This window comes from Oliverpabstia sp., assembly GCF_022785585.1.
GTDB lineage: Bacteria > Bacillota > Clostridia > Lachnospirales > Lachnospiraceae > Oliverpabstia > Oliverpabstia intestinalis.
Genome location: NZ_JALFPR010000092.1, coordinates 1 through 45,420, shown reverse-complemented (window position 1 = coordinate 45,420; position 45,420 = coordinate 1). Strand labels below are relative to the sequence as shown.

Here is a 45,420-nt window from a genome sequence, read left to right as displayed (position 1 = left end):
AAAAAGACTTTTCGTGAGTTGCGAGTCCCAATTTGTGGGAGATTTTATCCGAATGAGGGCGGCGTAGCGGGCTACGGCAACCGAATGAGGGTAAAATATACCGCAAAGTGGGGCTTGCAGATTGCGGAAATGATTTTTCAGACACGCTCTAGAGCGTGTCAAGGCACATTCTTTGTTACTTTACAGAAAAGTAGTTTCCACTTTTCTGCGCTTCAATCTGTTCCGCCAGATCGTTGAGATACACCCAGCGATCCATTTTTTCTTCCAGTTGTGCTTCCGCAGCTTCTTTTTCCCGCATAATTTCTGCCAGTTTTCCGGAATTCGTCGCATTTTTTACCATATCGTCGTTCAGCTTTTCGATTTTCTCCTCTAACACTGCTATATCATCGTCTATGGTCTCATACTCTCTCTGTTCTTTATAAGTAAACTTCAATTTGGTCGGTCGGTTCTGCTTCCAGTCCTTTCCGGTAGATCTTTCTTTCTTCTCTTTTTCTCCACCCGGCACACTGGATATCGCTCCCGTCTCTCCGAATCTTCGCTCTTTCGCTTCCCGATAGTCCGTATAACCGCCCTCGTACTGACGCAGTGTTCCGTTTCCGTCAAATTCAAAGATGCGATCCACTATATTATCCAGAAAATACCTGTCATGAGAAACCGTGATTACAATACCGGAAAATGCATTCAGATAATCTTCCAGAATCGTAACCGTCGGGATATCCACATCATTCGACGGCTCATCAAGAATCAGTACATTTGCCCCGCTGACCAGCACGGACAGCAGATACAGCCGCCGCTTTTCTCCACCGGAGAGTTTGGAAATCGGAGTGTACTGCATATCAGGCGTGAACAGGAACCGCTCCAGCATCTGCGACGCACTGATTCTGCCGTCTCTTGTCTGCACATACTCTCCTATCTCTTTCACATAATCGATCACTCGTTGATTACTGTCTTTGATTGGCAGTTCTTCCTGTGCCAGGTATCCGATCTTGATCGTCTCTCCTACTTCCACATGACCTTCATCCGGCTGTTCAAGTCCTGCCATAATCTTTAACAGGGTAGATTTTCCACAACCATTCGGACCGACGATTCCGAGACGCTGATTTCGAAGAACAGTATATGTAAAATCCTTCAAAAGCAACTGATCACCATATCGTTTGGTCACATTATACAACTCAATTGTCTTCTTACCCATCCGGGTTTCTACAGAATCCATCTCCACAACCGCATCACTGATTGGTGTTTTTCCCTGTTTTAAGGCTTCCAGTCGATCCAGTCTTGCTCTCTGTTTCGTGCTTCTGGCACGGCATCCGCGTTTCGCCCATTCCAGTTCCATCCGAAGGATGCTCTGACGCTTCCGCTCACTGGCAAGTTCCATCTCTTCTCTCTCCGCCTTTAACTCCAGGAACCGAGAGTAATTGGAATCATACCCATACATATTCCCTCGGCTGATCTCCAGAATCCGATTAGACACTTTATCCAGAAAATACCGGTCATGCGTAACCATCACCAGCACTCCTTTATATCCTTTCAGATATTCTTCCAGCCAGTTGATCATCCCTTCATCCAGGTGGTTTGTAGGCTCGTCCAACAGTAACACATCAAAATCCCCCGCCAGCACCTTCGCCAGCGCAAGCTTTCTCCTCTGTCCTCCCGAGAGATTCTCCACCTCCTGCTCCGACACTTCGATTCCAAGCTTCGTCATATTACTCTGCACCAACCAGTCCTTATCTCCATTCCCGCTTAGCACATACGAAGCCACCGTAGCCCCCTTCGGAAAATGCGGACTCTGTGGCAGATAAGCAATCTTCAATCCATTCTGCCGAATAATCTGTCCCTGATCCGGTTCCTCCTCCCCTGCGATCATCCGCAACACTGTAGACTTGCCGGTACCATTAATCCCCACAATACCAATCTTATCCCCCTGCTGAATCCCAAACGAAGCATCCTCAAAAATAACCTTCTCACCAAAAATCTTACTGATATGCTCAATATTAATAATATTCATTCAAAACTCCTCATCAATCCTAAAATCATAACAGCACTATCTTACCATCTTTTCTCCCACTTTTTCAAGAGTCCCGGCTCTTCTTTTCTAGTGTCTGCCAAAACACAGCTAGGACACGGGACTCCAAGGTCGGCAAACACTTTGTGGGCGTTTAGGGCAAGCTTTAAGATCCGACGCTTACGCAGGCTTTCGCGAGGGTCAGCCGGCCCTCGTGAACGATAGCCGAAGTTAGCGGCTAGCTTAAAGTTGCCCTGCCCACGTTTGCCGACCTTGGAGTCCCGTGTCCTGGCGTCCCCTTTGCCAATACAAAAAAAGAAGCCCCACAAGACCTCTGATAAACTCAAAAATCTTGTGAGACTTTCTTCTATTTTTCTAAAAAGGAATCCTACCCAATCTTAAACCGGATAAGCCCCATTCTTACTATCCGCTACAGTAGCATCAACCTTAGTCTGCTGAGCCTCTCTATATTTAAAGAAGTCAGTAGCAACCTGTGGGAACAGAGCGTAAGACAGAACGTCCTCGTCCTGCTCAGACCACTGAGCCATCTCGCCACGCAGAGTATCCAGTTCGTCCGGGATCAGATCTGCAGGACGGCAGGTAATCGGTTCTTTATCGCCGATACATTTCTTCTGAACCTCTTTATTGAACGGTTTAACAGTCTTTCCATATTCACCGGAAAGAACAGCCTTAGTCTCTTTTGTAACCATTTTGTATCTTTCGCCCATCAGCACGTTAAATACAGCCTGTGTACCAACAATCTGAGAAGACGGAGTAACCAGAGGCGGCTCACCCAGGTCTTTTCTTACTCTCGGAACTTCTTCCAGAACATCGTAGAACTTATCTTCTGCATTCTGTTCTTTCAGCTGAGATGTCAGGTTAGACAGCATACCACCCGGTACCTGATACAGCAGAGTTTTGATATTAACACCCAGGTTCTTCGGATTCAGCAGACCGCTGTCCAGAGCCTCGTCACGGATCGGGCGGAAGTAGTCAGCGATTTCAGCCAGAAGTTTCTGATCCAGACCTGAATCATATGGAGTACCCTTGAAGGTTTCTACCATAACCTCTGTAGCCGGCTGAGAAGTACCCAGCGCAAATGGAGAGATTGCAGTATCGATCACATCAACACCAGCCTCAACAGCTTTCATATAAGTCATGGAAGCCACACCGGAAGTATAATGTGTATGCAGCTGAATCGGGATCTTAACAGTCTCTTTCAAAGCTTTTACCAGTTCTGTTGCTTTATAAGGAAGCAGCAGACCAGCCATATCTTTGATACAGATAGAATCCGCACCCATCTCTTCGATCTCTTTTGCAATGCTTGTCCAGTATTCCAGAGTATAAGCATCACCCAGTGTGTAAGACAGTGCAACCTGTGCATGACCTTTTTCTTTGTTTGCTGCTTTTACTGCTGTCTGCAGGTTTCTCATATCATTCAGACAGTCAAAGATACGGATGATATCAATACCGTTTGCGATAGATTTCTGTACAAAATATTCTACTACATCATCTGCATATGGACGATATCCCAGGATGTTCTGTCCACGGAACAGCATCTGCAGTTTTGTGTTTTTGAATCCGTCACGGAATTTACGAAGTCTTTCCCATGGATCTTCCTTCAGGAAACGCAGGGAAGCATCAAATGTTGCACCGCCCCAGCACTCTACAGAATGATAACCTACTTTATCCATAGTATCTACGATCGGCAGCATCTGCTCTGTTGTCATTCTTGTTGCAATCAGAGACTGATGTGCATCACGCAGAATTGTTTCAGTAATTTTAATTGGTTTTTTAGCAATATCTGTCATAGTCTTATCCTTTCTTTCTATTATACCCGACTGCGGACATGGCAGCCCGCATCGGGATCTGTGGCTTTTGTATTACCGTATTATACTCCGAATACAGCCATGAAAGTTCCGGCCGCTACTGCGGTACCGATAACACCTGCTACGTTAGGTCCCATAGCATGCATCAGAAGGAAATTGGTCGGATCTGCTTCTGCACCGACTTTCTGGGATACACGGGCTGCCATAGGAACGGCAGATACACCGGCAGATCCGATCAGAGGATTGATCTTTCCACCGGACAATTTGCACATGATCTTACCAAAGAGAACACCACCGGCTGTACCAACACAGAATGCAACCAGACCCAGAAGAACGATCTTCAGAGTATCTACGTTCAGGAATGCTTCTGCGCTTGTAGATGCACCTACGGAAGTACCCAGCAGGATAACTACGATGTACATCAGCGCGTTGGAAGCTGTCTCTGTCAGCTGTTTTACAACACCACTCTCTTTGAACAGGTTACCAAGCATCAGCATACCTACCAGAGGAGCAGTTGTAGGAAGGATCATACAAACTACGATTGTGATAACGATCGGGAATAAGATCTTCTCCAGTTTGGATACCGGACGAAGCTGTTCCATCTTGATCTTTCTTTCTTTTTCAGTTGTCAGAAGTTTCATGATTGGCGGCTGAATGATCGGAACCAGGGACATATAAGAATATGCTGCCACGGCGATCGGTCCCATCAGTTCTGTCTGGCCCAGTTTACCTGCCAGGAAGATAGAGGTCGGACCATCAGCTCCACCAATGATAGAGATTGCTGCTGCTGCTTTTCCGTTGAATCCCAGGAAAATAGCCAGGAAGTACGCGCTGTAGATACCCAGCTGTGCTGCAGCACCAAGAATAAAACTCTTCGGGTTGGCGATCAGCGGACCAAAGTCTGTCATCGCACCAACGCCCATGAAGATCAGGGACGGTAGGATACTCCACTCATCCAGGATGAAGAAGTAATGCAGAAGACCACCGGCATGTTCGATACCCATAGCATCTACGTAAGGATCTGCCATAATATCCGGATAGATGTTAACCAGCAGCATACCGAATGCGATCGGCACCAGCAGCAGTGGCTCAAATCCGTGTTTGATTGCCAGATACAGGAATACCAGCGCAACCAGGATCATAACATAGTTGCCCCAATCCAGGTTCATGAACGCAGTCTGTTCCCATAAGTTTGACAATGTATTCATTATACTCATGTTTTTAACCTCCCGTTGTTGAATTCAGCAAGTCGTCGCTGTTTGGGAATTTACATTGTCTGCAAATTCAGTCTTAGTTTAAGGATGCCAGAGTAGCACCAGCTTCAACTGCATCACCAACAGCAACGTCAATGCTTGCAACGGTTCCGTCCTGCGGAGCAACAACCGGGATTTCCATCTTCATTGCTTCCAGGATGATCACTGGATCACCGGCTTTTACAGCCTGTCCAACGCTTGCTTCTACTTTAAATACTTTTCCGGCTGCTCCGGCTGTGACTTTTACAGAACCAGCGGAAGCTGCAGGTGCTGCTGCCTTCGGAGCTGCTGCAGGTGCTGCCTTCGGAGCTGCAACAGGAGCTGCTGCAGGTGCACCGCTTGTCTGTCCTTCTTCAACAGTTACATTGTATACATTGCCATTAACAGTAATAGTATAGTTTTTCATGTGATATTCCTCCTATGCTCAGGCTCTCTGCCATTTACTTCTGTTTACTTTTTTAATGGAACGAACCACAAAGCTGTCTGTGGATGTGTTCTCAGATGCAGCGATTGCTGCGGAAATAACTGCTACCAGTTCCAGATCATCTGTCAGGTCTTCCTCTACAGGTGCTGCAACAGGTGCTGCCGGTGCAGGTGCTGCTTTTGGTGCTGTTTCTTTCTGTCCGATTTTTCCAATATATTTGAATAAGGAAATAACAAAGATCAGGAAGATCAGAACCACGAATACGCAGCCGACACCCATAATGGTATTGACAGCGGCACCGCTTAATTTCATTCCGGTAGTTTCAACTTCGGAAATAGTCATATAAGCAGGAACCATCTGGTCATAATCACTGCTGTAGTTGAATACAACTTTGATTTCTGCATCACCTTTGTCAAATTTTGCCGGAATATCAACAGTTACCTGTCCTTCTTCACGGTCAATATCTGTTGTCGGGGTTCCCATTTCCTCATATTTACCAAGTTCGTTTTCCTGGTCCATCCATGCTGATACTGCAAGTCTGGTAAATGTGTCTCTGTTTGCAGTCATCTGATTCAGAGTTTCATCATCGAAACCTGCAAGAGATTCTACTGCACTCTGAGATACCTCTGCACAGTTTGTTACCATATCATCGGTAATCTGCTGATAAGCAGCTGTTTCTTCTTTTTTACCGCAGGCAGTCAGAGAAAATGCACAGATTGTAACCAGCATCAGACTGGCAATTTTTTTCCATCTCTGCTTCATTTATGCTCACCTCATTATACTGTTCCGTGTTTTTTGCTTGGACGATCCTCTCTCTTTGTATAAAGCATCTCGAAAGCACCGATCACATATTTTCTTGTATCCTCAGCTTCGATAATAGTATCTACATATCCTCTTCTTGCTGCGGATTCCACGCTGGACTGCAGGGTTGCATATTCAGCAGCTTTCTCATTGATCGTAGCTGCATCAGAATCTGCGTACATGATCTTTGCTGCCAGTTTTGCATCCATCATTCCGATCTCAGCGTTTGGCCATGCATAAACCATATCTGCTCCGATAGATTTGCTGTTCATAGCCAGGTAAGCGCTTCCGTAAGCTTTTCCTACGATCACGTTTACTTTCGGTACAGTAGCATCTGCGAATGTATAAGTCAGTTCTGCAACTGCTTTTGCCATGTTTGCCTCAGAGCATTTTGTTGCTTTGAATCCGGTAACGTTTGTCAGTGTCAGAACAGGAATGTTGAAAGCATCACAGAATTTTACAAAATCTGCTGCTTTTCTCGCTCCTCTTGCAGATAATACTGCATCCATGGACTCTGTCAGGTTACCTTCTTCATCATAGATCTCTGTTCTGTTTGCAACAGCACCTACAGTGGAACCGTTCAGCTTGATAAATCCACAAACCATATCTTTTGCATAGTCTGCTTTTACTTCAAAGAATACGTTGTTATCGCTGATCTGGGACAGTGCGATAGACGTATCTCCTGCACAGTTTGCCAGATCTTTGCATACTCTGTTCAGATCATCTGTGCATTCTTCATAAGACATATCATCTTCGTTGTTTGCAGGAAGCATAGTTACCAGCGCACGGATCTGTGCCAGGACATCTTCTTCGCTTCCTTTGAAATCTACCAGACCTGCTTCTTTTGCCTGATATGCAGCTGTGGAAGTGTCACATTTGGAGATTTCATTTCCTTTGATGGCGTTTGGAGAATTGACAAATAATTTTGCTTTTTTCTCTTCCATCAGAGTAAAGTCGGTCAGTGCCGGAATCATAGCCATTCCGCCTCCACAGGTTCCGAAGATACCTGTGATCTGTGGAATCACACCGCTTGCTTTTGTCTGCTGCATGTAGATCTCACCGAAACCGTTCAGTGCATCGGTTGCTTCCTGCAGACGCATACCTGCGCAATCGATCAGACCGATCACAGGTGCACCTGTCTTCATTGCGAAATCATACAGTCTTGCAATTTTCTTTGCATGCATCTCACCAACAGTTCCGTTCAGTACGGTAGCATCCTGGCTGTATACATACACCAGACTGCCGTCGATCACACCATATCCGGTGATAACACCATCTGACGGGGTTTCTTTTGCAGATAAGTTGAAATCTGTACTTCTTGCAGTAATCTGTCCACCGATTTCAACAAAACTGTTTGCATCAAGCAAAGAGGCTATCCTTGTGCTTGCTGCGCTTTGTGCTGTATTGCTCATACTTCAGCCCTCCATTTTTATAAAAAATTTAAGTGAAAACAAAATTTCAGCCGATTATAATTTTACTATTTTTTGTTTTTTTTTTCAATAACTTTTTGACAAAAGCTTTCAGAAAAACTTAATAAAGGTACAAATGTTTCGGAATTCCGTTTTCGTAGATTATTTCTGTCTCACCATGGATCAACGGTTTTAAATATTCCATCATCTTTTCTGTCACATCATTTCCTGCCTCATTAATATAATCGTCCGGAACTTTTTTCTCCTGGTTAGACACTTCACAGACCGGAACTGCAGTATAGCGTACCTGATATGGATGACTGCCGAGTCTCTCCACCGAAGCCATCAGTCCGCTTTTTCCCTGCAACGCACAGCGGCAGGCTGTCATACCTAGCATCTTCGACTCCTGGATATCTGTTTTACTCGCAATATGGGAGGCGCATCGCTGCATCAGATTCAGTTCGATGGATCTTACTTTGCAGCCAATCTCTCTTCTCACAATGTCTTCCAATACCCGGGCACTTCCTGCGATATAACTGTGTCCAAAATTATCCACGGCCCCGCTTTGTACCTGCTCGGAGATATAAACACCATTTTTATCCTTGATTCCTTCACTGATCGCTACCAGTACGCTGTCCTGCTGTTCCAGTTTTTTCTTCACATCGTCAAGAAAACTTTCCACTGAAAAAGCCGGCTCACAAAGATAAATCAGGCTCGGACCCGCTGCACCGTTATTTCTTGCCAGTGCAGATGCTGCTGTCAGCCATCCTGCATTTCTTCCCATTACTTCCACGATGGTAACAGCCTTGGTATCGTATACATGACAGTCTCTTTCAAGTTCTGAAAATGTAGTTGCTATATATTTTGCTGCAGAACCAAATCCCGGGCAGTGATCCGTTCCCACCAGATCGTTATCGATGGTCTTCGGTGCTCCCATAACATGAATATCTTCAATTTTGTATTCTTTACAGTATGCCGCCAGTTTATCTACTGTATCCATGGAATCATTTCCACCTGCATAAATAAAATACATAATTTCATGTTTGCGGAAAATCCGGATGATTTCCTGAAACTGGCTGTCGTCTTCCGCCGGATTTTTCAGTTTTACCCTGCAGGAACCCAATGCTGCTGCCGGTGTCTGACAAAGAATCTCCAGTTCATCCTCACCGGGTACTTTCTCGCTCAGATTAACAAACCGTTCTTCCAGAACACCTTTGATGCCGTTTACCGCACCGTAGATCGTATCAACCTGATCGGATGCATGCGCTTCCATGATCACTCCTGCGATCGTCGCATTGATTGCTGATGTGGGTCCTCCGGACTGTGCTACTAAAAGATTTCTCATTGATTTCCTCCTTAACAATGCATAAAGAAAGGGATGTTCTTTGTGTCATCGCAACATCCCCTTTTTTTCTTACCTGTGATTTTCTGCTGAAAACCTCATGGTCAGTCTGTACTCATAGATTTTATCCTACCTTCTCAAACTGACTATTATATAGATTAGCATAAAATCCGTTCATTGCCAAGAGTTCTTCATGATTTCCCTGTTCTATTATATCTCCGTCTTTCATCACAAGAATCACATCTGCATCTTTAATTGTCGATAACCGGTGAGCGATCACAAAACTGGTTCGTCCTTTCATCAGGTTATCCATTGCTTTCTGAATCCTCTCTTCGGTTCTGGTATCTACCGAAGAAGTTGCTTCATCAAGGATCAGCAGCCGGTTATCTGCAAGAATCGCTCTCGCGATCGTCAGAAGCTGCTTTTGTCCCTGTGATACATTGCTGGCTTCTTCATTTAACACGGTGTTGTATCCTTCCGGCAGTGTCTGGATAAACCGGTGTGCGTGTGCTGCTTTCGCCGCTGCGATCACTTCTTCATCGGTGGCATCCAGTCTTCCGTAACGAATGTTTTCCATGATCGTACCGTTAAACAGCCAGGTGTCCTGCAGCACCATACCGAAACACTCTCTCAGATTTCTCCGGTCAAATTCCCTGATATCGTGTCCGTCGATCAGTATCCTTCCACTGTTGACATCATAGAAACGCATCAGCAGTTTCACCAGCGTGGTTTTTCCGGCACCGGTCGGTCCAACGATGGCGATTTTCTGTCCCGGCTGTACCTGTTCAGAAAAATCTTTGATAATGATCTGATCAGGCCGGTAGCCAAAGCTTACATGTTCAAAGGTTACGTGTCCTTCCACACCATTTTCCAGTGTCACCGGATGTTCCACCGTCTGTTCTTCTTCCTCTTCTTCCAGGAATTCAAAGACACGCTCGGAAGCTGCGGCTGCGGACTGCATCATGTTGGTAACCTGTGCGATCTGCTGTACCGGCTGGGTAAAGTTTCGGATGTACTGGAAGAAAGACTGAATATCACCGACTTCAATAGCTCCTTTGATAGTCATAAAGCCACCGAGAAGAGCTACCATTACGTATCCGATATTACCTACAAACTGCATAATCGGCATCATCATGCCGGAGAAAAACTGTGATTTCCAGCCGGATTCATATAACTTTTTATTCGTCTCCTCGAAAGTGGCCATCACAGCATCTTCCTTATTAAACGCTTTTACAATATTTTGTCCGGCATATACTTCTTCCACCTGCCCATTCACATCACCCAGATATTTCTGTTGCTGCCGGAAGTATTTTTGTGACCGTTTCATCACCTTGCTGATAATAAACATCGAGCAGGGCAGAATCAGCAGTGCACATAAAGTCATCCATACATTAATGCTAAGCATCATGATAAATACACCAATCAACGTTGTAACGGAAGTAATCAGCTGTGTAATACTCTGATTCAACCCCTGCTGCAGGGTATCCACATCGTTGGTAATTCTGGAGAGCACCTCTCCATATGTCCGGCTTTCATAATATTTCATCGGCAGTCTGTTCATTTTTCCGGAAATATCTTTCCGCAGAGAATAACTGACATCGTTGGAGATTCCCGTCATGATAAATCCCTGCACAAAGGAAAAGGCTGCACTGCACAGATACAGGCCCAGTGTCCACAACAGAATCTTTCCGATTTTATCAAAATCAATCCCTCCTGTTCCGTTGACCTTTGCCACCAGACCGTTAAACAGCTCCGTGGTCGCTTTACCAAGAATCTTTGGTCCCACAATATTAAATACCGTACCGACAATGGCGAAAATCATCATGCCAATCAGACGAATCTTATATTTGCTCATATAACGCAGCAATTTTTTTACTGCTCCGGAGAAATCTTTTGCCTTTTCTCCGCTCATTCTTCCCCGTCCCATAGGTTCTCGGGAGGGACGTCTGCTATTTTCACTCATAATCCAGTTCCTCCTGTGACAGCTGTGAACGTGCAATCTGCTGATATACCTCGCAGGACTGCAGAAGTTCTTTGTGTGTTCCCATACCGACAACTTTACCCTCATCCAGTACCAGAATCCGGTCAGCATGAAGAATCGTGCTGATACGCTGTGCAACGATCAGGGTTGTGGCTTCTTCGGTTTCTTCTTTTAATGCTTTTCGAAGTGCCGCATCTGTCTTAAAGTCCAACGCAGAAAAACTGTCATCAAAAATATAGATTTCCGGCTGTTTTGCAATGGCTCTTGCAATCGACAGCCTCTGTTTCTGACCACCGGACACATTGCTTCCTCCCTGTGCGATCGGGCTTTCCATACCTTCTTCTTTCTGCTCGATAAACTCTGTTGCCTGAGCAATGGCTGCTGCCTTCTCCAGTTCTTCTCTGGTCGCATTCTCTCTTCCATAACGAAGATTAGAATCGATGGTGCCGGAAAACAGCACACCTTTTTGCGGTACGTAACCGATCCGTTCCCGCAGATCTCCCAGTTTCATCTGCCGGATATCCACGCCGTCCACCCGGACACTTCCTTTGGTCACATCAAAGAAACGCGGAATCAGATTCACCAGAGTACTTTTACCACTTCCGGTACTTCCGATAAAGGCAACGGTTTCTCCTTTCCTTGCTTCAAAGGTAATATCGGACAGCACTTCTTCTTCCGCTCCCGGATAAGCAAAGCTTACATGATCGAAGACTACCGTTCCTTTCTCCTTTTCTTCCGGTTTTACACAGTTTTCAGGATCTTCAATAGAAAGTGGTGTATCCAGAACTTCCAGGATACGATTGGCAGCCACACCTGCACGGGGCAGCATAATAGACATCATCGTGATCATCAGGAACGACATGATAATCTGCATCGCATACTGGATAAATGCCATCATATCACCCACCTGCATATTACCGGCATCGATACTGTGTGCACCGGTATAAATAATCAGTACACTGATCCCGTTCATGATCAGCATCATCAGCGGCATCATAAAAGTCATCGTACGATTGACAAACAGGTTGGTCTTCGTCAGTCTCTGATTTGCTTCTTCGAACCGTTCTTCTTCATGTTTTTCCCGGCTGAACGCACGGATCACCGGGATACCGGTCAGGATCTCACGGCTGACCAGGTTCAGACGGTCGATCAGATCCTGCAGCTTTTTAAACTTCGGCATAGCAACTCCGAAGAGGACTGCTACCAGAATCAGAATCGCTGCTACTGCGATGCCCAGGATCCATGTCATTGATGCATCTGTGTGCAACACTTTCAGAACACCGCCAATACCAAGGATCGGCGCATATAAAACGATACGAAACAACATGGTATATACCATCTGTACCTGCTGGATATCATTTGTACTTCTGGTGATCAAAGATGCAGTGGAAAAGTTATCCATCTCCTGACTTGAAAAAGATAATACCTTTCTATACACCTTATTTCTCAGATCATGACCAAGTTTCGCCGCGATCCTGCTGGAAAAGAACGTTACACAGACAGAAGCGATCATGATCAGTGCTGCCAGAAGCAACATCTTAATTCCGGACCACAGCACATACTGCATCTGAATCTTGTCCAGATCTTCGCCCATTTCCTGATACTCATTTTTCAGATACCGGATGGCTCCCTGGGTTACGACAGATTCCGGCATACCATCCAGTTTTTCTGTCATTTGTTCCATTATCTGCCTTCTCGCCTCATCCGGAAGCTGTGCGATTGCCTCCGGCACATCCGCACCGTTCGGAAGCTGCATCTTCTCTGCCAGAGTATTCTGTGTACCTGGCTGCTGCAGACTGCTTACTGCCAGCATCGACTTTCCGAATATAGTATTCAGAGAATCTCTTTCTTCTTCTTTCAGTTTTTTATGGGTATATACCCCATCTTTCAACGTATAATATTCTTTGACCTCTTGCTGCTGATCACTGTCCATGAATAAAAACAGCTGATCCATGGAGCTTTCCCGGATCTGATCCGGCACACTGTCGGGAATACCACCCTGCTGTACACCCACATTGATAATATCCGAAGTGTACGATGGCAACGCCAGATCACAGAATGCCTGTCCGAACAGCAGTGCAAAAATTAGTACGATATAACGATAAGAACCTTTCAGTTCCCTAAACATTCGTAACATACCTATTCTTCTCCTTCTTTAAAATATCCATAACTGTTCGCTATATTCACAGTTACAGGTAATCCTTAATCTCAGTACTTCCCGGCATTTTTTCCATATTCTCATGCATCTGAAGGATCTGTTTTTTCAGATGATCTACCTCTTCCGGAGTCATTCCCTGAAGCATCACACTACCCACTTCTTTTCGGATCTTTTCCACTTCCCGGTGAATTTCTTTTCCGGAATCCGTCAGGTAGATTCTCTGGATCCGCTTATCCTTCGCATCAGCCACCCGGTAAATCAGAGCTGCTTTTTCCATTCGCTGCAGGGACACCGTCACCGTAGACGGTTTGATACACAGACGGCTGCAGATTTCTCTCTGGCTGAGTCCCTCCTGCCGATAAAGAATATCCAGCATCGGCATCTGCCCCGGGTGCAGATTCACATGTGAAAGCTGATGAAATATCTTTGTCGCATACACATGGAGCAATTTTATCATCAGAAAATCTACGGAATGTTCTTTTTCACTCATTCGATTTCTTCCTTTCTTATTAGTTAGTCAGCTAATGTTTCGTCGACCAACTAATAATATCACTTATTTTGCAGGATGCAAGAGTTTTTATAGTTTTTTTATATTTTTTTCTGACAATAAAAGAAAAAACTCCTGAAACAGATGACCACACACCGTGTGTTTCTGTTTCAGGAGTTTCCTGTTTTTATTTCTGTTACTGATTCAGATTATGTGCTTTCTCATAAGCTGTGATCAGTTTCAGATTTTCAATTTCAATTGCATTCAGATATGAATTATCAAACTGATCTGCTGATACACTTGGCGTATACCAGCTTTTGGATGCAAAATAATCTGCCAGATCATCCGACTTGAAAATTCTTCCGTGACGGGCATAAATCTCGTTTCTTGCGATACGGATCTGCCATTCGGAAAGACCGGTCAGATCTGTGTTGGTAAGATAACGGGTACTGCTGTCCGGTATCACGTAATCGCTGTTTTCGGTGTCACTTGCAGTTTCTGCATCATTGACTTCCGCTTCCTTATGCTGTTCCTGAACCGCAGCTTCCTGAGTCGGTTCCGGCGTGACCTGCTGTGTCGGTGCTGCAGTCGTTTCTGCTTCCTGCGCCGGTGATGTTTCCTGGGTTGGCTCCGGTGTGGCTGTCACTTCGGGGGTTACCGTCTCCGGTTCTTTCACTGTTTCATCCGCAACTGACGCATCCTCACTCTCTTCTGTATCTTTTTCATCTCTGTCCTGAATCTTCTGCATATCTTCTTTCATCTGTTCATTCAGCTGCGGCACTTTTTTCGTATCTCCGCTTCCTGCACCTACCAGCTTTACAACACCAAATACGATAGCTACCACCAGAACAACGATAATAATTCCAAGAATAGCAAAAGTGATCTTCTCTTTTTTTTCTTCTCTTTCCCACTCTTCCTCATCCTCGTCATCATCGTCTTCCTGATGTTGCTCCATCTGATAACCATATCCCATTCCTTCTGTCATACGATTATCATATTCAGGTTCCGGCTTTTTCTTTTTGATGCGGGGCACTTTCTCTTCCTGTTTTTTATAAGAATCCTCATTTGCAGTCTCCTGCATCGGTTTCTCTTCTACCAGATGTCCACATGCCCCACAGAAACGATCCCCGTCCTCCAGACGGTTTCCACAATATTTACAAAACATACTGTTTCCTCCATAATCTGTGTTGCTGTTTTCTCTTCTTACAGCATTCTCTCGTATGGAAAAATTATATAACGAACTTTCCGAAAACACAACAGGCAAAAACTGTCTATCTTCTTACATTTTCCATACATTTTTGTCTGTGGTGGAAATTGCTACGGCACCGGCCTTCAGTGCAGCCACAATATCTTCTTTTTCGCTGATGAGTCCACCAGCGATCACCTGACATCTTACACTCTTTTTTATTTTTTCGATTACTCGCGGCATCAGCCCAGGAAGAATCTCGATCACATCCGGACGATACCCTGCTGTCTGTTTCTGAATATTATCATATGCCATGGAATCAATTACAAAAAAACGAAGCACAGTGAACATCCCCAGTTCTTTTGCACACTTTATAAGAGCTGGTTTCGTGGTAATGATACCATCGGCACGGGTATATGTCTTCAAAAATTCCACTGCTGCATCTTTTCCGCTTAATCCCTGAATCAGATCAATATGTACCACAGCGATTTTTCCCTGATCTTTGATCCTTTTTACGATCTCACCGATCGTACATACCGTTCCATATAGAACAAATACCATACCTACATCCATATTCAGGCACTCTTCCAGTCCTTTCTCGTCTTTTACTGCCGCAATCACCGGACAGTCTTCCAGTTCTTCCATTATTTTTCTCATATTTTTCCTTCCTGTCAGGCACAGTAAGCTGCCCCTATCTGTTCCAGACACCAGTAATAATCTCTCACATCCACCTGTTCACCTGCATATATCGGATATTCCTGCAGCAGCTCCTTGCCAAGAAAATACTGCGCCACTCCAATCTGTTGTCCCTTTCGGACCGGAGCTTCCAGCTGTGGCGGCAATTGATAGTGAACTGTGATTTGTTCATCTTTCCGTAACAGCAAAGACAGATGCATCTGTTCTACATCGGATCCGTATTCCAGACTGGTCGTTGCCACTTCATCGATGGTCGTCCCCTGTTGCCGGCCATTCAGCACTGCGATCCGACCAAGCTCTTTCTGTTCAAACACATCCCGATATTCATAATTGGTCAGCCCATATGTCATGAGTTTTCTGGTATCTTCCCACTTATATCCACGGTTATTCGGCCATCCGCATGCAAGCAGCGATACAATCAGAGTTTTTCCCTCCCATTGTAAAGCACCCACATAACAATATCCTGCATTTCCTGTAAATCCGGTTTTTCCCGTCAATGCTCCATCCATCATTCCAAGAAACGCATTATGATTGGTGCATTGATAAATCTGCGTCTTACTATAATTCCAGAATGTATAGGCAGGCATCTGCGTAATTGCAAGAAATTCCGCTTTTTTCGGAGACTCCATGATGCAGTATCGAAGAATTCTTGCCAGATCTTTTGCCGTTGTACTGTGGATCCCATTTTTATTCTCGGCATCCAGACCGTTCGGTGTAATAAAATATGTATCATCGCAGCCGAGTTCTCTTGCTTTCAGATTCATTTTTTCTGCAAATCCTTCTACTGATCCACCCACCTGCTCTGCAATCATTACAGCAGCATCATTATCTGAATTCAGCATCAGCGCATACAAAAGATCCTGCAGGTAAAACTGTTCTCCTGTTTTTGCACCCATATGTACTTTCGGCTGACTCGCTGCGTAGGCAGATACTGTAACCAGATCATCCATCCGTCCGTCTTCCAGTGCAAGAATACAGGTCATAATCTTTGTAGTACTTGCCATCGGAAGTTTCTGTTCACTGTTTTTAGAATACAAAACACGCCCGGAGTCTGCATCCATCAGACATGCCGAACGCGCATAAAGTTCTGATTCACTCAGCTGCATGCCATATCCTGTCATCGGTGTTCCCACCAGCGTCATAAGCAGTAGCAACAATCCCAGCTTTATTTTTCCCATATAGTATCCTCCCGTTTTTTATCACAGTTTTCCAAAGATACTATATGCATTTTTCTTTCTTTTAGAACCGGTTTTTCTCTTTATTACAGATCCAGCTGCAGCTGAATCTCTTCTTCCGCCTCTGCCTTAAAATCTTCCATTTTCACCGGACTGATCGTTGGCAGATCCTCTGTCGACTGTACTCCAAAATTCCTCAAAAATTCTTCCGTTGTCCCAAAAAGAATAGGACGTCCCGGGGCATCCAGTCGTCCAAGTTCCTGAACCAGATTATATTCCACCAGCTTATTGATCGCATGGTCACATTTTACACCACGGATTTTTTCAATTTCCTGTTTCGTTACCGGTTGTTTATATGCGATAATTGAAAGTGTCTCCAGCATTACATCCGTCAGTACTGCTTTCTTTGGCTGCAATGCAATCTCCACCAGATATTCATAATACTCCTGTTTGGTACACAGCTGAAATGCTCCATCCAACTCCAGGATCTTGATTCCACGGTCTCTGGCATTATATTTCAGCATCATATTCCGGATAATTTTTTCCGTTGTAGTTTTATCCTGTCCGATTGCTTTCGCGATTCTTCCGGTTTCCACCGAATCGCCTGCGGAAAATAAAATCGCCTCAATCGCTGCTTCCAGTTTCTCCATCTGCCTGCTGCTCCTCGTATATTAAAGATGTAATCTGAATATCATCAAATAAATGTTCCTGCTCTATGGTAATCACGCCGGTTTTCATCAATTCCAGGATAGCAAGAAAAGTAACGATCACCTGGATCTTACCGGACTGTCGTTCCAGAAGCCCACGGAAAGAAAAATAATGATGTGTTCCGGCATATAATTCCAGATCACTCATTTTGTCTTCCAGACTGACTTCTTCTTTCTCAATCTTTCCAAATTTGGTTCGAATCGGATCTACCTTGTTTTCCTGACGTTTAATGATAGAATTGAAGATATTCTGAAGCTTGGCCAGTGTCAGATCTCCGATCAGTTCCCGGATATCCACCGGTGGCTGATAATCCAGTACTTCTTTTGGCATACTCTCCGCCCGATATACACAGCGGGAAGCATCTGCCATACGATCTCTTAACTCATAGGACATATATTTAAACATCTTATATTCCAGCAGCTGCTGCACCAGTTCTTCACGGGGATCCTTTTCTTCTCCTTCTTCAGTTACTTCTTTGGGAAGAAGCATTTTACACTTGATATCCAGAAGAGTTGCTGCCATGACCATAAACTCACTCATGATATTCAGGTTTTCTTCCTGCATCTGCCGGATATATTCCATATACTGTTCTGTGATCTCCACGATCGGGATATCATATATATCGATCTTATTCTTTTCGATGAGATGCAAAAGCAGATCCAATGGACCCTCAAATGCTTCCAGTTTTACCGGTATTCCCATGTTTCTTCCTCTTTTTTCTTCTCACTCTATACCTGAATTTTTATTTTACAGGCATTTTCTCATTTTGTAAAGCAGAGATTCGAACGATAGTCAGTTCTCTGGGGTTATGGATTCTTACCGGGATCGTATGTTCTCCCAGACCTGCACTGACAATAACTGCACATCCGTTTTTCTGATGCATCCCTCCGCATTCACCCGGAAAGATCCGAAAATCAGGTGCGATTGCTCCCCGCTTTTTCCCAAGCATCATAACTCCTCCGTGATAATGCCCGGAAAATGTCATCGATGCTCCCCAGGAAAGATACTCTTTTTTATAGCGTGGATTATGTGCCAGAAGAATCGTCAGCCGATCCGTATCCGGAGTTCCAAAGTGCTTCTTCAGCTCTTTTACCATACCATCCTTTCGAAATCCCTTATCATAAAACTGCTCCTCCGGTTCAAGGCCATAGACAGTGATCGGTATTCCCTTTTTTTTCAGCTGCACTTTTTGATTACGCAACCGTATCAGCGACAGCTCTTTCAACGCTGTCTCATAGTTTTTCCCGATCTCCCCGTAAATCTCCGGATGTTCTGAAATACGTTGTTCATGATTCCCACTGGCATAAAATACCGGATAATTATCAGACAATCTTTTCAGAAATGCAAACGCTTTCGACGTGTCACATCCTTTTTTACCCACTATCACATCACCACCAACCAACACCAGATCCGGCTCCTGTTCCTTGAGAAGATGAAAAATCCTCTCCCCATCCTCACCCATAACCTGATCATGAAGGTCCGTCAGAAAAGCAATCGTCAGTTCCTGTTTTCCTTTGATACAGGATGATGGGAGCTGATACTCCCGCACTATCGTTTTCTTCATTTTTTATTCCTCATCTGGTAATTATTGTTCCGTTTCTCACCTGGTACATTGTCTTCAAATAACTGTACCAGAGATTTGTTGTCCGTACTAAAAAATCCCCGGTCTAAAACTTTCGTTTTACACCGGGGTGTTGTTGACTTTTCTCGTCGGCCGGATGCCACAAAAATTATTTTGCGTAATCTACAACACGACTTTCACGGATTACACTGACTTTGATCTGTCCAGGATATTCTAGTTCAGCTTCAATCTGCTTGGAAATATCTCTTGCCAGCAATACCATGTCAGAATCGTTGACATGATCTGGCAATACCATAATTCGAACCTCGCGGCCTGCCTGAATCGCATAGGATTTGTCTACTCCCTTGAAGGAGTTTGTAATATCTTCTAACTGTTTCAATCTGTTGGTATATGTTTCCAATGTCTCTCTTCTCGCACCCGGGCGGGCAGCTGAGATTGCATCTGCAGCCTGTACAATTCCGGCAATCAATGATTCCGGCTCTACATCACCGTGGTGAGCTTCTACTGCATTGATGACAATTGGGGATTCTTTATACTTTCTACATAAGTCAACACCGATCTGAATATGGGATCCTTCCACTTCATGATCGATGGATTTTCCTATATCATGTAATAAGCCGGCACGTTTTGCCAGACGGATGTCCGTACCGACTTCTGCCGCCAGAAGGCCTGACAGCTGTGCAACTTCGATAGAATGCTTTAATGCGTTCTGTCCATAACTGGAACGGAATTTCATACGTCCAAGAAGACGAATCAGTTCCGGATGGATACCGTGAACACCTACTTCCAGAGCAGCGTTCTCCCCCTCTTCCCGAATCATGGTTTCTACTTCTTTCTGTGCTTTCTCCACCATTTCTTCAATACGAGCCGGATGAATACGACCATCCACAATCAGTTTTTCAAGAGCAATTCTTGCCACTTCACGGCGGATTGGATCAAATCCTGATAAAACAACAGCCTCTGGTGTATCGTCAATGATCAGATCTACACCGGTCAGTGTTTCCAGTGTACGGATATTTCTTCCTTCACGACCGATGATTCTTCCTTTCATCTCATCGCTTGGAAGCTGTACAACGGAGATGGTAGATTCTGCCACATGGTCAACCGCACATTTCTGAATGGCTGTTACCACATATTCTTTTGCTTTCTTTGCAGCATCTTCTTTTGCTTTGCTTTCCAGTTCTTTGTAAAGTTTTGCAGTATCAATTTTCACTTCATCTTCAACAGATTTTAAAAGATAATCCTTTGCCTGTTCGGAGGTCAGTCCTGAGATTCTCTCAAGTTCCTGTACTCCCTGGTCATGTAATTCGTCAACCTTTTTCTCTTTCTTCTTTAACTCTGTCTCTTTTGCTGAATACTCTGCTTCCCGTCTTTCCATCGCATCCGCCTTACGATCCACAGATTCTTCTTTTGCCAGCACACGCTTTTCATACTTTTGCAGCTCGCTGCGTCTCTCTCTGGTCTCTTTTTCCAGTTCATTCTTGGTTTTCAGAGATTCTTCTTTGGCTTCCAGAAGAGCTTCGCGTTTCTTAGTTTCCGCCGTTTTCAGGGCTTCATCTATGATGTTTCTTGCTTTTTCTTCCGCAGTGCCAATCTTTTCTGCATCCTGCTTTACTTTCTTGGCAACGGCAAGCTTACAAGCCACAGGAACCGCTATTACCAGCGCAATGACTACAGCAATAATTGGAATTAATATATTGATTCCGTTTGCCATAGGAGCACCTCCTTATTTAGTTTTCATTGTACGTTTACAACAGTATAATTCTATAATGATTTCACAAATTTGTCAACGGATTACCTGTTTTTTGTAGATATAGTTACCGTTCATATTACTGCTCACTGATAATATCCCACAAGGTGCTTTTTGTGAGCGAAGGGCACAGTTACACCTCTTATTCCCTCTGTGAAAAATATTCCCGGAACACCGACTGAATCTCTGAAGAAGAAAAGCCTTTTCTCAATAAATAACCATAATGTCGTCTTTTTTCTTTTTCATCTGCCTCTTTCGGATGTTTACATCGTTTTTCCAGAAGCTGACGAATCATGTCAGTTTCGTCCACACATCCTTCTTCGTCGTCCAGTGCTTCCTGTCTTCGTTGAATCATCTCCCGCGGAATCCCCTTTCGTTCCAGTTCAAACTGCATCTGGCGTCTGCTTTTCCTGCCCTGATAGGCAGACAGATATCTCGCTACGTACCGTTCATCATCCAGATAATGGTACGAACGCACATAATCCATGGCAATTTTTACCGCCTGTGGTGTATATTCACCCTTCATTAGTTTCTTTTCCAGTTCTGCTTCCGTGTAATCCATCCGTGTCAACAGATGCATCGCCCTTAATTTTGCCCTTTTCACCAGAATTTCCTTGAAGATTTCCTGGAAAATTTCTGCTGATAGTTCACCATTTTCTTTCAATCGATAACGGGAAAGCTCGCCCTTATATAACATAAAGGCGAGCTGTTCATCTGTCACAACACGATACTTTGTTTTTGTTACAGGGACAATCTCTACGATTCTCATACTTCATCATCTGATGCATCTGTCAGAACATCCTTTGCTTTATCCACATCTTTTTCTGCATCCTGTGGACCATCTTCTCCAAGTCCGTAATGGGCTCTTACCTGACGTTCGATTTCTTCCGCAATCTCCGGATTCTCTCTCAGGAATATCTTTGCATTCTCTCTTCCCTGACCGATCTTGCCATCATTGTAGGCAAACCATGCACCACTTTTCTGGATAATTCCCAGATTTACAGCCAGATCCAGAATATCACTTTCTTTGGAAATTCCTTTTCCGAACATTATATCAAATTCTGCCTCTTTAAACGGAGGCGCCACTTTGTTCTTTACGACTTTCACACGGGTACGGTTACCGATCACCTCTCCACCCTGTTTGATAGTTTCTGTTCTTCTCACATCCATACGTACAGATGCGTAGAACTTCAGCGCACGTCCACCGGTAGTTGTCTCCGGATTACCAAACATCACACCGATTTTTTCACGCAACTGATTGATAAAGATTACAATACAGTTAGACTTGCTTACCACACCAGTCAGTTTTCTCAGTGCCTGAGACATCAGTCGTGCCTGCAGACCCATATGAGAATCTCCCATATCGCCCTCGATCTCAGCCTTTGGCACCAGAGCTGCTACAGAGTCCACAATGATAATATCCATCGCACCGGAACGCACCATTGTCTCAGTGATCTCCAGAGCCTGCTCACCGTTATCCGGCTGTGAGATATACAGTTCATCAATATCTACTCCGATATTTTTTGCATAAGCCGGATCCAGTGCATGCTCTGCATCCACAAATCCGGCAATCCCGCCACGTTTCTGTACCTCTGCTACCATATGTAACGCTACTGTTGTCTTACCACTGGACTCCGGTCCGTAGATCTCGATGATTCGTCCCCGCGGAACGCCACCAAGTCCAAGTGCAATGTCCAGACTCAGAGATCCGGTAGGTACAGTCTGCACATTCATGTTCTTACCGGAATCTCCCAGTTTCATTACAGATCCTTTTCCAAACTGTTTTTCAATCTGTCCCAAAGCCGCATCAAGGGCTTTTAATTTATCTTCTTTTGCCATAATATCTCCTTTTTTCGCATGCGAACTTATGTTCGTTTCACTGTTTACATACTATTACAAATTAGTTTTGTTGTCAACTGCTATTTTTGTTTTTAAAAATTTTCTGAGAATTTCGGCGATCTGCCGGATGAATAAAAAAGATCGGGAATGTGTCCTGCCACGTCCTTGCGGATCGTTTTACCTTTGCATGGTAACAAGTTTCCTCTAAAGTAAGAAAGCAGGTAGTATCCCGCGAGGCGTTTTGGCATGTTTTTTGCCAAACTCCCATCACTGAAGTTGATTTTAAATGCGTTTTGGCTCGTAACTGTGAAGGTACTAAACAGTTATGAAAACAGGATATTTCACCGGCGGAGCTTCCGCCGGTGTTTCCTGTATCGTATTTTTCTTTTGTTCCGGGATATCGGATGTTTTCACATTTTCTCTGCCTGTGTCAGAGTATCCCGATAAATTCTAATAACCTGCCAGCCAGGTGTACATCTCTTCATACTGCTTTGCAGAATTGTTCCAGGAATAATCCTGTGCCATGCCACGATCGACGATCTTGTTCCATTCGCGTTTGCGGTCATAGTATACCCGTTCAGCGTAGCGGATCGTATTTAACATCTCATGGGCATTATAGTTTTTAAAACTGAATCCGGTTCCGGTTCCTTCAAACTCATTGTACGGCTGTACAGTATCTTTCAGACCACCGGTCTCTCTTACGATCGGCACGGTGCCATAACGAAGGCTCATCAGCTGGCTCAGACCACATGGTTCAAACAGAGACGGCATCAGGAATGCATCTGCCGCCGCATAGATCTTATGTGACATTGCTTCTGAATAATAGATATTTGCTGAAACCTTTTTGTCATACTTCCAAGCAAAATGTCGGAACATATTTTCATATTTTTCTTCTCCGGTTCCGAGAACCACCAGCTGGATGGCATCCTGGCACAGTTCGTCCATCATATAGGCAATCAGATCAAAACCTTTCTGATCTGTCAGGCGCGATACCACACCAAGCATCATAGCCTTCGGATTCACTTCCAGTCCCAGTTCTTCCTGAAGAGCTGTCTTATTTTTCACTTTTTCTTTTCGGAATGTCTTTGCATTATAATTCATTGCGATCATGGCATCCGTTTCCGGATTATATTCGGCATAATCGATTCCGTTTACGATACCACGCAGGCTGTTGCTTCTCGCCTGCATCAGCCCATCCAGACCTTCTCCATAGAATGGTGTTTTGATCTCTTCCGCATAAGTGTTACTTACAGTCGTGATGGCATCTGCATATACCAGGCCGCCTTTCAGATAATTGGCATCTTTATTCGCCTCCAGTTTGTCCGGTGTGAAGAAGTAATCAGACAGACCGGTTATACTTTTTACAGTCTTAATATCCCATACTCCCTGGAATTTCAGGTTGTGGATAGTCATAACTGATTTGATACCACGGTAGAAATCACTTCCCTGGAAACGTTCTTTCAGATATACCGGGATCAGTCCGGTCTGCCAGTCGTGACAGTGGATGATGTCCGGTCTGAAATTGATCACCGGAAGAATCGACAATGCTGCTTTGGAAAAAAATACAAATTTTTCCAGATCTCCCGGCATACCATAATATGGCTTGTCCCCGCTGAAATGTTCTTCATTATCGATAAAATAGAATTTGATCCCTTCATATTCCATCTCGAAGATTCCTACGTACTGCTGTCTCCAGTTCAGATCCATATAAAAATTAGTTATGTAATGAAGCCGATCTTTAAATTCCTGTTTCATACAGGCGTATTTTGGAATAACAACTCTTACATCGAAATATTCTTTTGGAAAACATTTAGGTAAAGAACCTACAACATCCGCAAGCCCTCCGGTCTTGATAAACGGTACTGCTTCCGATGCAACATATAATATCTTTTTCATACGAATAACCTCCTGTTTTTCCTAATAAAAACATCTGCCTTATATTATATCGCATTTTTACCAAACAGAAAAGGGGTTATGCCTGTTTTTTTATGCATTTTTCATCTCATTCTATCAATGGAGTGTACCATGTTCATATTCCAGCCGGATTTTGTCCGCAATCAAAGCTATAAACTCAGAATTCGTCGGTTTTCCCTTTCCATTGCTTACTGTATAACCAAAAAGTGCATCGATCGTATCCATCTTTCCGCGGCTCCATGCCACCTCGATGGCATGACGGATCGCTCGTTCGACACGGCTCGGTGTAGTCTGATGTTTCTTGGCAATGGTGGGATACAGGATCTTGGTAATAGAATTGAGCATCTCCATATCTTCCACCGACATCATGATCGCATCCCTCAGATACTGGTATCCTTTGATATGCGCCGGCACACCGATTTCATGAATAATATCGGTAACATCAATCTGCAGATTTTTTTCCGATATTTCTCCCGCTCTCCCCAAATTGCCCGTTCCCCGGTTCTCTCTGCGGATTCCTTTTCCAAACTTGCGGAACTGTTTGATCCGGTTTAGCACCATGTCGTTATCAAAAGGTTTCATAATATAGTAACAGGCACCCAGCCGAAAAGCATCTTCGATGATCCGTTCCTGGCCGACTGCCGATATAATAATAAAAGCCGGTCGTTTTCTGACAGACGGATCTTCATTCAGCTTTTCCATAACTGTAATCCCATCCATCTTGGGCATGATAATATCCAGCAGTACCACATCCGGCTCTTTCTCTTTTATAATTTTGTATATTTCCTGTCCGTCGGCTGCCTGACCGACAAGTTCCAACTCTTTATCTCCTTTTACCAGTGTACTGAGAAGATCTACCATTCGTTCATTATCATCTGCTATGGCTACGTTTAATTTTTCCATTCTAACTAACTCCTCCATCTACTTAGTATTTTGGAAATTATGGGCCCTACCACAGATTACTGTGTTCCAAATGTTGATTCTATTATAAAAAAAAACTTTTTTTGGTTCAAGATATGACAACAGAGTTTTCCCATTTTTCGTTCGACAAAGGAACACATAAAATGACGATTTTCTGTATTCTCACCACATATTCTTATACAAAGAGCTGTTATCGACAGTTTCACATCCTCTTTCCCGGTATTCCAGACAGTTCTGTGTAAAAATACACGAAAACGGACTGCAGCTTTCGCAGCAGTCCGCCCGTCTTTTATAATTTATTCTGTAAACAATGGTGTGGAGTAATATCTGTCACCGGTATCCGGAAGCAGTGCAACGATTGTTTTGCCTTTGTTTTCCGGACGTTTTGCCAGTTCAATAGCTGCCTGAAGGGCTGCACCGGAGGAGATACCTACCAGGATACCCTCTTTCTTTGCCAGCAGTTTTGCTCCTGCGAACGCATCGTCGTTTTCTACGGTAACAACTTCATCGTATACCTTGGTGTTCAGTACATCCGGTACAAATCCTGCACCGATTCCCTGAATCTTATGAGCACCGCTCTTACCCTGGGAAAGCACCGGAGAAGTTGCAGGCTCCATGGCAATTACTTTCACGTCCGGGTTCTGGGACTTCAGATATTCGCCGGTTCCCGTCAGTGTTCCGCCGGTTCCCACACCGGCAACAAAGATATCCACTTTTCCGTCAGTATCCTTCCAGATTTCCGGACCGGTTGTCTCACGGTGTACCTTCGGATTGGCAGGGTTTACAAACTGCCCCGGGATAAAGCTGTTCGGAATCTCTTTGGCCAGTTCGTCTGCTTTGGCGATAGCTCCTTTCATCCCTTTTGCTCCTTCTGTCAGCACCAGTTCTGCACCATATGCTTTCAGGATGTTTCTTCTCTCCACACTCATGGTTTCCGGCATGGTCAGGATGATACGGTATCCCTTGGATGCTGCGATGGATGCCAGACCGATTCCGGTATTACCGGATGTAGGTTCAATAATTACGGAGCCTTCTTTTAAGAGTCCTTTTTCTTCTGCATCTTCGATCATTGCTTTTGCGATACGGTCTTTGACACTTCCGGCCGGATTAAAATATTCCAGTTTAACCAGAAGAGTAGCTTCCAGACCCAGTTCTTTTTCTACGTTTACCACTTCAACCAGTGGGGTGTTTCCGATCAGTCCTAAGGTTCCCTTATAAATATTTCCCATAATACATTTCCTCTCTTTTCTTTTTTTATTTCGCAACTGTTCGATCCCCTTGCAGCTACGGAACTTGTTTTGTTTTGTTGAGTGTATTATAATTCCCTTATACCTACTTGTCAACTATGTTTTTATGGTTTTTTGAAAAATTTACTTTTCCGTCCTTTTACCTGTTAATGCATCTGCAGCAGTTCTTACAATATCAGTTTTATATATCGCAGCGCTTTTCCTCGCGTATGGCTTTTTATTTAACAGGAAAACAATCTCCTGCAAAACTATGAGAAACTTGCAGAGCGTGTTTTTCAAGTTAACGCGGCAGTCGCCAAGGTCTTGTGCAAGCACGGACTTTGGCTCGTTGCTCGCGTAAATAAAAAGGCTTCCGCAGGCCGGGTGCATTGCATTACCGATTGCGAAAGCCTTTTTACTATTATTTATTTTATTCAGGTAAATCTCTGTCCGATTATGCCGCTTTTTCCTGTGGTTTTTCGAACAGTTTCTTAATGCCCTGTACTGCTACGATCACACCAAGGATCAGAAGCAGAACTGCGAAGATCAGCTGCAGGGTATTTCCAAGATCCAGGCCTGTGGTCATCAGAGCGCCGGTCAGTTTGTAGATGGTAAGACCCAGTGCACTGAAAGTAACAGCCATCATGAATACTGCAGGAGCCCACAGCATAATTCCCTGACGTTTTGTTTTCTTAAGGAACACGGCACATGCTACCAGCGCAAGTACAGACAGCAGCTGGTTGGCAGAACCGAACAGTGGCCAGATCTCAGCGTATCCTACTTTTGCCAGCAGGTAAGCCAGTACCAGTGTCAAGATTGTTGCAAAATATTTGTTTACCATCAGTTTACGGAATGGTGTGTAATCTTTTTCATCCACATCGTTATCCTGGAAGAATTCCTGGAAGGACAGACGTCCGACACGGGCTACAGAATCCAGAGATGTCAGTGCGAATGCAGATACTGCCAGATTGATCAGGGTAAATACCAGAGTATGTGGCAGACCGATGACTTCCAGGAAGTTTGCAATTGCTCCTGCGAAGATCTGTGGCTGTGTGGTCAGACCCTGTGCTGCTGCTTCTCCTTTTGCGAAAGATGCAACGGCGATCAGAGCGATGATAGCCAGCATACTTTCCATCAGCATGGCACCGAAGGATACCGGCAGCATGTTCTTTTCATTTTTAATCTGTTTGGATGCGGTTCCGGAAGATACCAGTGAATGGAAACCGGATACGGCACCACAGGCGATGGTTACAAACAGGATTGGAAACAGAGTCTGTCCATCTACATTAAAGGAAGTAAATGCTTCCAGATGACACTGTGGATTTGCCACGAATACACCTACGATGGCTGCAATGATCATGAAGATCAGCAGGTAACTGTTCAGGTAGTCACGAGGCTGCAGCAGACTCCATACAGGAGCTACGGATGCGATCAGGATATAGATGAAGATGATCACATGCCAGGTGGTTCTCGGCAGATACATCGGGAAATTCATACCCAGTGCTACTGCTCCAACCAGCATCACGATAGCGATTGCTGTGTTGACCCATTTATGCAGTTTTCCGTAACGAAGAATCATGCCCAGGCATACAGCTTCGATGATGAATAACATGGAAGTTGTTGCTACTGCACCATTTGCAGTGATCTTGGATACGGTTCCGTCATCAGCTGTCAGGAATCCGTTGAAAGTTCCTGCTACAACATCAGCGAAAGCAGCTACAACCAGGATACAGAACAGCCAGCAGAACAGCAGGAACAGTTTCTTTCCTGTTTTTCCGATATAAGTTTCAATGATTGATCCGATGGAACGTCCTTTATTTTTTACAGAAGCATACATTGCAGAGAAATCCTGTACTGCTCCGAAGAATACACCACCGATCAGGATCCATAACAGTACCGGCAGCCATCCGAAGATTGCAGCCTGGATCGGTCCGTTGATCGGACCCGCACCTGCGATGGATGCGAACTGATGACCAAATACGATATTGGTATCAGCCGGCACATAGTCTACGCCGTCTTCCATTTCATAAGCCGGAGTTTTGGCGTTGGGATCAATGCCCCATTTTTTCTCAAGGTAACGGCCATAGAAGATATAGGCTCCGCCTAATACCACAATGGCAATTACCATCATCATAATACCACTCATGTTTTTTTCCTCCTTTTTCTGACTCATTCAGAAAACATGAACGACTTCCCCGTCGCATAAGGGATACCCTGAGTTTTTCACTCTTTCAAAATAAAAAGCCCTGCAGCTTTATTTGCTGCAGGGACGAATCTTTTCCGCGGTACCACTCTGCTTTATTGTCATAGTGACAATCTCTTTTGTACTGTCAGCCGGTTTTCCGGTGATAACAGATCTCCGATAACGGTGAGTGCCGTCTGCTCTTACTCTATTTTCAGAGCGGATACTCCGAAGGGATATTACATCAGGTTTTCTGTTGTCTTACACCAGCCGGCAACTCTCTGAAAGAAATCTTCCTGTGTAACTTGTCTTCATCAATGTTTTTCTTTATCTGAGCTTATATTAGTTTTACCACTTTTGTTTTTTTCACACAACTGTCGATTTATACAAAATTCATTTTTCTTTTGTATAGTTTTTATACATTTTTTATTTTTCTGTCGTTTTTCCGTCAGATTCTGCAACGCATTCCACATCCGGTGGGTGTTCCCGCACATCCACCGATGGCTGTTTCACGCAGTTCAAACGGAATACTCTTTCCTACTTTGTACATCGCATCCACCATCTCATCAAACGGAATCGGATACATCACACCACTCAATGTGATCTCCGCACAGGTCACAGCATTAACCGCACCTATCGCATTTCTGCTCTGACAGGGAACTTCCACCAGTCCTGCCACCGGGTCGCAGACCAGACCAAGCAGATTTGAGATCGCCATAGCTGCTGCCTGCAGACACATCTCCGGTGTTCCACCCATCAGTTCTGTCACAGCGGCAGCAGCCATCGCCGATGCAGCACCTACCTCTGCCTGACAGCCTGCCTCCGCACCTGCCACAGAGGCATTCCGCATCAGCAGATAGCCGATGGCCGCTGTATGAAACAATGCATCCGTCATCTGTTCATCGCTGAATCCTTTTTCCTCCTGCAGTGCCAGTAACACTCCCGGAACCACACCGGAAGATCCGGCAGTCGGTGCCGCAACGATGACCCCCATCGAAGCGTTGACTTCCAGAACCGCCATGCTGTAAGCGATCAATTTGTTCATAAACGTTCCGCAGACATTTGTCCCGCTCTCTCTGTATCCGGTAATCTGCTTTGCCTCCCCGCCGATCAGTCCGCTCATGGACGGTTTCGGGTCTTCCAATGGCTTTCTTACTGCCTCTTTCATGATGGCGAGGGCTTTTCGCATCTTATCTTCCACTTCTTTTTTTGTGGAGGATGTGCCTTCGATCTCCCGCTGTTTCATCACTTCGGAGATCGAACACTGCTTTTTCTTACATACTTCTAATAATTCCTGTCCGTTTTTAAAATCTGTCATCTGTCCGTCTCTCCTATATCTGAATCAGCAATATTTCCTGCACATACGGGTTCTGTCGAATCTCTTCCAGAATCTCATCCGGGATCCGCTCATCTGACTCCACAACAGAATAAGCCGTTTTTCCCTTGCCCTCACGGAACAGCCGCATGAAAGCAATATTTACATTCTGATTGCTCAGACACTGCGTAATATGTGTTACCACACCCGGTTTGTCGATCTGTTTTACCACCAGCGTACTGTATTCTCCGGTAAATTCCACATTAATACCGTTAATCTGGGTGATCTTGATCTTGCCGCCACCGATGGACTGTCCCTGCACCTGCATCTTGGTGCCGTTTTCTCCTGTCATCCGGATATCCACAGTATTCGGATGATCCGGAACAAACTCCTTATCAGCGATATACTGATATTTCACTCCCATCTTCTCTGCCCAGGAAAATGCATCCCTGATCCGCAGATCATCGGTTGCAAATCCAAGCACGCCGCCAAGCAATGCCCGGTCTGTACCATGTCCTTTATACGTTCTTGCAAAAGAACCATACAGAGTGAATGTCACCTCTGTCACTTTTTCTTTGAAAAGCTTTCTTGCCATCTTTCCGATAGATACTGCTCCCGCTGTATGGGAGCTGGACGGTCCCACCATATTGGGGCCGATCACCTCAAACGCACTGATAAAATTCATCGTTTCCTCCTAGTTGTCTTTTCGCGATACAAAAATGCACACGATTGCCGTGCCGATCATAGACAGTCCCAGACCAGTTGCAAGCATTGCCTTTATTCCGGCAAAATCCACAAGCACACCACCGGACAGACTGCCAAATACCCCTCCCATGGTACTTGACGCAATCAGCAGCGACTGACCCTTCACTCTGTCCTCCACAGCCATCGTTTCATTTACATAGTATACCGCAGAAGGCAGACATAATGCAAATGATAACATCTGCAGCATCTGCACTACATACAGGAACGATATACTGCCACACACCAGATACCCCAGTGCTTTCACAGAAAACATTACCGCCGCAAACCGAATCAGTTTTCTACTGTCCCATTTGCCAACCAGCCTGGAAAACAACAACATCGTAGGAAGTTCGCTCATTGCAGATACTGTCAGCAGTGTTCCCATCCGTTTTATATCTCCCCCGAGGCTTACCACAATATTGATCAGATAATTGTTCACATATGTACTTTCTACATAGATTAATATCATTCCCAGCAATACCAGCATATAATTCCGATAGCGACATGCAAATTCCAGAATCCCGCCACTTCTCTGTCTGTTTGCAGTATTTTTCTGTTCTTCTTTTTTACTTTCATTCGTATCCTTCACAACCGGCATGGAAATCAAGGTAACGAACATCACCGCAAAAGACAGACATCCAACAGCCATAATTGCCAGACCGTAATACCTGCCGATCAGAATTCCCAAAAATGAAGCTGCCACCGCATAGGATGCAGAGCCCACTCCTCTTCCGATTCCAAAATCCACATAGATACCATGATTCACATAATACAAACTGATAGAATTGATCAGTGGCTGTACCACCTGTAATAACATATTAACAATCAAAAATGACAGCACGATTCCCGGTACCATTTTTGACATACACTGCATCAGAATCAGCAGCAGGATTATGGCAATTGCCATCCCTGCAGTCATCTGTTGTAAAGTTACCCGTTTTGCACGGTCCGCCGCCGCCGCAACAAATGGCTGTAATATAACTCCCAGAATATTTCCAAGAGCCAGCACGACTCCTACCTGAGAACTTTTCAGCCCGATATGTAATAAAAATACCGTTGCAAACCCATTGATCGCACAGACCGCCACCCAATAACTCCCCTGTAATACAGCACACTGCGCAGTTAATTTTTTTGAATTCATCTCCTGTTCAATCCTTTCCCGTCTGAATCCTGTCTTTATTTTGCTGTTATCCCCATAACAGAAACAATCTCAGTATACTATTTCCAGCTAAAAGTGACAGTGTCAATTCCGACTTTATTTTCGGTCAAAATCGACTTAACTAAAAAAGGTCCACCGGACCTTTTTGTCGTATGCTTGGCAACGCAAAAAAAGCAGTCCTGAACAGACTGTTGCTGTCAGAATAGCTTTTTTCTTAATATATTACAACAGGAAACTTATATGACACAATATCATATAATTCTTTTACTTTATCCAACGGTGTATTCACACACCCATGAGATCCATTATCCAGATACGCAGTACTGCTCCAGTCACTTCTGGTTGTCAGATCATGGAATCCAATGGTATCTTCAGCTGCAAAAGGTATCCAGTAATTACAGTGTACCTGATACGACCAGTTACCACTGGCATTTTTCTCACCGCGCATGGTATAATCTGTGGTTTTCCCCTTGACTTTATACACACCTTGGGGAGTTTCCGTTCCTTTATTCCGGCATCCGGTCACCACTTCTGAGTCCATAACCTGTTTTCCGTCCACATAGACCCAAAAATGCTGATCGGACAAACTCAGTTCTACGTAAGAGTTTCCGATATCATTCTCATTTCTGCTCAACGCAGTGGATGTATACACAATTTCAAAATCACCCTGTGTTCCGTCATTGATTGCCTGCATCAGATTTGACTCTGTACCGGACTGATCAATCTCCCATCCGTAGTCTCCCGGTGTCAGCGTTACGGTATTACCGGCTGTTGTAGTAAATGTTCTTTTGCTGTTGACTGTATCATATTTTTTTGCAAGACCGGCCACATATTCTTTCACTTTTTCTTCATCTATGGAAAAACTTCCATCTTCTGCTTCTGCTACCCAGTCTTTTAAGGTATTCTTATCCAGTACCTCTTTTCGGTCTGTTCCAAAGTCCATGGTAAGGTTTGCAGATAATTTCTGATTAATTGCATCTGCTTTTGCCTTTAGTTCTGCATCATCCTGCCTGATCTCCGGTTTCACATAACAGTCACCGGCATCCAGATCAAAGGTTATCTCCCCGTTCGTCAGAGCCTGATGAAGTCCTGCTGTTACTTTTCCTTCGTCCAGGGTAGTTCCTTCTTCCTCCGGAATCACCGCATAGCCGTCATCTGTTATGCCCACATAGGCATCCTTCGGAGCCTGCATATTCCCCGGCTGCATACAAGTCAGTCCTTCCACTGCCTGTTTCAATGCTTCTTCATTGACCGCCACCATGTTCTCTAACTGTACATGAACACCGGTAAACGCATGAATCACCCACGCCCAGGGCCGCTGATCTTCCATCAGTTTATCAATTTCTCCATCATCCTGGTAGGTCAGCTTTAGCTGTTCTCCGGTCAGTGTTTCTTCCTGCCCGTTTCTTTCTTCTATTGTAATCTGATAAGACGGTATCTGATCCGCAATTTTTTTCTTCACCTGCGCAACGGTCATCTCCCCGTAATCAGTACCGTTGATCTCTGTATGTGAATAAAAATGACTGCTGTAATAATATGCTGCCGCACCATAGCCGGCTGTCGCAGCCACCAGAAGCACACCGGCAATTCCTGTCAGAACTTTTTTCTTCGTTGTCATCGTTTTGTCATATCTCTCCCCTGTAACGTTCCGACTACTTCCTTCTGCTATCTTTCATCGTATCGTTACTGCTTTTTACTTTCATGTTATATCATATCATCTCATGAAAGATTTTCAATTATGACCTTGTATAAAAACGACAAATTTTTTCTTGTTTTTTTGTCTATTATTTCAGCTTTTCTTCTAACTGCTTCAAATACTCCTCCGTGTGAACACGCAATACGCAGTCTGCCCGATGCAGATATCCGAAGCAGACTTTTGTATGGCTTTTTCGGATCGGGATCATACGGATCAGGCTGTCCCTTTCTTTTTCCTTCTGCAGATTGCAGCTGAGATTGGCAAGATCCGTCTTTCTTAAAAGTTCCTGCATCAGTGAGCTGCTGTTTACCGTGACAATCTGTTGAAAATCTCTGCTGTCAATCAGATCTTCCTGCAGATGTCCGGAAGTATGCAACAGGGAAATCTGGTCTTCTTCATGCTGTACATAGCGAAGATTTCGCAGTTCTTCTTTTGTCACATACTCCTTTTCATAATATGGGTGGTTCGGTCCCACATACAGTGCCATATCTTTTTCTTTTAACGGTGTGAACGTCATTTTTCTTTTCTGTATCATCCGTTCAAAAGCCTGCCGCTGCATCTTGGAGATAAACACAAAACCAACCTCCACCTGTCGATGACAGATATGGTGAATGATCTTCTCCAGTGTCTCCTCATAACACACCGCATGCAGTTTCGGATGTTCTGCAAGAAATGTGGCAAATTCTTCACTCAGAAGACTGCTTGGCATAGATGCGATACGGATCGTACTCTCCTGCGTCTCCATCTGAATTCTCTGGATTTCTTCCATGGAACTCAACATTTTTCTTGCCTGATCGTATACTTTTTCTCCCTCTTTGGTAAGTTCCACACCTTTTTTGCTTCGTTCGAGAAGCTGGTATCCAAGTGTCCGCTCCAGCTTTTTGATCGTTTTACTTACATGTGGCTGCGTCGTATACAAAATCTGCGCAGCCTGACTCAGACTCCCTGCATCCACACTTACAACAAAGAACTGTAATTCTCTTAATTCCATACGATACTCCCATCTTTTCCAACAGGTATGCCCGGAGTCTTATATTTCCTGTTCCGACTGTTTTTCCGGATGCATTACCTGTTTTTCTGTAATTTTCTTCTGCTCTTATACCAGAATAATCCGATAAAAGACAGACCTGCCACGATCCAGGAAGCAATATAGATCCAGATGATGCATTCCATCGTCTCAAACTTCGGAAGAATCACCCAGATACTGCATACCCGGAGCAGACAGATGCTGAGAAGCGTCGTAATCATCGGTGCAACGGTCTCCCCTAAACCGCAGCTTGCACCGGATAATGCTTCCGCAATCGCATAAAACAGATAAAACGGCGCCATCATCTGCATATATTTTACCACAAGTGGAATCAAAAGTTCAGCATCTTTTTTATCAATAAACCACGGGCCGACCCATCCGGAGCCAAAAAACAGGAACAGACTGACGGCTCCCACCGCACAGACCGAGATACCGGTTCCGATAACCGCTCCTTTTTTGACTCTTTCTGTCTGTTCTGCACCAAGATTCTGTGCAACATAAGTCGTCATCGCCGGTCCCATGGAGTCGGCAAGCAGCCAGATCAGCATACTCAGCTTATCGCAGATGCTCCAGGCTGCGATGCTGTCGGTTCCCATCGTGTTTACACTCGCCTGCACAATGGAATTGGCGACCGGAAACAGCATGGACTGTAAAGCAAGCGGAAATCCGGTACGGATCATCATCACCATATGCTCTCTGCCAAAATGCAGATGCCAGACATGCACTTTTCCGCGAAGATGTTCTTCTCTCGCCAGAAACAGAAAAGCCAGGATCACACTGACGATCTGTGCCGCAACCGTGGCAGCAGCCGCACCGCCTACTCCCAGGTGCAGAACACCTACCAAAAGAAGATCACCTAAAATATTCATGCAGCTACTCACAAGCAATACACACAGCGGACGTTTCGAATCCCCAAAGGCACGCAGGATCCCCGCTGCCATATTATAAAGGATCAGAGACCACAGACCACCGAAATAAATCGTGCAGTATGTCAGCGTATCCCTGTAGATATCCGCCGGAACACGCATCAGTTTCAGCAGTTGCGGAGCAAGCAGTACGCCTCCAAAAGAACTGATGATTCCCAGGACAAATGCAATCGTGATCGCCGTACGGATCGAACGATGCAGATGCTCGGTAGCTTTCGCTCCGAAATACCTGGAAATAATAATCGTTGCTCCTGCCGCCAGACCATTCATAAAGTTGATCGGGAACTTAAACAGCGTATTGATCGAATCGATCGCTGCCAGTCCCACTTTTCCTGCAAACCGTCCTACAATGATCGCATCTACTGTCACATACAACTGCTGGATCAGGCTTCCCGCGATCAGAGGCAGTACAAATAATAAAATTGCTTTCCCAATGTTTCCTTCTATCAGACTGCTGCTCTTTTTTTCTTTCACCTTCACTTTATCATTCTCCTCATAACTGTTCAGTGCCCTCACAGTTACCCTCATGTTTCTATTTCTGTACGCTTTCGGTATACAGATGACAGGCGACCTGATGATCCGGTGTAAGGCTGACCATTTGCGGAACTTCTTTTTTGCAAATCGCCATACATTTGGTACATCGTCCCTGGAACGGACAGCCTTCCGGCAGCTCCAGCGGGCTTGGTGCTTCTCCTTCCAGGTTCTCGATCGGTTTGGAAAAATCCATGTTGATATCGAAGACAGACCCCATCAGTGCTCTCGTATACGGATGCATAGCATCTTTGGAAAGCTGTCCGCCCGGAAGTACTTCCACCACATTTCCCAGATACATGACTGCGATCTGATGGGCACACTGCTCGATCAGTGCAATATCATGGCAGATAAATCCGATCGTAATATTCTTTTCTCTCTGTAACTTCGTGATCAGCTCGATAATCGTCTTCTGCACCGATACATCCAGTGCGGAGGTTGCTTCATCCATGATGATCACTTCCGGTTCCAGAGCCAGGGCACGGGCGATCGCCACACGCTGTCTCTGGCCACCGCTCATATTGTGTGGATACCGATCCGAAAATTCTGCCGGCAGCTCTACCAGTTCCAGAAGTCTGCGACAGTTTTCTTCTTTTTCGGATTTTTTGATTCTCCCGAAGTTCAGTAACGGTTCGCATATGATATCACGGATCTTCATTTTCGGATTAAAGGATGTGGTCGGATCCTGAAAAACCATCTGAATATTCTGGCGGTTCTGACGCAATTTTTCTCCCTTTAATCTTGTGATATCTTTTCCACGGTACAGGATCTCACCCTCGGAAGGGATATCGAGAGATACCAGAAATTTCATAAAAGTACTTTTTCCACAGCCGGACTCTCCTACCAGTCCCAGTGTCTCTCCTTTATAAAACTTCAGATTGACATCGTTGTTGGCAAGCAATGTCCGTCCGTCTGTAGTACGAAAACGCTGGGTCACATGTTTTGCTTCCAGGATTACTTCTTTTGATTCAGACATATCTCTCACCTCCCACGGAAGGAACGGCACCCAGAAGGCTTCTGGTATATGCATTTCGGGTCTCATGCAGAATATATTCTCTCGTTCCCTGATCTTCCATTTTTCCGTCTTTCATAACCACGATATAATCAGACATATACGCTGCGATTCCGAGGTTATGCGTCACCACGATGATACTGGTTCCGTAATCATCGCGCAGTTCCATCATCTGGCGCACGATCTGTGCCTGTGTTGTCACATCCAGTGCGGAGGTCGGTTCGTCCGCAAGCAGCAGTTTCGGCTGATAGGACATACCCATCGCGATTCCCACACGCTGGCGCATACCACCGGAAAGCTGGAACGGATAGGATTTCATCACGTTATCCGGGCTTGGAAGATTCATTTTTTCCAGCATCCCACAGCCTTTTGCCCAGGCATCTTTTTTTGAGATTTTTTCGTGGGTGCGCAGATATTCAACAAATACATCTCCAACCTTTCTTGTCGGGTTCATCATCGCACCGCTGTCCTGAAAGATCACGGAGATCTCACTGCCGCGCAGGTTTCTCCACTCTTCGCGGTTATAGGAAAGCAGATCCTTTCCCTCAAACGTAATGCTTCCCCCGGAAACCACTCCACCTCCTGCCAGAAGTCCAAGAACGGCACGAATCACGGTAGTCTTTCCGCTTCCCGATTCACCTACCAGTGATACGATCTGTCCCTGTTTCATATTCAGGTTAAAATTCTGCACGGTAGGTACATTCTTATAGGAAACGGTCACATTTTTCAACTGTAACATATTTACCATATCTGCCCTCCTGACTCGTCTTTCGGATCCAGAATATCCCGGAGAGAATCTCCCAGCATATTAAAGACTACAACTACAACAAAAATTGCCAGCCCGGGGAAAATCATCATCCATGGTGCAGACTGAATACATGCTCTTCCTTCGTTTAACATATAGCCCCATTCCGGTGCCGGAGGTTTTGCTCCGAATCCCAGGAAAGACATAGCTGCCAGTTCCAGCATCATACCACCGATATCGGTAGCTGCCGTGATGATCAGTGTCGGCAGTGCGTTCGGCAGCATATAACGTAAGATCATATACGGTGTTTTAGAACCGGTTACGATCGCTGCTTCCACATAGTCACAGTGACGGATCTTCAGAACCAGGCTTCGTCCGAGACGGGCGTATTTTGTCCAGTTTACTACGACAACGGCTACAATTGCATTTTTCATGCTTGCTCCCATGATACCGGCTACGGCAAGTGCCAGAACCAGACCGGGGAAAGACAGCATCATATCAGCGATTCGCATGATAATACTGTCCACGATACCGCCAAAATATCCGGCGATCACGCCAAGTGTTGTTCCGATAAAGAAAATCAGTGCAACTACACCAAAAGTTGCTGTCAGAGACGCTCTCGCTCCGTAAATCACACGTGCAAAGATATCACGTCCCATCTTATCGGTTCCGAAGATATGTGCCTTGCTCGGAGCCAGAAGGGCTTCATCCAGGCTTCCTTTCAGCGGATCCACACCCCCGCTCACAACCGGGGCAAATACTGCAATCAGAATAATCACAACAGCCAGAATAAGAAAAAAGGTAAACTGCTTATACTGTGCAAAAAAATTCTTCTTTTTCATACTCATTACTCCTTTAATCTCATTCTCGGGTCAATATATACATAAGAAGCATCCACGATCAGATTGATCACCATATAAATCAGCGCCAGCCACAGTACATAACCCTGGATCAGGTTATAATCGCTGGAAGTGATTGCAGACACTGCAAGGTTTCCAAGGCCCGGATAGGAAAAAATAACTTCTACTACTGCCGTACCACCAAGCAGAGATCCGATGGACAGACCGAACATGGTAATCAGGGGAAGCAGAGAATTCGGGAATACATTGAACCAGACGATTCTGGACCATTTTACTCCTCTCGCCTGGGCGCCGATCACATAATCCTGGCTCAGTTCATCAAGAACTGCGGTACGCACCTGACGGGTGTATTTGGAGGTCATCGCGATCGCCAGTGTCAGTGCCGGAAGGAACAGACTCTTAAAGTCTCCCGCAGAACTGATTACCGGAAAAATCTGGAAATAGACACAAAACGCCATCATTAAAAGAAGTCCCACCCAGAAGTTCGGCATCGCACAACCGATAAACGTGATCCCCCGTACCAGATAATCGATCCAGGTATCTTTTTTCAAAGCAGATGCCATACCGAGGGGAATAGAAAGTACCAGCATCAGCAACATCGCCATCAGTGTCAGTTTTAAGGTCGGCCACAGTCTCTCTGCCAGAAGTTCTGTTACCGGTTTGTTCAGGGAATAGGATTTCCCGAAATCTCCCTGCAGACAGTTGCCAAGCCATCTTCCATACTGTACAAAAAACGGATCATTTAATCCCATCTCTTCTCTTGTCTGCTCTACCATCTCCTCGGTCGGCATTACACCGTTGGCGGAATACATGTTTCGTACCGGATCTCCCGGTGACATATAGGTCAGACCGAATGTAATAAAACTGATACCGAACAGTACCACGATGATCTGCAGCAGACGCATGAGTATTTGTTTCTTATTCAAATCGTTCACACCTTTCTTTTTCCAAAAAATACATGTTACCTTGCATGCAACGGCATAACGCCCGGTTGTAAAAACAACCAGGCGTTTCCAGAGTTTTTTATTCTGCCGGAACAATCTCCGTACTTAACCAGTAATAATCTGCGGTATGAATCTTTGCATATCCTACATTTTTGGAATAGATCATACTGGAGTTATAGTATCCGTCAATCAGAACTGCCGCATCATCGATCAGAATCTGCTGCATCTGGAAAATCAGATCTGCACGTTTGTCCTCATCCATCTCACTTTTCAGTTTCTGATATAACGCATCGTATTCCGGATTAGAATATGCACAGTAAGTGCTTTCTGTTGCCCAGTTTGCCATGTAAGCGAACGGATCTCCGGTTCCTACGGTAATCCAGTTGTTGTTGTTAAGATCATAATCCAGTGCTGCCAGCTTACTCCACTGATCATCAGAACTTCCGTACTCGGAAGTAACACCGATTCCGATCTCTGTCAGATACTGGGTATGTGCATCAGAAAATTCATTCAGCAGACGGTTTTCATAAGAAATATAACGCAGATTGATATTTTCTCCATCAATCTCACGGATACCATCTCCGTCTGTATCTACAATCCCCGCATCATCCAGTAGTTTCTTCGCACCTTCCGGATCATAGGTGTATGGATTGTTCAGTTTCTCATATCCATAGGACAGGTTGGATGGAAGTACAGAAAATCCCGGTGTATACAGTCCTCCGATCGTCTTGGAATTACAGATAGTATCATAATCGATCGCCATCAGAATCGCCTGGCGCAGTGTCTTGTTACCCAGAACGCCATCAAAGTTCATCCAGGAAAAACCACAGCGCACACCTGTAGCGATATCTACAGTATAGTCAGCAGAATCCTGGAATTTCTGGATATCTGCTACGTTGGTGATATTCTCTACCAGGTCAACCTGTCCACTTTCCAGTGCCATTGCTTTCGCAGAGTTGTCACCCATATACAGCAGGTTTACTTTATCATAAGGTACTTCTTCACGGAAGTTCGGGTTTGCGACCAGTGTATAACCGACACCCACACCGTTGAAAGAATCGATCATGTACGGACCGGTTCCGATGGTACCATTGTCAAAGTTCTCCGTATGCTCTACGTCTACGATACCCATGGTCGGATGGCTGAGCTGTCCCATCAGGTTGGCATACGGCTGTGAGGTCTTGATTGTCAGAGTACCTGCCTCATCATCTGCATCGATGGTTGCCTCGAACTCCAGATATTTTTCCGGTTTTGCAGATCCGGACGGTCCTACTTCTTTCAGATGTTCGTATGCTTCTTTTACCTTGCTTGCGGTAAGATCACATCCGTCAGAGAACTTCAGACCTTTTTTCAGAGTAACGACCCATTCGGTATGTTCATCATTCACGGTATAGCTTTCTGCCAGCCATGGTTCCAGTTCCATGTTGTCGTTGAACTTGAACAATGTCTCTGTGATTCCGTAACGCATCGCGTTCCAGCCACCGTTCTCGTCACCTGCAGTGTTGACGCTTCCGTCGGTGTACATTGCACATCCGAAGTTCAGAACCTTCTCATCGGATGAAGCTTTTGATGATGAAGAAGAGCTGTCACTTCCTTTGCTTCCACAGCCTCCCAGTACCGTTGTTGCCATTACGCCTGCCAGCAGCAGTGCCAGTATCTTTCCTTTTTTCACTGATTTTCCTCCTGTGTTTTGTTTCCAGTTGTCTTCCATTTCCTGTTTTATAGCATAGAAAAAACAGTCTGTATCTTTATGCAGACTGTCCCCTTAATTTCTGACGCAGCAGTTTTTCGGTTTCTCCACAGTCATAAGACAGGTTTGCACCTAAATCATGCCGAAAAATCACTTAATCATATTTTAAGAGTTCTCATCAGCCGTGAGAAACATCTCAAAGATATAAGCAGTTCTCCTGACTTCAGTTCATCACCTCAAACTCCTTCCCGGAATTTTTCTCTTCCAGTGGCTCATGTTCTCGGCTCCCTGTCACAGTGGCGGGACCGCAACGGATTGACACCGTTTTCTCTATCAATGCTTATTGCAACTTATATCCTGAATGTAACGCAGATGTCATTTTAACAGAAAAAATCCGTTTTCACAAGATTTTCATGTATTCCATTTAGTTATATATGAGTATTTGTTTTTGCACCATGAATTATCTTAATTGTTATATTTACTGATCTCTTTCAGATATTCCTTTCCTATCGAACTTAACGGAATCCCCTTTCGTTTCAGATATCCGATCGTCATGGTTTCTTCTGTGGAGAGTTTTACCGCACAATACTCCGAACCATTCAGATTTTCGCAAATAATGCCGCTGCAAAGTGTATATCCGTTCAGTCCTTTCATCAGATTCAGCATCGTCGCACGGTCATTCGCCTTGATCGACTGTTTGTATTCATACGTACTGAACACTTCCTCCGCAAAATAAAACGAATTGTTGCTCCCCTGGTCAAACGAAAGAAATGGATAATCTTCCAGATCCTCCAGAGTAATCTCCTTCTTTTTTGCCAACGGATGACCGCTCCACAGGTAAACGTATTCCTGACAGTCAAAAAGCTCATGAAATTCCAGATTGTTTTCCTCAAAGATCTTCCCCAGTACTTTCCGGTTAAAATCATTCAGATATAAAATTCCCAGCTCACTCCGGAAGTTTTTCACATTTTCAATCACATCATACGTCTGTGTCTCATAGATGGAAAATTCATACCGTTCCATCCCGAAGCGTCTGACCATCTCCACGAATGCCTTCACCGCAAACGAATAATGCTGCATGGAAACGCCGAACTTTTTCTTTACTTTTTCTTTATCCACATACCGTGCCTCGATCAGGGCATACTGTTCCACGACCTGTCTGGCATATCCGACAAATTCTTCTCCGTCCGGTGTCACCTGGATCCCGCGGTTGGTTCTCCGGAAAATCTCGATTCCCACCTCGTCTTCCAGTTCCCGGATAGCCGCCGAAAGGCTTGGCTGGGAGATAAATAATTTCTGCGCCGCCTGATTCATCGAACGGGAATCCGCCACGGTAATTGCATAGCGTAACTGTGATAATGTCATATCCTGCTGCTCCTTTTTCTGTCGATGTTTTGATTATACCCTAAGATTTTCCATAAAAAAAGACCTTACGGGTTCTTTTTGCAGAATCCATAAGGTCCTCGGTTTTATTTGTCAAAGCCGTTATGCCAGTGCTGCGCCCAGTTCCTTGCAATTTGCTACGCCGGCATCATCCGGCATATCGTTGCAGATGACACTCTCTGTTGCCAGAACCGCTCCTGCTTCTTTACAGCTTTTCTCCCAGTTTCTCATCCATTCACCGTCTCCCCATCCATAAGATCCGAACAGTGCGATTTTTTTGTCTTTCAGTTCAGCTTTGCAGCCGTCAAACATTGGTTCAAATTCATCTTCTTCCAGTACTTCATCTCCCATAGCCGGGCATCCGAACGCGATGGCATCGTATTCTCCGACCAGTTCCGGGCGGAAATCGGCACATTCATACAGTGTTACGTCTGCGCCTTTTTCTTTTGCGCCCTCCACTACTGCATCTGCCATTGCTTCTGTATTACCTGTACTGCTCCAATAAACAACTGCTACTTTACTCATCTTTATATTCCTCCTGATATTTACGGGATGCCCCGTTTTTATGGTTAAGCAGCTACGGTCAGCTGCAAAACGCTCCTGCCATTTTCCCACAGCCGGGAATAGATCTCTCTGCATTTTTTGTATCTGCAGAATGTTTTCTCTGCTTCTTTTGCATTACCATAGGCTTTCCAGCAGCCGGAACACTTACAGTTTTTCCCGGTATTACGGATAAATCCTATCACATCAACCAACGGATAATCGAGAAACAAGCCAATCTCATGAGGGAATTTTTCACACATATGTAATCTGTCTTTCAATTCCGTCAGTGCCTCTTCCCAGTGTTCTCCCCGATATCCGCACGCCCGCAGAAACTTTTGTACTTCCGGTTTATGAAGATCCTGCTCCAGTCTCTGTGGCCTGCACAGATAAACCAGTGCTTTTTTATCGTTTTTTCGAAGAATCGTAAGATAAAGTCCCTTATCCTTCATCTGCAGATTCCACTTGCGCACATCTTCCTCCAGACTCTCACCGGACTCATACGGACAGATGAACATATTAGCCGTCTTCAACGATGCCAGTGTGGGCGAACAATGATCGATCAGATATCTTTCCAGCATGTCTCTCCTCCGTTACATCCCTCTTAGTTTGCAAAACAGTTTTCCAGAATCCCGGTCAGTGCGTTTCCGCTGCTGGTGTGGCAGCGAACCACATCGGTATGTTTTCCGTCGATCTCATCCAGTGCGCAGCGCACCATCTTGTGAGATACGGTATTGGTAAATAATACCAGAATATCCGGACATCCGATTTGTTTGTTGAAATCTGCTCCCATGTGGGTAAATACTTTCACCTTACATTTATAGGATTTACAGATTTTTTTATACTGTGCTACCATGCGGTCGTGTCCGCCTACGATTACAACGCTCATATGATTCCTCCTGTCTTCTTTGAATACTTGTAACTATTCCGTAGCCACTGTGAAGGTACTGAACAGTTACGAATACTTTTTATTCACGTTCCATCCGGTTTTCCCGGATCTCTTCTCAATAAATATTAGCTTGTTTTTTATGGGTTAGATTTGTCTAACTTATGAAATTAGTGTATACTAACTTTTGCTAGTTGTCAACTAATTTCTTAGTATTTTTCTAGGAATTATAAAATTTTTGTCCTTTTTTTGAGGAACAGCAGAAAAAAGCCGGGAATCCAGGGGAATATTTGTTTCGTGCCAGCTGCTGCCGCTTTGATATTCCCCTGGGAATTCCCGGTTCTTTGCCATGTTTTATGTTTTTTTATTCTGCTTTTATCTCATCCGTCTCGATAATAAAACAGACATTTCCGCTTGCTCCCTCGCAGATACCACCATAATTGTCGTATCTGCCATCTGCTTTCTTCAGTGCACGGATCCGGTTTGCCAGGCTTGTCAGGTCTGTACCCGTCAGGTCGCTGAGCTCCTGAATTCCGTCCTCGTCAAATTTGACCAGTCCCTGATGCAGGCTATCCATGCCTGAGATCATCGTATCCAAACCACCGATCAGGGCAGTTCCTGTGGAAGAAAGTTGTCCGCTTCCCTGATGCAGTGCTGCGGATCCCTGATACAGCTGCCGGATTCCTTCTCCAAACGCTGCCATACCGGCTTCTAACTGACTGCTGCTTTCCTGTAACTGTACTGTTCCGGTCTGCAATGCGGTAAGTCCGGTCTGTAATTCCTGCAGCGATTCCGCAGCAGTCTTGGATACCGTACCGAGCGTGGTGCCGTAACCTGCCAGAATAGAGTCCGAGGGTATGTAACAGTTCGTTCACATCCAGCGGTTTGTCGCTCAGATAGGCACCCACTTCGATGTTTTCCCGTACGGTCAGATTCGGGATCAGATTATACATCTGGAAAATATAGCCAAGATGCTTTCTCCGGTAAATAGTCAGTCGTTTTTCCTTCATATCTGCCATCCGCTCGCCGTGGATCACGATTTCTCCATCATCCGCCCTGTCGATGCCACCGATGATATTTAACAATGTTGATTTTCC

41 protein-coding genes, 1 pseudogene, 1 riboswitch and 1 other annotated feature are annotated in these 45,420 nt (G+C 44.8%); of the genes and pseudogenes, 1 reads left to right on the top strand and 41 read right to left on the bottom strand.

Annotated elements, in window-relative coordinates; translation table 11 throughout:
* The coding region (locus tag MSA64_RS12010; RefSeq protein WP_334302750.1) for a DUF6783 domain-containing protein at nucleotides 1-99 on the bottom strand (99 nt) is incomplete at its 3' end.
* Between MSA64_RS12010 and MSA64_RS12005 the strand changes: the two are divergent.
* A pseudogene (locus tag MSA64_RS12005) lies at nucleotides 61-237 on the top strand (DUF6783 domain-containing protein); the annotation flags it as partial. The gene MSA64_RS12010 and the pseudogene MSA64_RS12005 overlap by 39 nt on opposite strands.
* Here MSA64_RS12005 and MSA64_RS06570 read toward each other — a convergent pair.
* The 40 genes from MSA64_RS06570 to MSA64_RS06375 all read right to left on the bottom strand — a co-directional run.
* Nucleotides 176-2,005, bottom strand: coding sequence for an ABC-F family ATP-binding cassette domain-containing protein (locus MSA64_RS06570; RefSeq protein ID WP_287891059.1), 1,830 nt, complete (start codon nucleotides 2,003-2,005; stop codon nucleotides 176-178). The pseudogene MSA64_RS12005 and the gene MSA64_RS06570 sit on opposite strands and share 62 nt — an antisense overlap.
* 395 nt (nucleotides 2,006-2,400) lie before the next feature.
* Nucleotides 2,401-3,813 carry an oxaloacetate decarboxylase subunit alpha gene (locus tag MSA64_RS06565; RefSeq protein ID WP_154431925.1) on the bottom strand — a complete coding sequence of 471 codons (1,413 nt, stop codon included), beginning with the start codon at nucleotides 3,811-3,813 and terminating at the stop codon, nucleotides 2,401-2,403.
* An 80-nt stretch (nucleotides 3,814-3,893) separates the two neighbouring features.
* On the bottom strand, nucleotides 3,894-5,048 hold the full coding sequence (locus MSA64_RS06560; protein WP_117523449.1) for a sodium ion-translocating decarboxylase subunit beta: 1,155 nt from the start codon (nucleotides 5,046-5,048) through the stop codon (nucleotides 3,894-3,896).
* A 73-nt stretch (nucleotides 5,049-5,121) separates the two neighbouring features.
* Nucleotides 5,122-5,490, bottom strand: coding sequence for a biotin/lipoyl-containing protein (locus MSA64_RS06555; RefSeq protein ID WP_106492287.1), 369 nt, complete (start codon nucleotides 5,488-5,490; stop codon nucleotides 5,122-5,124).
* An 18-nt stretch (nucleotides 5,491-5,508) separates the two neighbouring features.
* Entirely contained in the window at nucleotides 5,509-6,270 is a 762-nt protein-coding gene (locus MSA64_RS06550) for an OadG family protein (RefSeq protein WP_287891056.1), read from the bottom strand.
* Between the two features lie 14 nt (nucleotides 6,271-6,284).
* Nucleotides 6,285-7,721, bottom strand: a complete 1,437-nt coding sequence (locus tag MSA64_RS06545; protein WP_287891054.1) for an acyl-CoA carboxylase subunit beta — start codon at nucleotides 7,719-7,721, stop codon at nucleotides 6,285-6,287.
* A gap of 118 nt (nucleotides 7,722-7,839) precedes the next feature.
* On the bottom strand, nucleotides 7,840-9,063 hold the full coding sequence (locus MSA64_RS06540; RefSeq protein ID WP_154431929.1) for a 6-phosphofructokinase: 1,224 nt from the start codon (nucleotides 9,061-9,063) through the stop codon (nucleotides 7,840-7,842).
* 121 nt (nucleotides 9,064-9,184) lie between these two features.
* Complete coding sequence (locus MSA64_RS06535) at nucleotides 9,185-11,023, bottom strand: ABC transporter ATP-binding protein (RefSeq protein ID WP_154431931.1); 1,839 nt, start codon at nucleotides 11,021-11,023, stop codon at nucleotides 9,185-9,187.
* Nucleotides 11,016-13,178 carry an ABC transporter ATP-binding protein gene (locus MSA64_RS06530; protein WP_287891052.1) on the bottom strand — a complete coding sequence of 721 codons (2,163 nt, stop codon included), beginning with the start codon at nucleotides 13,176-13,178 and terminating at the stop codon, nucleotides 11,016-11,018. Before MSA64_RS06530 ends, MSA64_RS06535 begins: the two co-directional genes overlap by 8 nt.
* Nucleotides 13,179-13,230: 52 nt before the next feature.
* Nucleotides 13,231-13,689, bottom strand: coding sequence for a MarR family winged helix-turn-helix transcriptional regulator (locus MSA64_RS06525; RefSeq protein WP_154431935.1), 459 nt, complete (start codon nucleotides 13,687-13,689; stop codon nucleotides 13,231-13,233).
* 193 nt (nucleotides 13,690-13,882) lie between these two features.
* Nucleotides 13,883-14,851, bottom strand: a complete 969-nt coding sequence (locus MSA64_RS06520) for a YARHG domain-containing protein (protein ID WP_277663316.1) — start codon at nucleotides 14,849-14,851, stop codon at nucleotides 13,883-13,885.
* 114 nt (nucleotides 14,852-14,965) lie between these two features.
* Entirely contained in the window at nucleotides 14,966-15,529 is a 564-nt protein-coding gene (locus tag MSA64_RS06515; protein ID WP_154431939.1) for a glycerol-3-phosphate responsive antiterminator, read from the bottom strand.
* Between the two features lie 14 nt (nucleotides 15,530-15,543).
* On the bottom strand, nucleotides 15,544-16,746 hold the full coding sequence (locus MSA64_RS06510) for a D-alanyl-D-alanine carboxypeptidase family protein (protein ID WP_287891049.1): 1,203 nt from the start codon (nucleotides 16,744-16,746) through the stop codon (nucleotides 15,544-15,546).
* A gap of 83 nt (nucleotides 16,747-16,829) precedes the next feature.
* Entirely contained in the window at nucleotides 16,830-17,393 is a 564-nt protein-coding gene (scpB, locus tag MSA64_RS06505; RefSeq protein WP_022172196.1) for an SMC-Scp complex subunit ScpB, read from the bottom strand.
* The gene (locus MSA64_RS06500) at nucleotides 17,368-18,153 is read right to left on the bottom strand and encodes a segregation and condensation protein A (protein ID WP_287891048.1); all 786 of its coding nucleotides are present in this window, start codon (nucleotides 18,151-18,153) and stop codon (nucleotides 17,368-17,370) included. Before MSA64_RS06500 ends, scpB begins: the two co-directional genes overlap by 26 nt.
* 40 nt (nucleotides 18,154-18,193) lie before the next feature.
* The gene (locus MSA64_RS06495; RefSeq protein ID WP_154431944.1) at nucleotides 18,194-19,015 is read right to left on the bottom strand and encodes a metallophosphoesterase; all 822 of its coding nucleotides are present in this window, start codon (nucleotides 19,013-19,015) and stop codon (nucleotides 18,194-18,196) included.
* Between the two features lie 166 nt (nucleotides 19,016-19,181).
* Nucleotides 19,182-20,747: a ribonuclease Y gene (gene rny / locus MSA64_RS06490; protein ID WP_154431946.1), complete on the bottom strand. Its 1,566-nt coding sequence runs from the start codon at nucleotides 20,745-20,747 to the stop codon at nucleotides 19,182-19,184.
* A 178-nt stretch (nucleotides 20,748-20,925) separates the two neighbouring features.
* Nucleotides 20,926-21,552: a regulatory protein RecX gene (locus MSA64_RS06485; RefSeq protein WP_287891046.1), complete on the bottom strand. Its 627-nt coding sequence runs from the start codon at nucleotides 21,550-21,552 to the stop codon at nucleotides 20,926-20,928.
* Nucleotides 21,549-22,622 carry a recombinase RecA gene (recA, locus tag MSA64_RS06480; protein WP_022172201.1) on the bottom strand — a complete coding sequence of 358 codons (1,074 nt, stop codon included), beginning with the start codon at nucleotides 22,620-22,622 and terminating at the stop codon, nucleotides 21,549-21,551. The genes MSA64_RS06485 and recA overlap by 4 nt, the downstream gene beginning before the upstream one ends.
* A 450-nt stretch (nucleotides 22,623-23,072) precedes the next feature.
* Nucleotides 23,073-24,518: a glycogen synthase GlgA gene (glgA, locus tag MSA64_RS06475; RefSeq protein ID WP_154431949.1), complete on the bottom strand. Its 1,446-nt coding sequence runs from the start codon at nucleotides 24,516-24,518 to the stop codon at nucleotides 23,073-23,075.
* Nucleotides 24,519-24,632: 114 nt separating this feature from the next.
* Nucleotides 24,633-25,439: a sporulation transcription factor Spo0A gene (gene spo0A, locus MSA64_RS06470; RefSeq protein WP_117523473.1), complete on the bottom strand. Its 807-nt coding sequence runs from the start codon at nucleotides 25,437-25,439 to the stop codon at nucleotides 24,633-24,635.
* A 314-nt stretch (nucleotides 25,440-25,753) separates the two neighbouring features.
* Entirely contained in the window at nucleotides 25,754-26,686 is a 933-nt protein-coding gene (gene cysK, locus MSA64_RS06465; protein ID WP_106492300.1) for a cysteine synthase A, read from the bottom strand.
* 451 nt (nucleotides 26,687-27,137) lie between these two features.
* Entirely contained in the window at nucleotides 27,138-28,829 is a 1,692-nt protein-coding gene (locus MSA64_RS06460) for a carbon starvation CstA family protein (protein WP_117523479.1), read from the bottom strand.
* A 116-nt stretch (nucleotides 28,830-28,945) separates the two neighbouring features.
* Nucleotides 28,946-29,192: a binding site (T-box leader), on the bottom strand.
* Nucleotides 29,193-29,313: 121 nt separating this feature from the next.
* On the bottom strand, nucleotides 29,314-30,183 hold the full coding sequence (gene sdaAA / locus MSA64_RS06455) for an L-serine ammonia-lyase, iron-sulfur-dependent, subunit alpha (protein WP_227338856.1): 870 nt from the start codon (nucleotides 30,181-30,183) through the stop codon (nucleotides 29,314-29,316).
* Between the two features lie 13 nt (nucleotides 30,184-30,196).
* Nucleotides 30,197-30,865, bottom strand: a complete 669-nt coding sequence (gene sdaAB / locus MSA64_RS06450) for an L-serine ammonia-lyase, iron-sulfur-dependent subunit beta (RefSeq protein WP_022172207.1) — start codon at nucleotides 30,863-30,865, stop codon at nucleotides 30,197-30,199.
* A gap of 9 nt (nucleotides 30,866-30,874) precedes the next feature.
* Nucleotides 30,875-32,065: an MFS transporter gene (locus MSA64_RS06445; protein ID WP_154431954.1), complete on the bottom strand. Its 1,191-nt coding sequence runs from the start codon at nucleotides 32,063-32,065 to the stop codon at nucleotides 30,875-30,877.
* A gap of 232 nt (nucleotides 32,066-32,297) precedes the next feature.
* Nucleotides 32,298-33,701 (bottom strand): L,D-transpeptidase family protein, encoded by a 1,404-nt coding sequence (locus MSA64_RS06440; RefSeq protein WP_287891044.1) that lies wholly within the window; start codon nucleotides 33,699-33,701, stop codon nucleotides 32,298-32,300.
* A 166-nt stretch (nucleotides 33,702-33,867) separates the two neighbouring features.
* Nucleotides 33,868-34,770: a LysR family transcriptional regulator gene (locus MSA64_RS06435; RefSeq protein ID WP_277663320.1), complete on the bottom strand. Its 903-nt coding sequence runs from the start codon at nucleotides 34,768-34,770 to the stop codon at nucleotides 33,868-33,870.
* Between the two features lie 74 nt (nucleotides 34,771-34,844).
* Complete coding sequence (locus tag MSA64_RS06430) at nucleotides 34,845-36,212, bottom strand: MATE family efflux transporter (RefSeq protein WP_287891042.1); 1,368 nt, start codon at nucleotides 36,210-36,212, stop codon at nucleotides 34,845-34,847.
* 52 nt (nucleotides 36,213-36,264) lie between these two features.
* Nucleotides 36,265-37,239, bottom strand: a complete 975-nt coding sequence (locus MSA64_RS06425) for an ABC transporter ATP-binding protein (RefSeq protein WP_287891040.1) — start codon at nucleotides 37,237-37,239, stop codon at nucleotides 36,265-36,267.
* On the bottom strand, nucleotides 37,232-38,023 hold the full coding sequence (locus MSA64_RS06420) for an ABC transporter ATP-binding protein (RefSeq protein WP_330639070.1): 792 nt from the start codon (nucleotides 38,021-38,023) through the stop codon (nucleotides 37,232-37,234). The genes MSA64_RS06425 and MSA64_RS06420 overlap by 8 nt, the downstream gene beginning before the upstream one ends.
* On the bottom strand, nucleotides 38,017-38,862 hold the full coding sequence (nikC, locus tag MSA64_RS06415) for a nickel transporter permease (protein WP_277663323.1): 846 nt from the start codon (nucleotides 38,860-38,862) through the stop codon (nucleotides 38,017-38,019). Before nikC ends, MSA64_RS06420 begins: the two co-directional genes overlap by 7 nt.
* 5 nt (nucleotides 38,863-38,867) lie before the next feature.
* Nucleotides 38,868-39,815 carry a nickel ABC transporter permease gene (nikB, locus tag MSA64_RS06410; RefSeq protein ID WP_334300096.1) on the bottom strand — a complete coding sequence of 316 codons (948 nt, stop codon included), beginning with the start codon at nucleotides 39,813-39,815 and terminating at the stop codon, nucleotides 38,868-38,870.
* A gap of 88 nt (nucleotides 39,816-39,903) precedes the next feature.
* Nucleotides 39,904-41,496, bottom strand: coding sequence for an ABC transporter substrate-binding protein (locus MSA64_RS06405; RefSeq protein WP_287891037.1), 1,593 nt, complete (start codon nucleotides 41,494-41,496; stop codon nucleotides 39,904-39,906).
* 208 nt (nucleotides 41,497-41,704) lie between these two features.
* Nucleotides 41,705-41,883, bottom strand: a riboswitch (cobalamin riboswitch).
* Nucleotides 41,884-41,979: 96 nt separating this feature from the next.
* On the bottom strand, nucleotides 41,980-42,879 hold the full coding sequence (locus MSA64_RS06400; protein ID WP_154431965.1) for a LysR family transcriptional regulator: 900 nt from the start codon (nucleotides 42,877-42,879) through the stop codon (nucleotides 41,980-41,982).
* A 120-nt stretch (nucleotides 42,880-42,999) separates the two neighbouring features.
* Nucleotides 43,000-43,422, bottom strand: coding sequence for a flavodoxin (locus tag MSA64_RS06395; RefSeq protein WP_227596719.1), 423 nt, complete (start codon nucleotides 43,420-43,422; stop codon nucleotides 43,000-43,002).
* A gap of 44 nt (nucleotides 43,423-43,466) precedes the next feature.
* Nucleotides 43,467-44,018 carry a DUF3793 family protein gene (locus MSA64_RS06390; RefSeq protein ID WP_287891034.1) on the bottom strand — a complete coding sequence of 184 codons (552 nt, stop codon included), beginning with the start codon at nucleotides 44,016-44,018 and terminating at the stop codon, nucleotides 43,467-43,469.
* 23 nt (nucleotides 44,019-44,041) lie between these two features.
* On the bottom strand, nucleotides 44,042-44,326 hold the full coding sequence (locus MSA64_RS06385; RefSeq protein WP_277663326.1) for a DUF2325 domain-containing protein: 285 nt from the start codon (nucleotides 44,324-44,326) through the stop codon (nucleotides 44,042-44,044).
* A gap of 361 nt (nucleotides 44,327-44,687) precedes the next feature.
* Nucleotides 44,688-44,900: a hypothetical protein gene (locus MSA64_RS06380; RefSeq protein WP_287891032.1), complete on the bottom strand. Its 213-nt coding sequence runs from the start codon at nucleotides 44,898-44,900 to the stop codon at nucleotides 44,688-44,690.
* On the bottom strand, nucleotides 44,893-45,420 hold a 528-nt coding region (locus tag MSA64_RS06375), incomplete at its 5' end, for an ATP-binding cassette domain-containing protein (RefSeq protein WP_287891030.1). The genes MSA64_RS06375 and MSA64_RS06380, both read right to left, overlap by 8 nt.

Excerpts from the sequence above, each read along its gene's own strand:
- MSA64_RS06570 (WP_287891059.1), bottom strand. The coding sequence starts at position 2,005 with ATGAATATTATTAATATTGAGCATATCAGTAAGATTTTTGGTGAGAAG.
- MSA64_RS06565 (WP_154431925.1), bottom strand. The coding sequence starts at position 3,813 with ATGACAGATATTGCTAAAAAACCAATTAAAATTACTGAAACAATTCTG.
- MSA64_RS06560 (WP_117523449.1), bottom strand. The coding sequence starts at position 5,048 with ATGAGTATAATGAATACATTGTCAAACTTATGGGAACAGACTGCGTTC.
- MSA64_RS06555 (WP_106492287.1), bottom strand. The coding sequence starts at position 5,490 with ATGAAAAACTATACTATTACTGTTAATGGCAATGTATACAATGTAACT.
- MSA64_RS06550 (WP_287891056.1), bottom strand. The coding sequence starts at position 6,270 with ATGAAGCAGAGATGGAAAAAAATTGCCAGTCTGATGCTGGTTACAATC.
- MSA64_RS06545 (WP_287891054.1), bottom strand. The coding sequence starts at position 7,721 with ATGAGCAATACAGCACAAAGCGCAGCAAGCACAAGGATAGCCTCTTTG.
- MSA64_RS06540 (WP_154431929.1), bottom strand. The coding sequence starts at position 9,063 with ATGAGAAATCTTTTAGTAGCACAGTCCGGAGGACCCACATCAGCAATC.
- MSA64_RS06535 (WP_154431931.1), bottom strand. The coding sequence starts at position 11,023 with ATGAGTGAAAATAGCAGACGTCCCTCCCGAGAACCTATGGGACGGGGA.
- MSA64_RS06530 (WP_287891052.1), bottom strand. The coding sequence starts at position 13,178 with ATGTTACGAATGTTTAGGGAACTGAAAGGTTCTTATCGTTATATCGTA.
- MSA64_RS06525 (WP_154431935.1), bottom strand. The coding sequence starts at position 13,689 with ATGAGTGAAAAAGAACATTCCGTAGATTTTCTGATGATAAAATTGCTC.
- MSA64_RS06520 (WP_277663316.1), bottom strand. The coding sequence starts at position 14,851 with ATGTTTTGTAAATATTGTGGAAACCGTCTGGAGGACGGGGATCGTTTC.
- MSA64_RS06515 (WP_154431939.1), bottom strand. The coding sequence starts at position 15,529 with ATGAGAAAAATAATGGAAGAACTGGAAGACTGTCCGGTGATTGCGGCA.
- MSA64_RS06510 (WP_287891049.1), bottom strand. The coding sequence starts at position 16,746 with ATGGGAAAAATAAAGCTGGGATTGTTGCTACTGCTTATGACGCTGGTG.
- scpB (WP_022172196.1), bottom strand. The coding sequence starts at position 17,393 with ATGGAGAAACTGGAAGCAGCGATTGAGGCGATTTTATTTTCCGCAGGC.
- MSA64_RS06500 (WP_287891048.1), bottom strand. The coding sequence starts at position 18,153 with ATGGGAATACCGGTAAAACTGGAAGCATTTGAGGGTCCATTGGATCTG.
- MSA64_RS06495 (WP_154431944.1), bottom strand. The coding sequence starts at position 19,015 with ATGAAGAAAACGATAGTGCGGGAGTATCAGCTCCCATCATCCTGTATC.
- rny (WP_154431946.1), bottom strand. The coding sequence starts at position 20,747 with ATGGCAAACGGAATCAATATATTAATTCCAATTATTGCTGTAGTCATT.
- MSA64_RS06485 (WP_287891046.1), bottom strand. The coding sequence starts at position 21,552 with ATGAGAATCGTAGAGATTGTCCCTGTAACAAAAACAAAGTATCGTGTT.
- recA (WP_022172201.1), bottom strand. The coding sequence starts at position 22,622 with ATGGCAAAAGAAGATAAATTAAAAGCCCTTGATGCGGCTTTGGGACAG.
- glgA (WP_154431949.1), bottom strand. The coding sequence starts at position 24,518 with ATGAAAAAGATATTATATGTTGCATCGGAAGCAGTACCGTTTATCAAG.
- spo0A (WP_117523473.1), bottom strand. The coding sequence starts at position 25,439 with ATGGAAAAATTAAACGTAGCCATAGCAGATGATAATGAACGAATGGTA.
- cysK (WP_106492300.1), bottom strand. The coding sequence starts at position 26,686 with ATGGGAAATATTTATAAGGGAACCTTAGGACTGATCGGAAACACCCCA.
- MSA64_RS06460 (WP_117523479.1), bottom strand. The coding sequence starts at position 28,829 with ATGAGTGGTATTATGATGATGGTAATTGCCATTGTGGTATTAGGCGGA.
- sdaAA (WP_227338856.1), bottom strand. The coding sequence starts at position 30,183 with ATGACAGATTTTAAAAACGGACAGGAATTATTAGAAGTATGTAAGAAA.
- sdaAB (WP_022172207.1), bottom strand. The coding sequence starts at position 30,865 with ATGAATTTTATCAGTGCGTTTGAGGTGATCGGCCCCAATATGGTGGGA.
- MSA64_RS06445 (WP_154431954.1), bottom strand. The coding sequence starts at position 32,065 with ATGAATTCAAAAAAATTAACTGCGCAGTGTGCTGTATTACAGGGGAGT.
- MSA64_RS06440 (WP_287891044.1), bottom strand. The coding sequence starts at position 33,701 with ATGACAACGAAGAAAAAAGTTCTGACAGGAATTGCCGGTGTGCTTCTG.
- MSA64_RS06435 (WP_277663320.1), bottom strand. The coding sequence starts at position 34,770 with ATGGAATTAAGAGAATTACAGTTCTTTGTTGTAAGTGTGGATGCAGGG.
- MSA64_RS06425 (WP_287891040.1), bottom strand. The coding sequence starts at position 37,239 with ATGTCTGAATCAAAAGAAGTAATCCTGGAAGCAAAACATGTGACCCAG.
- MSA64_RS06420 (WP_330639070.1), bottom strand. The coding sequence starts at position 38,023 with ATGGTAAATATGTTACAGTTGAAAAATGTGACCGTTTCCTATAAGAAT.
- nikC (WP_277663323.1), bottom strand. The coding sequence starts at position 38,862 with ATGAAAAAGAAGAATTTTTTTGCACAGTATAAGCAGTTTACCTTTTTT.
- MSA64_RS06400 (WP_154431965.1), bottom strand. The coding sequence starts at position 42,879 with ATGACATTATCACAGTTACGCTATGCAATTACCGTGGCGGATTCCCGT.
- MSA64_RS06395 (WP_227596719.1), bottom strand. The coding sequence starts at position 43,422 with ATGAGTAAAGTAGCAGTTGTTTATTGGAGCAGTACAGGTAATACAGAA.
- MSA64_RS06390 (WP_287891034.1), bottom strand. The coding sequence starts at position 44,018 with ATGCTGGAAAGATATCTGATCGATCATTGTTCGCCCACACTGGCATCG.
- MSA64_RS06385 (WP_277663326.1), bottom strand. The coding sequence starts at position 44,326 with ATGAGCGTTGTAATCGTAGGCGGACACGACCGCATGGTAGCACAGTAT.
- MSA64_RS06380 (WP_287891032.1), bottom strand. The coding sequence starts at position 44,900 with ATGGATAGCCTGCATCAGGGACTGGTCAAATTTGACGAGGACGGAATT.